Source organism: Collimonas silvisoli (genome assembly GCF_018305005.1).
Classification (GTDB): Bacteria; Pseudomonadota; Gammaproteobacteria; order Burkholderiales; family Burkholderiaceae_D; genus Collimonas; species Collimonas silvisoli.
In genome coordinates this window covers 1-56,438 of record NZ_JAGQEG010000021.1, presented here as the reverse complement: position 1 = coordinate 56,438, position 56,438 = coordinate 1, and the positions used below count along the sequence as shown (strand labels likewise).

53 protein-coding genes, 1 tRNA gene and 1 pseudogene (1 of these 55 running past the window's edge) are annotated in these 56,438 nt (G+C 56.2%); 32 read left to right on the top strand and 23 right to left on the bottom strand.

Annotated features, from left to right (window positions below; all coding sequences use genetic code 11):
• The 3 genes from KHU33_RS07930 to pgi all read right to left on the bottom strand — a co-directional run.
• Positions 1–334: the start of an SIS domain-containing protein gene (locus KHU33_RS07930; RefSeq protein ID WP_092398567.1), read on the bottom strand. The gene continues 521 nt to the left of window position 1, outside the view; only the first 334 of its 855 coding nucleotides appear in the window; it begins with the start codon at positions 332–334; its stop codon lies beyond the left edge, outside the window.
• 7 nt (positions 335–341) lie between these two features.
• Entirely contained in the window at positions 342–1,814 is a 1,473-nt protein-coding gene (gene zwf / locus KHU33_RS07925; protein ID WP_211462132.1) for a glucose-6-phosphate dehydrogenase, read from the bottom strand.
• Positions 1,815–1,886: 72 nt separating this feature from the next.
• On the bottom strand, positions 1,887–3,542 hold the full coding sequence (gene pgi, locus KHU33_RS07920; protein ID WP_211462130.1) for a glucose-6-phosphate isomerase: 1,656 nt from the start codon (positions 3,540–3,542) through the stop codon (positions 1,887–1,889).
• A 312-nt stretch (positions 3,543–3,854) separates the two neighbouring features.
• On the opposite strand from pgi, the gene edd reads away from it, so the two are divergent.
• The 7 genes from edd to KHU33_RS07885 all read left to right on the top strand — a co-directional run bounded on the left by edd (position 3,855) and on the right by KHU33_RS07885 (position 11,441).
• The gene (edd, locus tag KHU33_RS07915; RefSeq protein WP_211462128.1) at positions 3,855–5,735 is read left to right on the top strand and encodes a phosphogluconate dehydratase; all 1,881 of its coding nucleotides are present in this window, start codon (positions 3,855–3,857) and stop codon (positions 5,733–5,735) included.
• Positions 5,732–6,388, top strand: a complete 657-nt coding sequence (locus KHU33_RS07910) for a bifunctional 4-hydroxy-2-oxoglutarate aldolase/2-dehydro-3-deoxy-phosphogluconate aldolase (RefSeq protein WP_230414120.1) — start codon at positions 5,732–5,734, stop codon at positions 6,386–6,388. The genes edd and KHU33_RS07910 overlap by 4 nt, the downstream gene beginning before the upstream one ends.
• A 643-nt stretch (positions 6,389–7,031) precedes the next feature.
• Positions 7,032–7,703 (top strand): ABC transporter permease, encoded by a 672-nt coding sequence (locus KHU33_RS07905; RefSeq protein ID WP_230414124.1) that lies wholly within the window; start codon positions 7,032–7,034, stop codon positions 7,701–7,703.
• Positions 7,704–7,732: 29 nt separating this feature from the next.
• Positions 7,733–8,671, top strand: a complete 939-nt coding sequence (locus KHU33_RS07900; RefSeq protein ID WP_211462124.1) for a glycine betaine ABC transporter substrate-binding protein — start codon at positions 7,733–7,735, stop codon at positions 8,669–8,671.
• Entirely contained in the window at positions 8,668–9,321 is a 654-nt protein-coding gene (locus KHU33_RS07895; protein WP_211462122.1) for an ABC transporter permease, read from the top strand. The genes KHU33_RS07900 and KHU33_RS07895 overlap by 4 nt, the downstream gene beginning before the upstream one ends.
• Positions 9,318–10,436 (top strand): ABC transporter ATP-binding protein, encoded by a 1,119-nt coding sequence (locus tag KHU33_RS07890; RefSeq protein ID WP_211462120.1) that lies wholly within the window; start codon positions 9,318–9,320, stop codon positions 10,434–10,436. Before KHU33_RS07895 ends, KHU33_RS07890 begins: the two co-directional genes overlap by 4 nt.
• Positions 10,437–10,580: 144 nt before the next feature.
• The gene (locus tag KHU33_RS07885; protein WP_211462118.1) at positions 10,581–11,441 is read left to right on the top strand and encodes a DMT family transporter; all 861 of its coding nucleotides are present in this window, start codon (positions 10,581–10,583) and stop codon (positions 11,439–11,441) included.
• A 129-nt stretch (positions 11,442–11,570) separates the two neighbouring features.
• Here the strand turns inward: KHU33_RS07885 and KHU33_RS07880 are convergent, their stop codons facing one another.
• The 4 genes from KHU33_RS07880 to gloB form a co-directional block, all read right to left on the bottom strand.
• A complete protein-coding gene (locus KHU33_RS07880) occupies positions 11,571–12,971 on the bottom strand; it encodes a DEAD/DEAH box helicase (protein ID WP_211462116.1) in 1,401 nt (466 codons plus the stop codon).
• Between the two features lie 507 nt (positions 12,972–13,478).
• Entirely contained in the window at positions 13,479–14,261 is a 783-nt protein-coding gene (fabI, locus tag KHU33_RS07875; protein ID WP_211462114.1) for an enoyl-ACP reductase FabI, read from the bottom strand.
• 211 nt (positions 14,262–14,472) lie between these two features.
• On the bottom strand, positions 14,473–15,984 hold the full coding sequence (locus KHU33_RS07870) for a transglycosylase SLT domain-containing protein (protein ID WP_211462112.1): 1,512 nt from the start codon (positions 15,982–15,984) through the stop codon (positions 14,473–14,475).
• A gap of 213 nt (positions 15,985–16,197) precedes the next feature.
• Positions 16,198–16,992: a hydroxyacylglutathione hydrolase gene (gene gloB, locus KHU33_RS07865; protein ID WP_230414119.1), complete on the bottom strand. Its 795-nt coding sequence runs from the start codon at positions 16,990–16,992 to the stop codon at positions 16,198–16,200.
• 46 nt (positions 16,993–17,038) lie between these two features.
• Between gloB and KHU33_RS07860 the strand changes: the two genes are divergently transcribed.
• The 5 genes from KHU33_RS07860 to KHU33_RS07840 all read left to right on the top strand — a co-directional run bounded on the left by KHU33_RS07860 (position 17,039) and on the right by KHU33_RS07840 (position 20,979).
• Complete coding sequence (locus tag KHU33_RS07860; RefSeq protein WP_211462110.1) at positions 17,039–17,824, top strand: class I SAM-dependent methyltransferase; 786 nt, start codon at positions 17,039–17,041, stop codon at positions 17,822–17,824.
• 83 nt (positions 17,825–17,907) lie between these two features.
• Positions 17,908–18,342: a ribonuclease HI gene (rnhA, locus tag KHU33_RS07855; RefSeq protein WP_211462108.1), complete on the top strand. Its 435-nt coding sequence runs from the start codon at positions 17,908–17,910 to the stop codon at positions 18,340–18,342.
• Between the two features lie 175 nt (positions 18,343–18,517).
• Entirely contained in the window at positions 18,518–18,916 is a 399-nt protein-coding gene (locus tag KHU33_RS07850) for a hypothetical protein (protein ID WP_211462106.1), read from the top strand.
• Positions 18,917–18,961: 45 nt separating this feature from the next.
• The gene (locus tag KHU33_RS07845) at positions 18,962–20,329 is read left to right on the top strand and encodes a methyl-accepting chemotaxis protein (protein ID WP_456236947.1); all 1,368 of its coding nucleotides are present in this window, start codon (positions 18,962–18,964) and stop codon (positions 20,327–20,329) included.
• A gap of 239 nt (positions 20,330–20,568) precedes the next feature.
• On the top strand, positions 20,569–20,979 hold the full coding sequence (locus KHU33_RS07840; RefSeq protein ID WP_211462104.1) for a hypothetical protein: 411 nt from the start codon (positions 20,569–20,571) through the stop codon (positions 20,977–20,979).
• A gap of 63 nt (positions 20,980–21,042) precedes the next feature.
• Here the strand turns inward: KHU33_RS07840 and KHU33_RS07835 are convergent, their stop codons facing one another.
• The gene (locus KHU33_RS07835) at positions 21,043–23,430 is read right to left on the bottom strand and encodes a GspE/PulE family protein (protein ID WP_211462102.1); all 2,388 of its coding nucleotides are present in this window, start codon (positions 23,428–23,430) and stop codon (positions 21,043–21,045) included.
• 445 nt (positions 23,431–23,875) lie between these two features.
• Here KHU33_RS07835 and KHU33_RS07830 point away from each other — a divergent pair, with 445 nt between their 5' ends.
• From KHU33_RS07830 to KHU33_RS07790, 9 genes are all read left to right on the top strand, one after another.
• Positions 23,876–25,735 carry a thiamine pyrophosphate-binding protein gene (locus tag KHU33_RS07830; RefSeq protein WP_230414118.1) on the top strand — a complete coding sequence of 620 codons (1,860 nt, stop codon included), beginning with the start codon at positions 23,876–23,878 and terminating at the stop codon, positions 25,733–25,735.
• Positions 25,736–25,744: 9 nt separating this feature from the next.
• A complete protein-coding gene (locus KHU33_RS07825) occupies positions 25,745–26,494 on the top strand; it encodes an SDR family oxidoreductase (protein ID WP_211462100.1) in 750 nt (249 codons plus the stop codon).
• Between the two features lie 26 nt (positions 26,495–26,520).
• Positions 26,521–27,342, top strand: a complete 822-nt coding sequence (locus KHU33_RS07820) for a citrate synthase family protein (RefSeq protein WP_211462098.1) — start codon at positions 26,521–26,523, stop codon at positions 27,340–27,342.
• Positions 27,339–28,145, top strand: a complete 807-nt coding sequence (locus tag KHU33_RS07815) for a citrate synthase family protein (RefSeq protein ID WP_211462096.1) — start codon at positions 27,339–27,341, stop codon at positions 28,143–28,145. Before KHU33_RS07820 ends, KHU33_RS07815 begins: the two co-directional genes overlap by 4 nt.
• Positions 28,146–28,347: 202 nt before the next feature.
• On the top strand, positions 28,348–30,363 hold the full coding sequence (locus KHU33_RS07810) for a TonB-dependent receptor plug domain-containing protein (protein WP_211462094.1): 2,016 nt from the start codon (positions 28,348–28,350) through the stop codon (positions 30,361–30,363).
• A 28-nt stretch (positions 30,364–30,391) separates the two neighbouring features.
• On the top strand, positions 30,392–31,504 hold the full coding sequence (locus tag KHU33_RS07805) for an ABC transporter substrate binding protein (RefSeq protein ID WP_230414117.1): 1,113 nt from the start codon (positions 30,392–30,394) through the stop codon (positions 31,502–31,504).
• A gap of 136 nt (positions 31,505–31,640) precedes the next feature.
• A complete protein-coding gene (locus KHU33_RS07800; protein ID WP_211462092.1) occupies positions 31,641–36,119 on the top strand; it encodes an EAL domain-containing protein in 4,479 nt (1,492 codons plus the stop codon).
• 183 nt (positions 36,120–36,302) lie between these two features.
• Positions 36,303–37,061 carry a DNA polymerase III subunit epsilon gene (gene dnaQ / locus KHU33_RS07795; RefSeq protein ID WP_211462090.1) on the top strand — a complete coding sequence of 253 codons (759 nt, stop codon included), beginning with the start codon at positions 36,303–36,305 and terminating at the stop codon, positions 37,059–37,061.
• Between the two features lie 66 nt (positions 37,062–37,127).
• Positions 37,128–37,204: transfer RNA gene (locus tag KHU33_RS07790), tRNA-Val, on the top strand.
• Here the strand turns inward: KHU33_RS07790 and KHU33_RS26840 are convergent.
• Positions 37,155–37,850 carry a site-specific integrase gene (locus KHU33_RS26840; protein ID WP_407928254.1) on the bottom strand — a complete coding sequence of 232 codons (696 nt, stop codon included), beginning with the start codon at positions 37,848–37,850 and terminating at the stop codon, positions 37,155–37,157. The two genes, KHU33_RS07790 and KHU33_RS26840, sit on opposite strands and share 50 nt — an antisense overlap.
• Positions 37,851–38,011: 161 nt before the next feature.
• On the opposite strand from KHU33_RS26840, the gene KHU33_RS07780 reads away from it, so the two are divergent.
• Positions 38,012–38,506 carry a hypothetical protein gene (locus tag KHU33_RS07780; RefSeq protein ID WP_211462088.1) on the top strand — a complete coding sequence of 165 codons (495 nt, stop codon included), beginning with the start codon at positions 38,012–38,014 and terminating at the stop codon, positions 38,504–38,506.
• On the opposite strand, the gene KHU33_RS07775 is transcribed toward KHU33_RS07780, so the two are convergent.
• The gene (locus KHU33_RS07775) at positions 38,507–38,878 is read right to left on the bottom strand and encodes a type II toxin-antitoxin system VapC family toxin (protein ID WP_211462086.1); all 372 of its coding nucleotides are present in this window, start codon (positions 38,876–38,878) and stop codon (positions 38,507–38,509) included. It lies immediately after the preceding gene.
• Positions 38,875–39,072 carry a type II toxin-antitoxin system VapB family antitoxin gene (locus tag KHU33_RS07770; RefSeq protein WP_211462084.1) on the bottom strand — a complete coding sequence of 66 codons (198 nt, stop codon included), beginning with the start codon at positions 39,070–39,072 and terminating at the stop codon, positions 38,875–38,877. The genes KHU33_RS07775 and KHU33_RS07770 overlap by 4 nt, the downstream gene beginning before the upstream one ends.
• 233 nt (positions 39,073–39,305) lie before the next feature.
• On the opposite strand from KHU33_RS07770, the gene KHU33_RS07765 reads away from it, so the two are divergent.
• Positions 39,306–39,641 carry a hypothetical protein gene (locus KHU33_RS07765; protein WP_211462082.1) on the top strand — a complete coding sequence of 112 codons (336 nt, stop codon included), beginning with the start codon at positions 39,306–39,308 and terminating at the stop codon, positions 39,639–39,641.
• 146 nt (positions 39,642–39,787) lie between these two features.
• On the opposite strand, the pseudogene KHU33_RS07760 reads toward KHU33_RS07765, so the two are convergent.
• From KHU33_RS07760 to KHU33_RS07745, 4 genes and pseudogenes are all read right to left on the bottom strand, one after another.
• Positions 39,788–40,114, bottom strand: a pseudogene (locus tag KHU33_RS07760) (cysteine peptidase family C39 domain-containing protein); the annotation flags it as partial.
• Positions 40,111–41,367, bottom strand: coding sequence for an HlyD family secretion protein (locus KHU33_RS07755; protein ID WP_211462080.1), 1,257 nt, complete (start codon positions 41,365–41,367; stop codon positions 40,111–40,113). The pseudogene KHU33_RS07760 and the gene KHU33_RS07755, both read right to left, overlap by 4 nt.
• A 189-nt stretch (positions 41,368–41,556) precedes the next feature.
• Positions 41,557–42,084 (bottom strand): hypothetical protein, encoded by a 528-nt coding sequence (locus tag KHU33_RS07750; protein ID WP_211462078.1) that lies wholly within the window; start codon positions 42,082–42,084, stop codon positions 41,557–41,559.
• 86 nt (positions 42,085–42,170) lie between these two features.
• Entirely contained in the window at positions 42,171–42,425 is a 255-nt protein-coding gene (locus tag KHU33_RS07745; RefSeq protein WP_211462077.1) for a hypothetical protein, read from the bottom strand.
• Positions 42,426–43,377: 952 nt separating this feature from the next.
• On the opposite strand from KHU33_RS07745, the gene KHU33_RS07740 reads away from it, so the two are divergent.
• The gene (locus KHU33_RS07740; protein ID WP_211462075.1) at positions 43,378–44,895 is read left to right on the top strand and encodes an alginate lyase family protein; all 1,518 of its coding nucleotides are present in this window, start codon (positions 43,378–43,380) and stop codon (positions 44,893–44,895) included.
• A 527-nt stretch (positions 44,896–45,422) separates the two neighbouring features.
• Positions 45,423–46,013 carry a hypothetical protein gene (locus KHU33_RS07735; RefSeq protein WP_211462073.1) on the top strand — a complete coding sequence of 197 codons (591 nt, stop codon included), beginning with the start codon at positions 45,423–45,425 and terminating at the stop codon, positions 46,011–46,013.
• 82 nt (positions 46,014–46,095) lie between these two features.
• Here KHU33_RS07735 and KHU33_RS07730 read toward each other — a convergent pair whose 3' ends face one another.
• The 5 genes from KHU33_RS07730 to msrA form a co-directional block, all read right to left on the bottom strand.
• Complete coding sequence (locus KHU33_RS07730) at positions 46,096–46,845, bottom strand: LysE family translocator (protein ID WP_230414115.1); 750 nt, start codon at positions 46,843–46,845, stop codon at positions 46,096–46,098.
• A 147-nt stretch (positions 46,846–46,992) separates the two neighbouring features.
• Positions 46,993–47,196: a cold shock domain-containing protein CspD gene (cspD, locus tag KHU33_RS07725; RefSeq protein WP_211462071.1), complete on the bottom strand. Its 204-nt coding sequence runs from the start codon at positions 47,194–47,196 to the stop codon at positions 46,993–46,995.
• 442 nt (positions 47,197–47,638) lie between these two features.
• Entirely contained in the window at positions 47,639–47,956 is a 318-nt protein-coding gene (locus KHU33_RS07720) for a hypothetical protein (protein ID WP_211462069.1), read from the bottom strand.
• Positions 47,957–48,068: 112 nt separating this feature from the next.
• Positions 48,069–48,686: a CDP-diacylglycerol--serine O-phosphatidyltransferase gene (gene pssA, locus KHU33_RS07715; RefSeq protein WP_211462067.1), complete on the bottom strand. Its 618-nt coding sequence runs from the start codon at positions 48,684–48,686 to the stop codon at positions 48,069–48,071.
• A gap of 98 nt (positions 48,687–48,784) precedes the next feature.
• Positions 48,785–49,540 (bottom strand): peptide-methionine (S)-S-oxide reductase MsrA, encoded by a 756-nt coding sequence (gene msrA, locus KHU33_RS07710; protein ID WP_211462065.1) that lies wholly within the window; start codon positions 49,538–49,540, stop codon positions 48,785–48,787.
• A 224-nt stretch (positions 49,541–49,764) separates the two neighbouring features.
• Here msrA and KHU33_RS07705 point away from each other — a divergent pair, with 224 nt between their 5' ends.
• Positions 49,765–50,241, top strand: coding sequence for a GNAT family N-acetyltransferase (locus KHU33_RS07705; RefSeq protein ID WP_211462062.1), 477 nt, complete (start codon positions 49,765–49,767; stop codon positions 50,239–50,241).
• 215 nt (positions 50,242–50,456) lie between these two features.
• Here KHU33_RS07705 and KHU33_RS07700 read toward each other — a convergent pair whose 3' ends face one another.
• Positions 50,457–51,053, bottom strand: a complete 597-nt coding sequence (locus tag KHU33_RS07700; RefSeq protein ID WP_211462061.1) for an NUDIX domain-containing protein — start codon at positions 51,051–51,053, stop codon at positions 50,457–50,459.
• A 106-nt stretch (positions 51,054–51,159) separates the two neighbouring features.
• Between KHU33_RS07700 and KHU33_RS07695 the strand changes: the two genes are divergently transcribed.
• The 3 genes from KHU33_RS07695 (at position 51,160) to KHU33_RS07685 (ending at position 53,611) form a co-directional block, all read left to right on the top strand.
• A complete protein-coding gene (locus tag KHU33_RS07695) occupies positions 51,160–51,915 on the top strand; it encodes a DeoR/GlpR family DNA-binding transcription regulator (protein ID WP_211462059.1) in 756 nt (251 codons plus the stop codon).
• 318 nt (positions 51,916–52,233) lie between these two features.
• Positions 52,234–52,959 carry a hypothetical protein gene (locus tag KHU33_RS07690; protein ID WP_211462057.1) on the top strand — a complete coding sequence of 242 codons (726 nt, stop codon included), beginning with the start codon at positions 52,234–52,236 and terminating at the stop codon, positions 52,957–52,959.
• A 97-nt stretch (positions 52,960–53,056) separates the two neighbouring features.
• Positions 53,057–53,611 carry a GNAT family N-acetyltransferase gene (locus KHU33_RS07685; protein WP_211462055.1) on the top strand — a complete coding sequence of 185 codons (555 nt, stop codon included), beginning with the start codon at positions 53,057–53,059 and terminating at the stop codon, positions 53,609–53,611.
• 6 nt (positions 53,612–53,617) lie between these two features.
• Here KHU33_RS07685 and soxR read toward each other — a convergent pair whose 3' ends face one another.
• Positions 53,618–54,103 (bottom strand): redox-sensitive transcriptional activator SoxR, encoded by a 486-nt coding sequence (gene soxR / locus KHU33_RS07680; RefSeq protein ID WP_211462054.1) that lies wholly within the window; start codon positions 54,101–54,103, stop codon positions 53,618–53,620.
• A 121-nt stretch (positions 54,104–54,224) separates the two neighbouring features.
• Complete coding sequence (locus KHU33_RS07675) at positions 54,225–54,602, bottom strand: YXWGXW repeat-containing protein (RefSeq protein ID WP_211462052.1); 378 nt, start codon at positions 54,600–54,602, stop codon at positions 54,225–54,227.
• A 186-nt stretch (positions 54,603–54,788) separates the two neighbouring features.
• On the opposite strand from KHU33_RS07675, the gene KHU33_RS07670 reads away from it, so the two are divergent.
• Genes KHU33_RS07670 through KHU33_RS07660 form a run of 3 tightly spaced genes read left to right on the top strand, consistent with a single transcriptional unit; the run spans position 54,789 to position 56,269 of the window.
• The gene (locus tag KHU33_RS07670; protein ID WP_211462050.1) at positions 54,789–55,328 is read left to right on the top strand and encodes a TetR/AcrR family transcriptional regulator; all 540 of its coding nucleotides are present in this window, start codon (positions 54,789–54,791) and stop codon (positions 55,326–55,328) included.
• 27 nt (positions 55,329–55,355) lie between these two features.
• On the top strand, positions 55,356–55,832 hold the full coding sequence (locus KHU33_RS07665) for a thioesterase family protein (RefSeq protein ID WP_211462048.1): 477 nt from the start codon (positions 55,356–55,358) through the stop codon (positions 55,830–55,832).
• 11 nt (positions 55,833–55,843) lie between these two features.
• A complete protein-coding gene (locus tag KHU33_RS07660) occupies positions 55,844–56,269 on the top strand; it encodes a hypothetical protein (RefSeq protein WP_211462046.1) in 426 nt (141 codons plus the stop codon).
• Positions 56,270–56,438 lie beyond the last annotated feature (169 nt).

Below are 56,438 nucleotides of genomic sequence, written 5' to 3'. Positions count from 1 at the left end.
AATGGTTGCGCAGATCGAGCAGGGTGTTGATCGAACGGCTGCAGATCTTGTTGACCAGATCGGCGGCGATATCGTCTTGCGCCAGCATTTCGTTGGCGCCCGGCAGCGCCACCGCCAGGCTTTGCGCCAGTTTCAGCTTGAAATCATGCCAGCCCTCGTAACCGATGGCGCGGCAAAAACGCACCACCGTCGGTTCCGACACTTGTGCGTTTTTCGCCAGGGCAGTGATGTTTTCCGCCAACGCCAGCTGTGGATTATCGAGTATGGTCAACGCGACTTTCTTCTCCGACTTCGACAACAAGTCGATCTGAGTCCGGATCGCGTCCAGTAGCATGGTCATTTTATAGTTCCGGCAACGCTTCTTCGCGCCATTGCAAGCCGTCGCGTGCAATCAGGGCGCTGGCCGCGGCCGGCCCCCAGGTGCCGGCGTTGTAGGGAATCGGATCATCTTCTTCCTGATCCCAGAATTCCAGGATCGGTTCTACCCATTCCCAAGCGGCTTCCAGTTCGTCGCTACGCATGAACAGTGTCAATTGGCCGCGCAAGACGTCCAGCAGCAAGCGCTCGTAAGCTTCCATGCGCGGCGATTTGAAGCTTTCGCGGAAATTCAGTTCCAGCTCGACCGGTTTCAGGCGCATGCCGTCGCCCGGCGTCTTGGCCATCAGGTTCAGAGTCAAGCCTTCGTCCGGCTGCAAGCGGATGACCAGGCAGTTCGGTTCAAAGCTGCTGTTCGGCTGGGCAAAAATCGAATGCGGAATGGTCTTGAAGCGAATCACGATTTCCGCCAGTTGATCGGCCATGCGTTTGCCGGTGCGCAGATAAAACGGTACGCCGGCCCAGCGCCAGGTATCGACTTCGGCCTTGAGCGCGACGAAGGTTTCGGTGCGTGAGTGCGGATTGGCGTCGGCTTCCTTGCGATAGCCCGGTACGGCGACGCCTTCGACATGGCCGGAGCGGTATTGCCCGCGCACCACGTTTTGCGCCAGCGTAGTCGGCGTGAAGCGTTTCAGCGAACGCAGCACCTTGAGCTTTTCATCGCGTACTGCATCTGGCGTAATCGATACCGGCGGTTCCATGGCGACGATGCACAGCAGTTGCAGCAAGTGGTTTTGCAGCATGTCGCGCAAGGCCCCTGAAGTCTCGTAGTAGCCCATGCGGTTGCCGACTCCCAGTTCTTCGGCAATCGTGATCTGCACATCGGAAATCCATTCACGGCGCCACAGCGGTTCAAACAATACATTGCCGAAGCGCAGCGCCAGCAGGTTTTGCACCGTCTCTTTGCCCAGGTAATGGTCGATCCGGAAAATCTGCGATTCGGAAAACACTTCGCCAACTTCGGCGTTGATCTGCTTGGCGCTGGCGAGGTCGCGGCCCAGGGGTTTTTCCAGCACCACGCGTGAGTTGGCGGTAGCTAGGCCGCTGGCAGCCAGGTTTTTACAGATTTTTGAAAACAGGCTGGGCGGCGTCGCCAGGTAAAACACATTGGTAATCGCGTGGTCGGGCCGCATGGCTTCGACCAGTGCTTTGTACGAGCCGGCATCGGTGGCGTCCATGCCGACGTATTTGATGCGTTTGCAAAAGCGCTGCCAGATGGCGGCGTCGAAACTTTCCTTGCCGATATGCGGCTTGGCGTCGCGCTCTACGTGCTTGATGAAATCCTCATCGCTGCTGTCATGGCGGCCGATGCACAGGATGCGCGCATCCGGCGGCAAATCGTTAGCGCGGTCGCGCGCATACATTGCAGGCAGCAGCTTACGCATTGCCAGATCGCCGGTGCCGCCAAAGATTGCCAAATCAAATTCTGCAAGAGCCATGATAAATAAGACCTATAAATTACTACCGCTAGTGAGAGATGGATGCCGGGTGGCGAAGAAAATATAATCTTGTTATGACAAAGCCGAACGCGCCATCGCGATCAAGCCGTTGGTCGAACTGTCGTGGCCTTGCGGAGCAGGGGCGGCGGTCAATTCGCTCAGGATATTGCTGGCCAAAACCTTGCCCAGTTCGACACCCCATTGGTCGAAACTGTTGACGTCCCAGATAACGCCCTGGACGAATACCTTATGTTCATACAAGGCGATCAGCGCGCCCAGGTTGGCCGGCGTCAGCGCCTCCATCAGGATGGTGTTGCTGGGACGATTGCCAGGGAAGGTGCGATGCGGCAGCAGGGCGGCGATTTGTTTGGCCGGCATGCCTTTGGCCTGCATTTCCGCTTGTACTTCGTCCGCATATTTGCCGCGCATCAGTGCTTCCGACTGGGCGAAACAGTTGGCCAGCAGCGCGGCTTGATGGCCGGGCAAGTGATGGCTGGCGTTCAATGTCGCTATAAAATCGACCGGCGTAATGTCGGTGCCCTGATGCAGCAATTGAAAGTAGGCGTGTTGGCCGTTGGTGCCGACATTGCCCCAGATGATCGGGCAAGTTTCTTCCCCAAGCGGACTGCCGTCGAGGCTGACGCGCTTGCCGTTGCTTTCCATGTCAAGCTGCTGCAGATAGGATGGAAAACTTCCCAGGTCCTGGTGATAGGGGGCAATCGATACCGAGCGGTAGTCAAAGAAATTGCGGTACCAGACGCCCAGCAAAGCCAGGATCACCGGCATGTTTTGTTCCAGCGGCGCGTTTTGGAAATGCTGGTCCATGGCGTGCGCACCGGCCAGGAATTCGCTGAATTGCTCGAAGCCGACCGCCAGCGCTACCGGCAAGCCGATCGACGACCACACCGAATAGCGGCCGCCGACCCAATCCCAGAACGGGAACATATTGGCGGCGTCGATGCCGAACGCCGTGACGCCCTCGACATTGGTGGAGACGGCGACGAAATGTTTGCGTAAATCGGACTCTTGTGCGCCGGCCGCATTTTGCAAAAACCAGCTGCGCGCAGAGTGCGCGTTCATCATGGTTTCCGCGGTGGTGAAGGTTTTCGAGGCGATGACAAACAGCGTGGTTTGCGGATCGACTTGGGTCAGCACTGCATCAAGATCGTCGCCGTCGACGTTGGAGACGAAGTGCAGATCCAGATCGGCCCGCTGGTAGGGGCGCAGCGCCTGGCATACCATCTTGGGGCCGAGGTCGGAGCCGCCGATGCCGATATTGACGATATCCGTGATCGGCTTGCCGCTGTATCCCAGCCATGCTCCGGAACGAAGCGCGTCGGTAAAAGTCTGAATTCTCGCAAGCACCGCGTGCACATCGGCGCTGACCTGCTGGCCGTCCAGTTCCAGTGCAGGCAGGCGTGGTGCTCTTAGCGCCGTGTGCAACACCGCGCGATTTTCGGTGGTATTGATTTTTGCGCCGGCAAACATGGCCTGGCGCTGCGCTTCGACCTGGCGTTCGCGCGCCAGGGCAAACAAGTGCGCCATGGTCTCCGCGCTGACATTGTTTTTTGCATAATCGAGGAATAGGCCGGCTGCTTTGAGAGAGAACTGTTCAAAGCGGGAAGGGGTGGCGGCAAACAGTTCGCGCAACGATAAATCCTTGATCGCTGCGTAATGTGCATGCAAGGCTTGAAAGCTGGCAGTAGTATTAAGCGCTGGTTGTGGCATATCCGGAGTCTTTATTGTCGGTCAGGAATTTATACGACTATACAACGTCGGCGGTAATTTCACTACAAATTATTTTACGGTGTATCTGTTTGGAGTTGCTTTTCGGTATGTGATAACCAAGCAGCTTGCTGTTTTCTCCAGATGGCTGAGGTGGTTTGCTGTATGTTTAAGCGTACTGCTTTGCGGATAGAGCGGGTTGGTTTGAAAAACCGGTAAAGAAAAAGCAAGCGGTGGTAAAAATCGCTGTAAGTTGGCATTGCGGGATTATTTTGTAGTAAAATTTCAAATTTCTACTGTTTCAAGGATTAAATCATGTCTGTTCAAGCCAGCGTCGCCAAAGTCACCGAACGTATCGTTGCACGCAGCCAGCCTTATCGTAGCGCCTATCTGGCGCGTCTGGAGCATGCGCGCCGCCAGGATGTGCAGCGTGGGGCGCTGTCATGTACCAATCTCGCGCACGGTTTTGCCGCATTTCCAACCAATGACAAGTTGAGGCTGAAACAGGATAAAAGTTCATCGGTCGCGATCGTGTCTTCGTATAACGACATGTTGTCCGCGCACCAACCGTTCGAACGTTATCCGCAAATTATCAAGGATGCGGTCCACGCCGCCGGCGGCGTCGCCCAGTTTGCCGGCGGTACGCCAGCCATGTGCGACGGCGTGACGCAGGGCCAGCCGGGGATGGAATTGTCCTTGTTCTCGCGCGATGCGATTGCGATGGCGACTGCGATTGCACTGTCGCACAATATGTTCGACGCCGCGGTCTATCTCGGCATCTGCGACAAGATTGTGCCTGGCCTGTTGATCGGCGCTCTGCATTTCGGTCATTTGCCGGCGGTGTTCATTCCCGGCGGGCCGATGACCAGCGGCATGACCAACAAAGAGAAAGTGAAGATCCGCCAACTCTACGCGGAAGGAAAAATCGGCCGCGCCGAATTGCTGGAGGCGGAAGCCAAGTCTTATCACAGCGCCGGCACCTGTACTTTCTACGGTACCGCCAACAGCAACCAGATGCTGATGGAGGCGCTCGGTTTGCATCTGCCCGGCTCGGCATTCATCACCCCGAATACGCCGCTGCGCGACGCCTTGACCGCCGAGGCGGCGCGCCAGGCTTTGAGAATCGTCGACCGCGGCAATCAGTACTTGCCGGTCGGCCATGTGGTCAGCGAGAAAAGCATCGTCAACGCCATCGTCACGTTGCTGGCGACCGGCGGCTCCACCAACCACACCTTGCATCTGGTGGCGATTGCCAAGGCCGCCGGGATCGTCATCGACTGGAACGATTTCGATGCGCTGTCCGCCGTGGTGCCGCTGGTCACCCGGATTTATCCAAACGGCGACGCCGACGTTAATCATTTCCATGCTGCAGGCGGCACCGGTTTCGTGATTCGCGAATTGCTGGATGCCGGCCTGATGCATGAAGATGTCAAGACCATCCTTGGCGACAGCCTGCGCGCGCATTGCGCCGAGCCGTTCCTGGAAGGCGAGTCGGTGGTATTCAAGCCGGCGCCGAAATTAAGCGGCGATGACTCGGTATTACGGACTGCCACTGCGCCATTTTCCGCTGACGGCGGCTTGCGCCTGCTGACCGGCAACCTGGGACGCTCGGTCATCAAGATTTCTGCGGTGAAGAAAGAGCATTGGGTAGTGCAAGCGCCGGCGCTGGTGTTCCATTCGCAAGATGCGTTCATGAAAGCTTTCCGCGCCGGCGAACTGGATCGCGATTTTGTTGCGGTATTGAGCCATCAAGGCCCGCGCGCCAACGGCATGCCGGAATTGCACGCCTTGACGCCGGCGCTGGGGATTTTGCAGGACGCCGGCCGCCATGTGGCCTTGATTACCGATGGCCGCATGTCGGGCGCGTCGGGCAAGGTGCCGGCAGCGATCCATGTGACGCCGGAAGTGCTGGCCGGCGGCCCGCTGGGCCTGGTGCGCGACGGCGACATGATTCGCATGGACGCCGAGCAGGGTATACTGGAAGCCTTGGTGCCCGCCGCAGAATGGGCGCAGCGCCAGCCGCTGGCGACCGACTTATCCGCCAATCAAGTTGGCATGGGCCGCGAACTGTTTGCGATGTTCCGCAATACCGTGAGCGCGGCCGAAGAGGGCGCTACCAGCTTTGGCTTGCCGCCTGTTTTGCATAGCCCGGAAACCGCCGACCATTCGGAACAACCACAGAAAGCCACGATATGACATCCACAAATCTCCTTTACGGCAACCAATTGTTAGACATCATGCGTGCATCGCCGGTGATTCCGGTGATTGCGATCGACGATATCGCGCATGCAGTGCCGCTGGCGAAAGCCCTGGTCGCAGGCGGGATTCGCGTGCTTGAAGTGACTTTGCGCACGCTGCATGGGCTGCCGGCAATCCGCGCCATCGCTGAGCAAGTACCGGGCGCGATTGTCGGCGTCGGCACCTTGACCCAGGCTGACGAATTCGTCGCGGCCCGCGATGCGGGTGCGGTGTTCGGCGTTTCTCCTGGCTTGACGCCGGCCTTGATCGCTGCCGCCAAATCCAGCGGTCTGCCTTTGTTGCCGGGCGTGATGACGCCGTCCGAAGTGATGGCGGCGCGGGAAGCCGGTTTTCGTCAGCTGAAGCTGTTCCCGGCGGTGCCGGCGGGTGGCGTCGGCATGTTGAATGCGATTGCCGGTCCTCTGGGCGATGTCACATTTTGCCCGACCGGCGGCATTTCGCTGGATAGCGCGCCGGAATTCCTGGCTTGTAAAAATGTCGCCTGCGTCGGCGGTTCCTGGCTGACGCCTAAAGACCTGCTGAAATCCGGCGACTGGGCGCGCATCACTGCACTGGCTGTAGCCGCCAGCCAGTTGCGCAAGGCGCTGTAAGCCAACTCTCTCTCCCTCCCGAAGAAGTCGCCATGGTTATCCAGCCATGGTGATTTCTTCGACTAGCTTTACTCCCTTCTGCTTCCTCTTTATTCCCCCAGCTTTTATTGCTGAAAGAATCATATTTTTCCCGTGTTTAGCTGGAAAATGTTGTGCTATCTTGGTCTTCAGACATTCGGGTAATAGCTTTTCCCAATCTCATTACTAGACGTCATCAAGAAAGTTGGGTATAATGGCAAACTCTCAACAACATTGTGCTGCCTCAACTGCACATTTTTGGGTTTCGTGACTCGCGTCAGCGGGTTGTCTTACGCTTCGGCAGCGCCGGAGTTTCATCAAAGTCGGGGATGTCCTCGCATTCTTTGCCGCCCCATGCGGTAGTCGGCTTGTTCAATGTCCTCCCCGCGGGAAGACCGGACGAGATCATAAAAAATCGATTTGTATGTCGCGCTGACGGGTTCCGGCTATACCTATGCTGTCCTGTGCCTGGCGTCATTCAATACGCAGCGGAAAAGAAAGCCGGTTGCGCGCTTGTCGGCAAATGCCGGCGTGTCGCGACACGCGTTTTGCTTGCCGCTGCTTATGCAAGGGAGTAAGCATGACGAATCGCTATCGCAACGCCATGGTTGGAGCAGCCGTCACTATGTTGGTCGTGGCTGCCATTGGCTGGTCGATCGGCCCCGCCGTTATCCATCAATATCAGGGTGATCTGCTTTATTACACCGGCCGTCATCTGGTGCTGGTCGGATGGTCGATGTCGCTGGCGCTGCTGTGCGGCATTCCGGCCGGCATCGTGTTGAGCCGGCCGTACTTTGCCCGCCATGCCGAAAAATGGATGCAGATCTTCAATATCGGCAACACCATTCCCTCCATGGCGGTACTGGCGCTGGCGCTGGCCTTGTTCGGCATCGGCGACAAGCCGGCCATCATCGCCTTGTGGCTGGCGTCGCTGCTGCCTATCGTGCGCAATACCTATGAGGGTTTGCGGCAGGTCTCGCCGGCGATGAAGGAGGCGGCCAAGGGCATCGGCATGAAGCCGCTGCAGGTATTGTTCCGGGTCGAGCTGCCGAATGCCTTGCCGATTATCGTCGGCGGTGTCCGTACCGCACTGGCGATCAATGTCGGCACCGCGCCATTGTCGATCCTGATTGGCGGCGAAAGCCTGGGCGGCCTGATTTTTCCAGGCATCTATCTGAACAACCACGGTCAACTGCTGCTGGGCGCTACCGCCACCGCAGTGCTGGCGCTGATGCTGGACGCGATCGTCTCGCTGGGCAGCAATGCTTACCTGAGCAAGCGCGGTCTATTGCGCTGATGGCGGCCTAATCTAATAAGGAAAAGAATATGCATACATTACATTTCGAAGTGTCACGCATAAGGTTATTGTTCGCCTTCACGCTTGGCCTGCTCGGCATGGCGCAAGCGAGCGCGGCCGGTCTGGTGGTCGGCGGCAAGAACTTTACCGAGCAATTGATTCTGTCGTCCATGACACAGCAGTATCTGAGCGCCAAAGGTTATGCGGTCGATTTGAAGAGCGGCCTCGGCACTACCATCATGCGTCAGGCGCTGGAAAGCGGCCAGATCGATATCGTCTGGGATTACACCGGCACCGCCCTGATCGTGTACAACAAGATCGATGAAAAGCTGGACCGGGAGCAATCCTATCAACGGGTCAAGGAACTGGATGCGCCGAGGAAACTGGTCTGGCTCAAGCCATCTGAATTGAACAACACTTATGCGCTGGCAGTGCCGCAGCAACGCGCCGATGAAGAGGGTTTGAATACCATCGAAGATCTGGCGAACAAGATTAATCAGGCGCGTCAGCAAGATCCCGATAAAAAATACCTGATGGGAGTCGATTTCGAGTTTGCTTCGCGCCCGGATGGCCTTGGCCCGCTGCAAGCCTTATATGGCTTCAACCTGGACCGCAGTGAAGTAAAGCAGATGGATGCAGGCCTGGTGTATACCGCCTTGCATAACGATCAGTTGAATGTCGGGCTGACGTATTCGTCTGACGGCCGGGTGCAAGGCTTCAATCTGAAGCTGCTGCAGGATAACAAAGGGTTTTTCCCTTTTTATAGTGCGGTGCCGATAGTGCGCAAGGAAATCCTGGACGCCAACCCGCAACTAGCCGAACAACTGAACGCGTTGTCGGCCAAGATCGATACCGCCAAGATGACCGAGATGAATAAGAAAGTGGATATCGACCAGCTGCCGATAGCCCAGGTCGCCGCGGATTTCCTGCGCGCCGAAGGTTTGATTCAAGGACGGGACGCCGAATGACATTCTTTAATTATTTACTGAGCGCCTGGCCGGAAATCCTGCATCTCACGATTCAGCATCTGATGCTGGTGGGGATTGCGGTCGGCCTGGCGATTCTGATCGGCGTGCCGCTGGGCGTGGTGATGATCCGCCACCGCTGGCTGGCCAGTCCGCTGATGGGGCTGGCTACCGTGATTCTGACCTTGCCGTCGATCGCCCTGTTCGGTTTGATGATCCCCTTGTTTTCCCGTTTCGGCCAAGGAATTGGGCCGCTGCCCGCGATTACGGCAGTGTTCCTGTACTCCTTGCTGCCGATCATGCGCAACACCTATCTGGCGCTGGACGGCATTGACCACGGCATCAAGGAAGCCGGGATCGGTATCGGCATGACCTTCTGGCAGCGCTTGCGGCTGGTCGATCTGCCCTTGTCGGTGCCGGTGATCCTGGGCGGCGTGCGTACCGCCGTGGTAATGAATATCGGCGTGATGGCGGTGGCGGCGATTATCGGCGCCGGCGGTCTGGGCGTCTTGATCCTGCACGCCATCAGCCAAAGCAATATGCAAAAACTGGTAGTCGGCGCGGTATTGATCAGCTTGCTGGCGATTATCGCCGACATGCTGCTGCAGGTTCTGCAGCGGCTGCTTACACCGAAAGGAATGCAAAAATCATGATTCAACTCGACCAACTCAGTAAAGTATTCACCCAAAAAGACGGCAACAAGGTGAAGGCGGTGAATGAGGTTAACCTGACGGTTGCCGAAGGTGAAATCTGCGTGTTCCTGGGGCCTTCCGGCTGCGGCAAGACCACTACGCTGAAAATGATCAACCGCCTGATTACGCCGACTTCCGGCCGCGTACTGCTGAACGGCGAAGACACTACCGGCCTCGATGAAGTCAGCTTGCGCCGCAAAATCGGTTATGTGATCCAGCAGGTGGGCTTGTTTCCCAACATGACCATCGAAGAAAATATTACCGTGGTGCCGCGTCTGCTCGGCTGGGACAAGAAACGTTGTCACGAGCGCGCTACCGAATTGATGGCGATGGTGGCGCTCGATCCCAAACGCTTCCTGTCGCGCTATCCGCGTGAGATGTCCGGCGGCCAGCAGCAGCGCATCGGCGTGATCAGGGCCTTGGCGGCCGATCCCCCGGTGTTGTTGATGGACGAGCCGTTCGGCGCCGTCGATCCGATCAATCGCGAATCGATTCAAAATGAATTTTTCCAGATGCAACGCCAGCTCAACAAGACCGTCATCATGGTCAGCCACGATATCGACGAAGCCATCAAGCTAGGCGACAAGATCGCTATTTTCCGTGCCGGCAAACTGGTGCAGGTGGATCATCCGGATACTTTGCTGGCGCGTCCCAAGGATGAATTCGTCGGCTCTTTCGTCGGCCAGGATGCAACCTTGAAGCGCCTGCTGCTGGTGCGCGCCGGCGACGCCGCCGCCAACTCGGCGACCGTGCTGGAAGACGCCAGCATGGCGGCCGCCTACGGCGTGATGGACGAACACGATTATCGTTACGTGACGGTCACCAATGCTGCCAATCATGCGCTGGGTTATGTGGCGAGGCGCGACGCGCGCGGCGCGCAGGGCCTTTGTATCGATAAGATGAAGCCGTTTGCCGTCAGCGCCGCGCCGGATGAAAATCTGCGCGTGGTGCTGTCCAAGATGTACAAGCACAGCACCAGCTGGATGCCGGTGATCGGCCAGGACAATAGCTACCTGGGAGAAGTGACCCAGGATTCGATCGCCGATTATCTCAGTTCCGGCCGCACGCGCGCTTAGTCATTCTTGCGGCGGCAGGTATACGCGGGGTTTGCGCAATGAGCGCAAACCCCGCGTTGCATTTACAATCTACGGTTTTGCTACTCAGCGCCGTCATTTCAAATCCATGTTCAAGTATTCAAGGTGTTCCCGCGGAGCTAGCGCATGACGGCTGGCGTGATTGCTTTGGTATTGTGCGCGGCCTTGCTGCATGCATCCTGGAACGCCATGCTGAAAAGCAGCGGCGATCGTTTGTGGGCCATCACCTTGATGACCATCGGTTCTGCCATAGCGGCGGTTCCCATTGTGCTGTGGGCGCCGCTGCCGGCGCCTGCCAGTTGGCCCTATATTCTGCTGTCGGTAGTTTTGCACGCCGGTTACAACCTGTTTTTAGTCCGCGCTTACCGGGCTGGCGATTTCGGTCAATCCTATCCGATTGCACGCGGTTCCTCGCCATTGCTGGTGTCGCTCGGGGCCGCCCTGACGGCCGGCGAGCAGTTGGGAGCCCTGACCCTGATTGGCGTGGCCTTGATCTCGCTCGGCATCATCAGCCTGGCGCAGATCAAATTCAAGCGCGGCGGCAGCCCAGCTGTCAGCGGGCAATGGGATGCCCCATTGTCGGCGTTCACCACCGGCCTGTTCATCGCCGGCTACACCATCGTCGATGGCCTCGGTTCACGCCTGGCTGGCAGCGCCGCATCCTACGCCGGCTGGATGTTCTTGCTCGACGGCTTGCCCTTGCTGGTGATTTATCTGTCGATGCACGGCAGCTTGCGGATTGCCCTGCGTGAGCGCGCCACCTGGAATGCACTGGGCGGCGGCGCGATGTCGCTGCTGGCGTATGGCATTGTGATTTGGGCGATTACCTTGGCGCCTATGGGGCCGGTATCGGCTTTGCGTGAAACTTCGGTATTGTTTGCAGCATTGATCGCCCGCCTGTTTTTGGGCGAGGCGCTGACCGTGCGCAGGCTATTGTCTTGCGCGGTAATAGCGCTGGGGGCAGTGATGCTGGGATGGTCGACATGAAGTATTGATTACAATGTATTACTTACGACACGCCCAATAAAAAATGCCGCTGAAATTTTCAGCGGCATTTTTATTTATGACGAGAATTGCAAAGCGATCATCAAGACCGCTCGGCTTATTCAGCGTTACTTAGCGGTCGCCAAACGAGCGACGAGCGCCGCTGTCGTTCGAACGATTGCCTTTGTAACCGCCGCCACCGCCGTCTTTACGCGGTGCGCCTGGCTTGCTGAAAGTACGGCCGCCTGGTTTAGCCGGGCCGCCACGGTTGTCGCCTGGTTTCCAGCCGCCTGGTTTGTGGTTCGAGCGCGGAGCAGATGCCGAACGCTTTGGTTCGAAACCTTCAACCACATCGACCGGGATCAATTGCTTGGTGAAACGTTCGATGCGCTTGACGTTGACGCCTTCAGCATGATTCACCAGCGATACCGCAACACCGTTACGGCCGGCACGGCCGGTACGGCCGATACGGTGGACGTAGTCTTCCGGGAATTTCGGCAGATCGTAGTTGAATACGTGGGTGATGGCCGGGACGTCGATGCCGCGAGCGGCAACGTCGGTAGCTACCAGAACGCGCACTTGACCGCGACGCAGGCTGTCCAGGGTGCGGTTACGCGCGCCTTGGTGCATGTCGCCATGCAAAGCGGCAGCCGCGAAACCGGCGATGTTCAGACGGTCGGCGATAGTGTCGGCATCACGCTTGGTGGCGGTAAATACCACCGCTTGATCCATGGTGACGTCGCGCAGCAGGTGATCCAGCAGGCGATTCTTGTGCGACAGATCGTCGACGAAGTGAACCTTCTGTTGAATGTTTTCATGCTTGGTGGCGGAACCGGCGATCTGAATGATCAGCGGGTTCTTGGTGATGCGCTTTGCCATGTTGCCGACAACGCCATCCAGCGTCGCCGAAAACAGCATGGTTTGACGCGACTCAGGCGTAGCGTCGACGATTTTTTCGATGTCGTCGATGAAGCCCATGTCGAGCATGCGGTCAGCTTCGTCCAGCACCAGGATTTGCAGTTGCGAGAAATCGATCTTGCCAGATTCCATATGGTCGATCAAACGGCCTGGAGTAGCGACCAGAATTTCAGGATTCTTGGCCAGCAGTTGCATTTGCTTTGGATAAGGCATGCCGCCCAGGATCGAGATCGCCTTGACGCGCTTCATGTGTGAACCGTATTTGTCGGTAGCGGTAGTCACTTGCAAAGCCAGTTCGCGGGTCGGTGTCAATACCAGCATCTTTGGTTGTGCCGGCTTGAAACGTGGACGCTCGCCGCGTGAACGGGAGGCTTGCATTTCTTGATTAGGGGTCTTGCCAGCCGGAGCAGCTTGTTGCTCCGAGGCGAATTTGTGCAATGCCGGCAGCATGAATGCTGCAGTCTTGCCGGAACCGGTTTGCGAGGAAACCAGCAAGTCACGGCCTTCGATAGCGGCAGGGATAGCTTGTTCTTGAACGCCTGTGGGTTTTGTGTAGCCAGCTTCGGTCAGTGCTTTGATAACGGACGTGTGGAGGCCTAGTGATTCAAAAGTCATTTTTTTCTTTCGTAAAGTGCAGCGTCATAGACTACAGACAGTCGACCATGCGACGAATGCAGCGAACGCAAAAAAGCAACGCCAACCAACGAAATGACTAAGAAACAAATACAAAGAAATTTCGGCACAAAAGCTTTGCGCCGGGACGGTGTCAGGATCGACACACAAGGCGGGAGGGCTTTTACAATGCGATGTCCCAATTTAAGGCCAGGACACGCTTAGGCTTGCGCAGCTACTTATTGTTTTTTACAGCGTCAATGGAATAGATATGATCGGAATCCAGTAACTGGCTGTCTGCGTTCATATTGCAACGCAGCACAGAATAATACATTACTTTTACATTTGATGCAGCTAATTCATGCGACTGCTGTGAATTAGCTGCCGATTTGCGGCTGTAGCGTTGTTCGCGCGCATGTTTTGCGCATTCAGATACAGGCAAATATTTGCAATTCAATAATGGGAGCAGCCTTATGGAAAATAACGATGCCGACGCGGCTGCTCACCAGATTATTCGGCGATACCGCCTACCACACGCGAGAAGCCGCCGTCGACATAGGTGATTTCACCGGTGATGCCGCTGGACAGGTCCGACAGCAAGAAGGCGGCGGTATTGCCGACATCCTCTACCGTAACGTTGCGGCGCAGCGGCGCGTGTTCAGCCACAAACCCCAGGATCTTGCCAAAACCTTTGATGCCGCTCGCGGCCAGGGTCTTGATCGGGCCGGCTGAAATGCCGTTCACGCGCACACCCTTGGGGCCTAGCGATCCAGCCAGGTAGCGGACGCTGGCTTCAAGCGACGCCTTGGCCAGGCCCATCGTGTTGTAGTTGGGGACGACGCGTTCCGAACCCAGGTAGGTCAGTGTCAGCAGCGCTGAATTCGGGCGCAGCATCGGCAGTGCGGCTTTTGCCATTGCCGGGAAACTGTAGGAAGAAATATCGTGCGCGATCTTGAAACCTTCGCGCGACAGGCCGTCCAGGAAATCGCCGGCAATCGCTTCGCTGGGAGCGAAACCGATAGCGTGCACCAGGCCGTCCAGTTGATCCCAGGATTTGCCGAGGTCGGCGAACAAGGCGTTGATTTGCTCATCGCTGCCAACGTCGCAGTCGAAAATCAATTCGCTATCGAATTCTTTGGCGAAATTAGTGATGCGTTCCTTGAAACGCTCGCCTACGTAGGTAAACGCCAGCTCGGCGCCTTCGCGCTTGCAAGCTTGCGCGATGCCGTAAGCGATCGAGCGGTTGGACAGCAAGCCCGTGATCAGAATTTTTTTGCCTTGCAGGAATGCCATATTGACTCCAGATGTGCGCGCCGTTAGTGCCGCAGGCGCTTGGTGTGATTCTTGTTGAACAGGGCAAGATTGTAGGGGTTCACCGCGCTCACGGCAACTCTGTCAGCACTGCCGGCAATCACGTATTTTTGATATCGAGCGTGGTTTTAAAAAAACCGTGGCGCGCGCAGTGCGGCGCCATGGGTTTTTTGATCCGGTGTTGCTGGAAATATCAGCCGCGCGCGCCTCGGGAAGAGGCCAGGACCACCGGCTTGCCGCTCTTTTTGGCTGCCACCTTGTTCTTGCTGCTGCGGCTAGCCGTTGCAGTCGCCTTATGGTAGCGCACGTTGTGGCCGGCTTGCTTGCTGCCGGAGTTCGAGGCTACCATGCGGTTCGGCACTTGCAACTGCAGGCTTTGACCGCGGCTGACGCCGTCATGGCGCAAGCCGTTCCATGCTTTCACCTGGCTCACGCTGACGTGATAACGCGAGGCGATCGAGGCCAGGGTGTCGCGCTTACCGACCTTGACGTAGATGCGGCGGGTTTCGGGAGCGTCCGGGGTGACTGCCATGGTGGCGTTGTCGGCTACTTCGGCGGTGATATCGCTGCTGGCGGCTTCGGTTTTCGGCACCAGGATGGTGGAACCGGCCTTTAGCAGCATTCTTGGCGGAATGTGGTTGACTTCGCGTATCACCGCCGGTGTGGTGTCGAAGCGGGCGGCGATGGTTTCAATCCGTTCGCGGGCGCTGCTGACGGTATGCGAGGTCCAGGAAGAAAGCGTCTGGGTCCACTTGGTCAGGTTGTTCTTGAATTTCTCCGCATTGCTTTCAGGCAGCAGGATCTTGGTGTCGCTGCTGCCGATGATCACCGGGCGGTTGAATTGCGGATTCAGGGCCTTGAATTCATCCAGCGACAGTTCCGCCAGCTGGGCGGCGACCTTGACGTCGATATCGCGGGTCTTGCCGATAGTGACAAAGTAAGGCTGGTTGTCCACCTTAGGCAGCGTGATGTTGTACATGTCCGGCGCTGCAATGATGTTCTTGACCGCTTGCAGCTTGGGCACGTAATTGCGGGTTTCCGCCGGCATCAGCGGCGCCAGGCTGTTGAAATCGATCGGCAGGCCGGCGGCCTGGTTCTTGTTGATGGCGCGCTGCACCGAGCCTTCGCCCCAGTTATAGGCAGCCAGCGCCAGTTGCCAGTCGCCAAACATGCCGTACAGTTTTTGCAGGTAAGTCAGCGCGGCGTCGGTGGAAGCCAGGACGTCGCGACGCTCATCCTTGAACATGTTCTGCTTGAGATTGTAGTCGCGTCCGGTAGCCGGCACGAACTGCCACATGCCCGCCGCCTTGGCGCTGGAATAGGCTTGCGGATTGAAGGCCGATTCGATGAACGGCAACAACGCCAGTTCAGTCGGCATGCCGCGTTTTTCCAATTCTTGTACTACGTGAAACAGATAGCGCGAAGCGCGCACCGTGGTGCGTTCGAAATAGTCCGGGCGGGCGCTGTAAAAATCGGTTTGGCTGACTACCTGCTGGTTGTCCAGATCGGGGATGCCGAAACCTTTGCGGATGCGAGCCCAGATGTCGACCTGCTCCATGCCGAGCATGCCGGCGCTGGGATCGTTCGGGTCAATCAAGCTGAAAGTGGGGGTGTAGATGGAAATGTCGTTGGCCTGGGCCAAGAGCGGGGCGCCGAAAAAAGCGAGCGCGGCAAAAGCGAAAGTCTTGAGTTTTAGCTGATACATGGGTTCAATTTATGTGACCGGGATGTCATCAACCGGTAATAATGGATTAGACGCAGTGTACGTAAGGCGGTTTTCTCCCGTCAAGCAAAAATTGCACTGTTACAAGCGATAAGTGATTGATTTATTAGGTATTACTTTTAATAAATCGATATGCGGAGACTATATAACCGACATTTACAATGAATCACTGCGCAGCCGTTCCGGCTTGCCGATTTATTTGAAATTGTTTTTCCATTCGCGCAGCGCGGCAAATGCCGCAACCGGGTCGGCTTGCTGGTGTTGGCCGATAAGGCGGCCGCTGGCGCGCAGGCTGGCAAGAATGGTTGGCTGCTGGTAACGCAGGAAGGGGTTGGTGGCGTTTTCCAGAGCGATGGTCGAGGGTACGGTGGCTTGCTGCCGTTCGCGTTTGGCTTGTTCGTTTGCCATGCGGGCCGCCAGGGCGGAATTGTCCGGCTCTACCGCCAGCGCAAAGCGCAGGTTCGACACGGTATATTCATGCGCGCAATACACTTGGGTGTCATCCGGCAAGCGGCTCAGCTTCGCCAGTGAATCGACCATTTGTCCCGGGCTGCCTTCGAACAGGCGCCCGCAACCGCCGGCGAACAGCGTGTCGCCGCAAAACAGCCAAGGCTGGCCTTGCGCCACATAGGCGATATGGCCGCTGGTATGGCCAGGCACGTCCAGCACCGATAATTTCAGCCCCAGTTGCGGAATGGCGGCAATATCGCCTTCGCTCAGCGTCTGGCTGACGCCGGCGATGGTTTCGCCGGCAGGGCCGAATACCGGGATGTTGAAATGCCGCAGCAAAGTTTGTACGCCGCCGACATGGTCAGCATGGTGATGTGTCAGTAAAATAGCGACAAGTACCAAGCCATGGGCGTCGAGTGCGGCCAGAATCGGCTGGGCGTCGCCAGGGTCGACCACCGCAGCATGGCGGCCATCGTTGATCAGCCAGAGATAATTGTCGTTAAATGCCGGCACTGCCAATACATTCAAGGGCTTACTCATTGACTCACTCAGCGATTCATTCAGAGATTTATCCATTAAGGCAGGCATGGCACATCCGTCGTCAGAAAAATCCATTATAGCGCTCGGCCCCTGGCTGCAGACGCCCACCGGCAGTTACATGCTGGAATGGGAGCAGGCGCGTCTGGACGCGATGACGGCGGATATTTTCGGCTTCAATGCGATGCAGATCGGCGTGCCGCAAATCAAATCCTTGCAAGCCAACCGGATGCGCCACAAGTGGCTGACAGATAGCCGCCTGCCCGAGGCCGGCGAAGCGCATGCCGGGGTGGTGGTGACTCATGATTTTGCCGAATTGCCGTTTGCCTCGCAGAGCCTGGATCTGGTGGTGTTGCCGCATGTGCTGGAATTCGCGGCCGAGCCGCATCAGATCTTGCGCGAGGTCGAACGGGTGCTGATCCCGGAAGGGCAGGTTATCATTTGCGGTTTCAATCCGGCCAGCCTGTGGGGTATCCGGCAAACCGTCGGCCGCATGTCGGGCGTGCACTTCTTGCCGCAGAACGCCGAGTTCATCAGTTTGCTGCGCCTGAAAGACTGGCTGAAACTGCTGAACATGGAAGTCAATCGCGGCCATTTCGGCTGTTACGCGCCGCCGTATACCAGCAGCAAATGGCTGCACCGCTTCGCCTTCATGGAGAAGGCCGGCAATCGCTGGTGGCCGTATTTCGGCGCGGTATACATTGTGCAGGCGATCAAGCGCGTGAAAGGCATGCACCTGATCGGCCCCGCTTTCAGCAAACAGGTAATCAAGGCTGGGCGGGGGGTGCCGGCCACTAACAAGATTCACAAGACGGATCAGGGCGGAGCAGAGTAGTAAGCTAGTGTTTTCAACACGCGGCGGGCTGAGCAGCCTTGGTGCGCCGTCATAACAAAGCAGTGAAAGTGAATCATACAAGTATGGATAAAGTAGAAATATTTGCCGATGGCGCTTGCAAAGGCAATCCCGGTACCGGCGGTTGGGGCGCGCTGTTGGTGGCGGATGGCAAGGAAAAGGAATTGTTTGGCGGTGAACGCAATACGACCAACAACCGGATGGAGCTGAAAGCGGTAATCGAAGCGCTGACAGCTTTGACCCGGCCCTGCGAGGTGACGGTCTTTACCGATAGCCAGTACGTGCAAAAAGGAATCAGCGAATGGATTCATGGCTGGAAGGCGCGCGGCTGGAAAACCGCGGCGCGCGAGCCGGTGAAAAATGTCGATCTGTGGCAGGCGCTGGATGCGGCGCAGGCCCGGCATAAAATCGAATGGCGCTGGGTCAAGGGGCATGCCGGCCACGTCGGCAACGAGCGCGCCGACCAGCTCGCCAACCGCGGCGTGACCACGGTTGTGTAGAGGTATGGCGCCGGCTCGCTAATGAAAGCCGGCATGCAGCGATTAATTAGATGTAGAATATATTTCCATGTGGAAATATAAGTTTGCTTGTGGCCGAGCGCTAAATTGTCATGCGCCGCGATTTGTTGTTGCTGCGTCAGATTCGACTCGATGGTTCCCGTTTTCAGGAGGCGTCATGGATTCAATTCCATTCGAAAAAGTCTCAGTGTCGGAGGCAAAGGCCGTACTCGATGAAGAGCTACGCGCCAAGCAAGAAAAAAACTGGGAGCATTTGCGCCGCCTGCTAGGTCCTGCTGACCTGAATTTGCAGGAGCAGACATATAACTGGCTGCTAACCCTGCCTACAGAGATTTGGCCTTTATGGCTAATCAAGCATTTTCCGCGTATCGCCAACCGCTTTGCCGAAGTCTGGGGGCAGCGTTCCGCCTGCGAGAAATTATTTGTTGGACTCTTGCTGGATCAACGGGGAACGCGCAAAGGTTTTCCGGTGGAGGTGTCGCGCGAGATCATGGCCCTGAAGCTGTATTTCGACGAGGACGCCGCCTCCGTCGCCAGGCAGCCGACGACATGGTAAATAACTCCTATTGCCCATCCCAATGCGGCACTGGCCTTGAAGCCTGTGGCGGCGCTTGACAGCACGTTGTCAGCGCAAAAACTGGCGGATATCGAACATGCCAAGGACGGCAACAGTGTCCGCCTCAACGATCGCGACGGCAGATTGTATGCGAGCAAAATCGCCGGCACGGACTGGATGCTGGTGGTGGTGATGGACTACGCCGAGGCAACCCAGGCGATGACCTCGATGCTGATCACATCGGCCGTCACGGCGCTGCTGATCATCGCGCTGGCGGCCTTGGCGATGACCGTGCTGGTGGTGCAGGCGCTCAAGCGCATGGAACTGATTCGCGATGCGATGCAGGAAATCGCTTCCGGCGATGGCGACCTGACGCGGCGTCTTGACGCCACCGGTAAAGATGAGCTGGCGCAGATCGCCGGCGCGTTCAACCTGTTCGTCGATAAAATCGCGGCGGTCCTCGGAGAAATCCGCCGCAGCAGCGAATCCGTCAAGGTCGCTTCGCACCAGATCGCCGCAGGCAATCTCGACCTGTCGTCGCGCACCGAACAGCAGGCTAGTTCGCTGGAAGAAACCGCCGCATCGATGGAAGAAATTACCGGTACGGTCAAGCAGAGCGCCGACAATGCGCGCCAGGCGAATCAACTCGCCGTATCCGCCTCCAGCGTGGCGGTCAAGGGCGGCACGGTAGTGTCGCAAGTAGTTGAAACCATGGATTCGATCAATGCCTCCTCGAAGAAGATCGTCGACATTATCGGCGTGATCGACGGCATTGCTTTCCAGACCAATATCCTGGCCTTGAATGCGGCGGTCGAAGCGGCGCGCGCCGGCGAGCAGGGCAGAGGTTTTGCGGTGGTGGCAAGCGAAGTGCGCAATCTGGCCCAGCGCAGCGCCACCGCGGCCAAGGAAATCAAGGGCTTGATCGGCGATTCGGTGGACAAAGTGGCGGTCGGCAGCAAGCTGGTGGCCGAAGCCGGGGTGACCATGGAGCAGATCGTCGATAGCGTGCAAAGGGTTACCGACATCATGTCCGAGATTACCGCAGCCAGCCAGGAACAGAGCAGCGGCATCGAGCAAATCAACCAGGCGATTGGCCAGATGGATCAGGTCACCCAGCAAAACGCCGCGCTGGTGGAAGAAGCCGCCGCTGCCGCCGCATCGCTGCAAGACCACGCCGGCAATTTGTCGCAAGTCGTCAGCATGTTCAAGCTCGATGCATCTCGTGGCGCGCCTGTCTTTAAGACGATGCCCGCAGCTGGCAGCCCGCATGAGCAAACCGCGGTGCTGTCCAAGAATGCCAAGGTCATGCTCTTGAGCAGGAAAAAAAATCCGGGCAAAGTCATCGCCAACGACTCCAGGTTGCAAGTCGCCGGCGGTCAAACCGGTTCCGCCGAGGATTGGGAGCAGTTTTAACTCCTGTAACTGATGCGCGATATTTTCAATTTTGAAGAATCGCGCTGCAGACACGTTTGTATGCGGTCCTTGTCAAGTGTCTGCATGACAGGGCGGTACTGGCGTATTATTAATGCCATATGGCAACAAAATCAGTGCGGCGATAGAGGGTGGTAACGACCATGCCAGATGATTTATTGTTGTTTAGATAGTATTGAATTCGATTCGATAACCGTTATTTCTTGGGAGGCAATATGGACATGATTCCATTCGAAAAAGTCTCAATCTCGGAAGCCAAAGCCGTGCTCGATGATGCGCTGCGGATCAGGCAAGAGAAAAACTGGGAGCAGTTGCGCCGAATGCTAGGTCCTGCCGATTTGAATTTGCAAGAGCGGACGTACAACTGGCTGATATCGCTGCCTACAGAGATCTGGCCTTTGTGGCTAATCAAACATTTTCCGCGGATCGCCAACAACTTTGCCGACGTCTGGCTGCGGCGCTCCGCCTGCGAGAAATTGTTTGCCGAACTTTTGTTGGATCAAAGAGGGACGCGCAAAGGTTTTCCTGTGGAGGTTTCGCGCGAGATCATGGCCTTGAAGCTGTATTTCGACGCGGAGGCCGCGGCAGTTGTCAAGCAAGCGACGCCGGCGGAAAAGGCAAATAACCCTTGATCGTTTTGGACAAAATCCCATCCACCTCCAGAATGAATAGGTGGATGGTGGTTCGATCCATGGCTAGAGCATTCTTATTTGCTCCCAATCGGTCAAGCCCTGAAATATCTTATCGATTCCGTCTTGTTTTAAGGTACGCATGCCTTCCTCGATAGCGGTTTGCAAGATATCCGGGACATTCGCTCTCGCATGAATTTTTTTCTTGATAGCCGGGGTATTAAGCAGCAATTCATGTACTCCCAATCTGCCTTTGTAGCCGCTCCCGCTGCATTTTTCACAGCCGGACGCCTTGTATAAAGCGAGTGTGTTGCCGTCGTCGCCATATTGCTTGCGCCACTCCGCTATTATCTCGGCAGGCTGGAGTTGGGTTTCCAAGCAGTATTCATAGGCAAGCATCTGGATTTGCCCGTCCGTGGCGGCGTAGCGCTGACGGCAGGCTGTACACAATTTACGTGACAGCCGTTGACCGACAACCCCCAGCAGGGCGTCCGCAAAATTGAAGGGATCGATACCGAGATCCAATAGCCTGATGACGCTTTCGACGGCACTATTGGTGTGCAAGGTTGAAAACACCAGATGACCGGTGAGCGACGCCTCTATGACGGTCTTGGCGGTTTCCGGATCCCGTGTTTCCCCGACCATGATGACATCCGGATCCGCGCGCAAGAAGCTGCGCAATACGGTCGCAAAAGTCAAATCGATTTTTGCGTGGACCTGGACTTGCCGCAGGCCTTTCTGGGTAATTTCTATCGGATCTTCGACCGTCCATATTTTGCGTTCGCGCGTATTGATATGACTGAGCAAGGAATGCAAGGTTGTCGTCTTGCCAGACCCGGTCGGGCCGCACACAAATAGCAGGCCGTGGGGTTTGACGGCGAGTTTCTTGAGTCCTTCCAGTATCCGGGGAGACAGGCCCAATGCATCCAGGGACAAGGCCTTGGGAGCGGTAAGTATCCGCATGACGATGTCTTCCAGGCCTTCGGCAGTCGGCATGGTAACAACCCGAAGCTCGATTTTCGCCGGACCGAATTGCTCGAAATTCAGCTTCCCGTCCTGCGAGCGCCGTTTCTCGGAAATGTCGAGGCGGCTCATGATTTTAAGGCGGGAAATTAAGGCATTGCGGTAGTTTGCCGGAATGTCCGAATAATCGACCATAACGCCGTCCTTGCGAAAGCGGACCTGGGTAGCTTCGTTTCCTTTCATGACTTCGATATGAATGTCGGAGGCGCCTTGTTCAAATGCGTCAAGGATGATCTTGTTGACCAGGCGCACCACGACATTGTCGGATTCTGTAATTACCTCATGCACAACCTGGCCAGCTTCGATGCTGCTGCCTTCGTCTAATTTGGAAACGAATTCGGCGATATCCTGACGTTCTCCCTGTGCCCCATAAAATTTCGAAATGACAACGCCCAAGCTGGCCTCGGACGCCATGACGGGGTCGATTGCGAGCTTGCTGCAAAACGTCAATGCCTTCAAGGCCTCCGACGACAAAGGGTCTTCCATCGCTACCACCATACGTGATTGGGTCCGGTATAGCGGCATTACTGTATATTTGCGGACCAAGTCGGCAGGTACGATCTTGGTCAAGCCCAAATCAAACTGAAAGTCGGGCAGCGTAACAAAAGGAATGCCAAGTTTTTGCGCCAATACCCTCTTGATGTTTTCCTTGTCGACGACACCCATGGCGATAAGAACTTCGCCCAAGTGCAACTTCCTGTCCTCTGCCTGCTTCTCAAGCGCTTGCGCCAGTTGTTCCTCAGTAATCAGGTTCTCTTGAATCAGCGCTTCCCCAAGTCTGAGATGAGGCAACGATCGCTGTCTTTGCAAAGCCATTTCCACTTGATCTTTTGTGACCAGGCTTTCCAGCTGCAGATACTCCCCCAGCTTGGATTCCCGCAGCTGGGTTTGTTTTTTCAAGCCGGCATCGACAGCCTCCGACGACACAATTTTCCCGTCCACCAGCATCTTGCCGAGCTTGTCGCCAATCTGATAGCTGGCAATTGCTTCGGTCGGAATAAACCAGCGAAAAACGCTGTTGCCAGCACTGACAAGAAATAGAAAAAGTCCGATTTCACGAGGAACGTAACCTACGGTTTCAGAAATCAGATGCTCTCCGTCCTTGAAGAAAATCATGCATTTTTTCTTGGCGGAGACGGACGGGCCTGCTTGCATTTCTACCGTTAAAGGCAGTTCCAATTTTTTTAGCTCTGTCGGCGCCGTTAAACGGATGCTTTTGAGGGTGGAAACGCCGATACGAAGACTGTCGACGGCGCGCTCCGGCTGGAACTCGATAATTGATGCCTCCTGGTCAAACCTGAGCAGGTTGCCGACTTTCCGATGGCCGTCGTTCAAGGTAATGATGCAGGGCGTGCTGCCGTCGTTCGTTGTGGGGGATGTAGAGATCAACTCGAAGTGTGGCGGTGATGGCCACCCTAAATCGGCATGCATTGATTTCTCCTTTTTTATTTAAAAAAGCCGTCGCACTCTACGGGAAATCCGCCCAAGAAAACATTAGTTGTCTGTTGACAATAATGCATTCGGCATCAGAAAAACACCTGTCATTTTTGATAGGTGGCGACATCTCAGCCAAGCCATCCAGCAGTGTTGGCATAACGGACTCATTGCAATAACTAAAGATGACCGCAAGCAGCGTTCTGCATCTATCTTCCTAGCCGTTACGACTTGCTGCCTTAAACACCACGTCACCACGCCGCCTTGATTTTGATAGTGAGCAGAGCAGTTCGATTTGATTATTCGCTTTGCGGTTTGAGAAGAGAGGATTACAATAATTTCTATTAAGAAATGTTTTCATTCTGCATCGCATGTCCATGACGATGTCCGATGCGCGTTGACGAATCACAGCAAGCTTCCTGCCACCAAGGGAGATTTCGACATGAGTGCCGATAATTTGCAGGTGTACAACGATATGTTAGGCGAGCAGCTGGAGCTGCCTCCCGAGCCGCCTATGGAAATAGCAGACCTGCTGGTGGCCTATCTTGAGCAAATGGAAATCGAATATGTCTTCGGCGTTCCCGGCGGCGCTATCGAGCCGCTTTTCAATGCGCTTGCCAGAAGCGGCCGCCGTGGCGGCGTGCGCCACATCCTGGCGCGCCACGAAGCGGGAGCTGCCTATATGGCCGACGGCTATGCCCGGGAAACCGGCAAAATCGGTGTCTGCTGCGCCACCTCAGGGCCCGGCTCCACCAATTTGATCACCGGTGTGGCTTGCGCCTACGACAACAATATTCCCTTGCTGGTAATCACGGCGCAGCCGGCCTTGCCTACCTTCGGCAAACATCCGCTGCAGGAATCCACTTGTACCGGAATCGATACGCTGGGCATGCTGCAGCACTGTACTCACTACAATTCGCTGGTGTCCCACCCGCAGCAGTTCGAGAACAAACTCATGACTGCGTTGCAGCGCGCCATCAGGGCGCCGATGGGGCCAGTGCATTTAAGCATGCCGGTGGACGTATTTCGCAGCACCAACACGCAACTGGCTCCCTCTTATGACTTGCAGGCGCTGCTGCAGCCGTCATCGGCGGTTGACGACGAAGCGCTGGCAACACTGCAACTGATGTTGTCGAGGGCCGTAAATATCGTTGTGCTGATTGGCGCCGGCTGCGGCGAGGCTATCGGCGCAATTCTCCAGTTCGCCGATTTGACCGGCGCTTCTGTGATCGCCACGCCGGACGGCAAGGGCCTGGTGAGTCCGCGCCACTCGCTTTTCCGCGGCGTGTTCGGCTTCGCCGGCCACGCTTCGGCAGAAGCGGCTCTGAGCGACAAGTCGGTCGATCTGATCATGGCCATCGGTACCGGCATGGGTGAGTGGAACAGCAGTGGCTGGAGCGATAGTCTGCTCAATGCGCGGCTGGTGCATATCGACGATTCCGAAGAACACCTGACCCACACCCCGATGGCGAGTTTTCACATGCGGGGACGCATACTGTCGATCTTCAACCGGCTGAACAAGCATATGCATGACGTCCGGCGAGCCGGAAATTTCGAATATGAACAGCGGCGCTTCGTGCGCAAGCAGCATAGCGACAACTGGGAGCCGGATACCATGCTGGCGAGTCCGGATAAGTACACTAGCAGCGCCATACCGATCCTGCCGCAGCGGCTGATGGGCGAGCTGGGCCGGCTATTTCCGCCCACCACCCGTTTTCTCGCCGATACCGGCAATAGCGTTGCCTGGGCTATCCATTACCTGCAGCCCAAGGACCGCCGCGTAGCTGAAAGGCGGCAAGGCGGCGGCGGCAGCGCGCGCGCGCCGGGGCGCCGCAAGACCTATGGCGGCTGGATGCGGGCCATCATGAACTTTGCGCCGATGGGCTGGGCCATCGGCGGCGCCATCGGCACCGCAGCCGGCAATCCGAAAGTGCCGGTGGTGTGCATCACCGGCGACGGCAGCTTTCTGATGAATGGCCAGGAAATCTCGGTTGCGGTCGCCGAGAAGCTATCCGTCATCTTCGTCGTCCTCAACGACCAGGCCCTGGGCATGGTCAAGCACGGCCAGCGGCTGGCCGGTGCCGAACGTATCGGCTGCGATTTGCCTCCTACCGATTTCGCCGCCCTGGCGCGCGCCATGGGTGCCGAAGCCCATACCATCCGCGCCCCGGAGGATCTGGTCAAGCTGGATATCGCCGCCATGTGCAAGCGCCAAGGGCCAACGCTGCTGGACGTGCTCGTCGATGGCGAGGAGGTGCCGCCGATGAATGTTCGTATGCGCGTTTTAGCCGGCAATCTATGAGGAATGACAATGGATAAACTCACAGGGAAGACGGTGCTGATCACCGGCGGTTCGAGCGGCATCGGTTTAGCCAGCGCAAAACTGTTCCTGGAACACGGCGCCCGGCTGGCGATCACGGGGCGCGACCCGGACGGTTTGGCGCGTGCCCGAGAGGAGCTGGGCAGTGAAACCCTGATCATCCGTAGCGACGCTGGAAATCTGGCCGAAATCGCCGCTTTGATGCAGCAGGTGGAAAGCCATTTCAAGCGCTTGGATGTGTTGTTCGTCAACGCCGGCGTTGCAACTGCAGCGCCGATTGAACTGGTGTCCGAAACCCAGTTCGACGACATCATGGGGATCAACTTCAAAGGGGTATTCTTCACCATCCAGAAAGCCTTGCCTTTGTTCGGCGCCAACGCCTCCATTATCGTCACCACGTCCATCACCAACCAATTGGGCTCGCCCAATTTCAGCGTCTACGGCGCCAGCAAGGCTGCCTTGCGCTCGCTAGTGCGATCGCTGGCCCTGGAACTTGTCGGCCGCGGGATCCGGATCAATGCGATCAGCCCCGGCCCCATCGCCACGCCCATCTTCGACCGCTTCGGCCTGCCGCCAGACATGGCCCAGGAAATAAAAAGCGGGATCGAGCAAAAATCGCCGAGCAAGCGTTTCGGCAGTCCGCAAGAGGTGGCCAAGGTTGCCCTGTTCCTGGCTTCGGAAGACTCGGCATACGTGGTCGGCGAGGAAATTGTTGTCGATGGCGGCATGAGCCTGCTTTAGCAGTATCTACAACGACAGGAGATCAGATGAGCGGCCAGGAAAATCCCAACAGCATTCGCACCAGCATCTGGCACGAAGAGCCGGAAGCGGACAATCCTTTCGCTGCCGCAGCCTGCTACTGCCGGGGTTACGACGTCTACGGCGACTTGCTTGGCAAAGCCCGCTACACCGAATACCTGTATCTGCTGTTCAAAGGCGAGCGCCCAACGCCGAACGTCGCTGCCGCATTGGAAATTCTGGCTGTGGCGCTAGCCAACCCGGGGCCGCGCGATCCCTCGGTGCATGCCGCGATGGCGGCCGGGGTCGGCGGTTCAACTGCCGCCTCGGTACTGATGGCGGCGCTGGCTGTCGGCGCCGGTTCCTACGGCGGCGCCCGCGAAGTCTTCCTGGCTTTGGAGGCTTGGCAGAATAACGGCACTGAACTCGCAGCCTGGCGCTCCAGCCTGGCTGGTCCGGCTGCGCCGACCCGCCAGCAGGTGTGGCCTGAGCCGGAACATCCGCCTGGCTTCGATCCCTACGGCAAACAATGCGCCAACCCGGTGCGCCAGACCCTGGTGCATCTGGTTGAGATCATGCCGGCAGGGCGCCTGGCGTGGCTGGCGCAGGAGCAGGCCGCTTTGGAAACCGCCGCCGGCCATCCGCTGGCAATGACAGGCGTGGCCGCTGCTGCGCTCGCGGATCTGGATTTCTCTCCCAGCGAGGGCGAGATGCTGGCCCTGCTGCTGCGGCTGCCCGGCGCCGCCGCCCACGCGCTGGAACAAGGCAAGCAAGGTTTTCGCCAATTTCCTTTCTTCGAACTGGATCTCGAAAACGATCCTGGCCCGGCTTTCTCGAAGGAGCATGCATGAGCAACGCTTTGCTGGATTATGAAGGGCCCTTGCGCACCCGCATGGGCGCATGTTTTCCGGGAGAGCGGGCGGTGTTCCGGGGCCACGATCTGCATGCCGACCTGAAAGACATGGATTGGATAGCACTGTATGCCTTCGGCATTACCGGCCGCCGTTTTTCACCGCAGCAAACGGCGCTGCTGCATGCTCTTTGGACCTACACCAGCTATCCGGATCCCCGCTTGTGGAACAATCGCGTCGCTGCCTTGGCAGGTAGCGCCCGCAGTACCGGCGCGCTTGGCGTCGCAGCCGCGATTGCCGTTTCGGAAGCAAGCATTTATGGCTGGCAGCCGGAATTCGCCGCGGCGGATTTCCTGGTTCGCGCCCATCAGCGCATGCTTGCGGGGGAAGCCTTGCAAGCAATCCTGGAACAGGAGCTGCAGCTGCACAAGCGCATCCTGGGATATGGCCGGCCGGTAGCCACGCTTCAAGTAGACGAACGGATACCGGCGATTCTGGCCCGCATGGAGCACGAGCACATAGCGCAAGGCCCGTATCTGCAATTGGCGTTTGAAATAGAGAAAGGCCTGGCCAGGATGGGACGACAGCTGCCGATCAACTATGGCGGCGTGGTCGTGGCGATTCCGCTCGATATGGGGTTCTCGCCGCGCGAGTGCTACCTGTTCCTGCTGCCTTCATTCATGGCGGGCATGCCCCCGTGTTATCTGGAAGCCAGCCAGCGTCCCGAAGGTGCGACGTTTCCACTGCGATGTTCGCAACTGCGCTATGAGGGGCCGGCGTGGCGCCTTTGGCAGCAAGAATAACAAAAACTATAGGGTAGGGCAGCGGGGAGATTGGCAGGAGGTGAAGTGAGGTGAGGGCGGCCTGGCGTCTCTTGGCGGCATTTGTGTTCCATCAAATGGGTCGACAATGAAAAAACACTGGCAATCTCAAATTCCATGCGCTGCCGTCCTGTGTCTGAGCGCCGCCGTGGCTTCGGCTCAGCAAAATAACGAAGAAGACGACTTGGCCCTTTCATATGGGAAGAAAGCTTTCGTCAGTATCGCCACCGGCAGCCAGCAAGACATTTCCCGGGCGCCGGCGGTAGCCTCGGTGATTACCGACCAGGATATCCAGGCCATGGGGGCGACGAATATGAATCAAGTGCTGGAAAGCGTACCCGGCCTGCATGTCTCCTACTCAGGTTTGTACAACGATCCGATATATTCGTTCCGCGGCATCACCACCCTATACAACCCGCAGACATTGATGCTGATCAACGGCATCCCCGTCAATGACGCCTTTCTTGGCAACCGCGACCTGGCCTGGGGCGGCGTGCCGGTCGAACACATAGCCCGTATCGAGGTCATCCGCGGCCCTGGATCTGCGCTGTATGGCGCCGATGCTTTCGCCGGGGTCATCAACATCATCACCAAGACCGCGGCCGACATCAACGGCACCGAGTATGGCGTGCGGGCCGGATCGTTCGGTAGCTACGACGCCTGGTTCCAGCATGGCGGCAAAATGGGTCCGCTGGACGTGGCTTTCTATCTGGGGGGCGGCCATACCAACGGCGCCAATAAAACGATAGACGCAGATGCGCAAACCAATCTCGACAAAATTTTCGGAACCCATGCTTCCCTGGCCCCCGGCCACGAGCAAATGATGCGCGGCAATCTGGATATGCAGGTCGATATCGCCTACGAGTTATGGCGTTTTCGTGCCGGTTACCAGAACCAGGAAACCGGCACCGGTGTCGGCCTGGCAAGCAGCCTGGATCCCCAGGCACGGGTGAGAGCGCAACGCTGGAATGCCGATCTGACCTACTCCAATCCCAATTTCTTTCGCAATTGGGATGTCACCGCGCAGGCATCGGTGAAGAATGTCAACGAGCTGCAGGCATCGCCGGCAACGGTGCTGTTTCCGCCGGGCGCCTTCGCCGGAGCCTTCCCGAACGGCGTCATCGGCAATCCCGGACACGCTGAACGCGACAGCCAATTCAGCCTGTCGGGCTTCTATACCGGCTTCGACAAGCACCGGATCCGGCTCGGCGCCGGCTTCCGGATTGAAGACATGTACCAGACCAGCGAGAGCAAGAACTTCAGGATCGTGGCGGTTCCCGGGGTTGGGGTCGAGTTCGTTCCCTTGGGCAGTATCGTTGATGTCAACGGCACCAGCAGCGTATTCCTGACGCCGCATAAACGCACTGTCGGTTATGCGTTTGTGCAGGATGAGTGGACCCTGGCCAAAGACTGGACCTTGACTTCGGGCGTGCGCGAGGACCACTATTCCGATTTCGGCAGCACGGTCAATCCGCGTCTGGCACTGGTGTGGGATGCTGCTTATAATTTTTCCGTCAAGGCACTCTATGGCAGCGCTTTCCGGGCGCCGTCATACACCGAGCAATACAGCATCAACAATCCGGTCACGATAGGCAATCCCAGCCTTAAACCGGAAACCATCGTCACCCGCGAGCTGGCGTTCGCATGGCAGCCCACTCAAACGCTGCAAACCAACCTGAGCTTGTTCTACTACCGCATGCACAACATCATTCAGTTTGTGCCGAATGCCGACCCGTCGACCGGCTCCACCGCGCAAAATACCGGCGACCAGACCGGCCGCGGCCTGGAACTGGAAGCGATTTGGGATGCAACGCGCAATCTGCGGCTAACCGGCAACTACTCGCTGCAACACTCCACCGATCAGACTAGCGGCCAAGACGCCGGCCTGGCGCCCCGCCAACGGCTGTTCGCTCGATCCGATTGGCGCTTTGCCCCGCTCTGGCAGCTGGGCGCCACGGTCAACCATGTGGCTGACCGCAAGCGCCAGCCGGGCGACACCCGGCCGCCGATTGCCGACTATACGACGCTAGACCTGAATGTGAGGAAAGAGAAGGTGATCGGCGACTGGAACGTCAGCGCCACGGTGCTGAATGTGTTCAATCGGGACGCCAGGGATCCGAGCTTCGCTCCGGGCAACATTCCTTTTGATTTGCCGCTCCCGGGCCGCACCTTCTATGTGCAGTTTCAACACAAGTTGTGAGCCATTCGTGGTAATCCGGCCTCTCAGGATGAGACATGCAGCCGCATCGCGGATCGAGACCGGCTTGGTCCTGCTGCTGGCATGTACGCTCGTCCATGCCAGCCAGCAGGAGGGTGCGCCGCCTGACCTCGGTAAGCGCGTCGGAGTCGTAAAAGACCGGTTCCAGAATTGGAGTGAAAGCGCTGCCGAAGCGCCTATGCTGCACAATGAATCCACGCCGATCGTGCTGGCCGCCCTGGATGCCGCGCCAAAGCGGCAGGACATCAGCGACAGCAAAGGCGCGATTGCAGTGATTTATCCGGATATCGGCGAACCCTATCGCAGTATCTTTGCCAAGATTATCGAAGGCATCCAGGAGCAAGCCAAAGTTCCGGTGAACACTTACCCGGTCGGACCGAACAGCAATCCGGCCGAGCTCAGCGCGCAGTTGACGCGCGGCGGCGTCAAGGTGGTGATTGCGCTCGGGCGTCAAGGGCTGAAGGCCGCATCCGGGCTGGAGCGGGATATCGCGGTGGTGGTCGGCGGCGTGCTTTCGGTGCCCGAGAGCGAGAGCCGCAACCTGGCCGGCATCAGCCTGACACCTGATCCGGCCCTGCTGTTCGCGCTCCTGAAAAAACTGCTGCCCGGGATAAAAAGGATAACCGTAGTCTACGATCCGCAGCACAACGATTGGCTGATCAAACTGGCGCGCGAAGCAGCCAAGACTCTCGGCTTCGAATTGGTGATCCATGAAGCGCACGATCTGGCCTCGGCGGCGCGTCTATACGAAGCCGCTTTTGCCGCAGCCGACAGCCGGCTTGACGCGATCTGGCTGCTCCAGGACGCCACCACGGTGGACGAGGACACGATTTTGCCGCTGGTCCTCAAGGAATCCTGGAGCCATGGCGTGCCGTTTTTTTCCAGCAGCTTCCTGCACGTCAGGAAGGGCGCCCTGTTTGCCTTATATCCGAACAACCTGGGGCTGGGCCACGACTTGGCTAATACCGCTCTCGGCGTACTTGCAGGAGAGTCCCGCAAGCGCGGCGTGGCGCCGTTGCGCGAGGTGCTCACGGCGGTGAATTTGCGTACCGCCAGCCACATTGGTTTGAACATCGACTATCGGCTGCAGCGCAGTTTCGATTTTGTTTTTCCTGAGCCTTAGTGTATGAAATGAGCTAGGAAATGACGTACAAAATGAAGTGCAAACCAATGCACAGAATTAGTCATGGGATGCAGGTGTAATACGCGCGGCCGTTCAGTACGCGACGGCTCTTTTCCCACATTTTGACGAGCCCACCATGTTGCAAGCCTACTTGCGCCGCACCGGATTCCGCCGCCAGCTGATGGCGATTGTCACCGCCTCGATCCTGGGCCTGGCGCTGTTCTCGTCCTTGATGAATTCGTGGGAGACCAGCCGGCGCATGCGAGGCTATCTGATAGAGCAGGGCCAGCATATCGCTGAGAATCTGGCACGCCAGAGCACCCTGGCCTTGCTTTACCATTCCGCCGACAATGTTCGCGATGAAGTCGCTACCACGCTCGCCTTCCCCGACGTGAAACAGGTAGAGGTCACCGATGCGGCCCACCAGGTCCTGCTGTCAGAAACCAAGCGAGGCGCGATAGTCAAGCCGAATCAGGCATTGCGGCCGGAGCGCGCCCTGACCCAAGCCATGCTGGAGCTGGAAACCGACGATGAATGGCGTTTCGGCGCACCCGTCTACCAGGGCCATGAGGGGGCGTCGCCGTTCGAGCTGCAGGACTTCAAGCCGCAACTCCTTGGGTATGTCCATATCGTGCTCGGCAAGGGGACCATGAATCGCCTGGTGCTGTCCTTGCTGCTCGTCAATTTGGCCATTACGCTGTCCTTCGCGCTTATCCTGCTAGGAGTCATGCGTCTTCTGGCGCGCCATTTGATCCGGCCATTGAACGCCTTGTCCGGCCTGATGGGGCGCGCCGAAGCCGGCGAGTCTGGCATGCGCGCCGCTCCGGAGGGACCGCGCGACCTGGTCGACATGGCCCAGGCCTTCAATAAAATGATGGCAGTGCTGGAAGAGCGGGAAACGGAATTGAAACAGTCGCGCGACCAGGCGCTGCACGCGGCGATGATGAAGGCGCAATTCGCTTCCACCGTCAGCCACGAAGTGCGCACCCCTTTGACCGGGGTGGTGGGAATGCTGGACATGCTCAAGGAAATGCGTCTCACCAAACCCCAGCAGGAATGCGTCGAAGTGGCCTGGAACTCAGCCCACACGCTGATCGATTTAATCAACGACATCCTTGATTTCTCCAAGATCGAAGCCAACAAGCTGGTATTGGAGAAGATCGACTTCGATTTGCGCAAGCTGGTGGAGGAAATTCTCGACCTGCTGGCCAAGCAGGCACAGCAACGTGGGCTGGAGCTAGGCTACCTGCTGGCTCCCGACGTCCCCGATCGGATCAAAGGCGATTCGATGCGCTTGCGGCAAGTGCTGATCAACCTGGTCGGCAATGCCTTGAAATTCACCGAACAAGGCGAGGTGGCGGTGCGCATTTCGCGCACCGAGGGCAGCGGCGATGGCTTCGGCCTGCGGGTCGAGGTGAGCGACACCGGCATCGGCATGGACCAGGACGCGGCCAGGCATGTGTTCGAATCGTTCGCCCAGGCGGACATTGCCACCGCCCGCAAATACGGCGGCACCGGGCTCGGCCTGGCAATTTGCAAGCAACTGGTGGAGCTCATGGGCGGCGAGATCGGCGTCGTCAGCCAACCCGGACAAGGGTCCACCTTCTGGTTCACGATCGTTTGCGAAGCGGGCGAGGCGCAGGTCATGGCGACCGCGGAAGACGCCTTGTCCGGGGTGCGGGTGCTGGTGGCCGAAGAAAGCGAAGTCGTACGCAACTTCCTGGAGCAAAGCCTGACGCGTCACGGCATGTCTTGCCACGCGGTCTGCAGCGCTGCCGAGCTGACGGCTGAACTGGGGCGGACCAAACACTCGCCCTACGCATTGGTCATCGTCGACCGCAGTACGCTCGAAGGCAAGGATGCGGATCCGGCCCTGGCTCGGCATATCCGGTCCGATCCGGCGCTGTCGTCGACCCGTCTGTTGCTGTTAGAGCGCTACGGCTCGCCGAAGAGCGACAAGCCTTTGGAAGCCGACGGCCATCTGGGCAAACCGCTGCGCTTGAATCGTCTGTTGGACGCGATCCGAAATCTGTTGCCAGGCGAGCAAACAGCCGCTGTCGAGCCGCCTGCGGCCAATCTTCCCGGCAAGCTTCCTGATGCCGCCAGGGAGTATCGGGTACTGGTGGTTGACGACAACCGCACCAACCAGGTGGTGGCAAGCAGCATGCTTGCCACCAGCGGCTGCCGTTGCGAATCCGCCTCGAATGGCTGGGAAGCAATCGATGCCGTCCAGCGCAGCCGCTTCGATCTCATTCTCATGGACTGCAATATGCCGGAGATGGACGGTTACGAGGTCACTTCGCGCATCCGTAATTTCGAAGAGCCGGAAGGGCGGCGCACGCCCATCGTCGCCATGACTGCCAATACCCAAGCCGGGGATGTGGAAAAATGCCTGGCTGCGGGCATGGACGATTACCTGGCAAAACCGATCACCTTGATTGAGTTGCGGCACAAGCTGGAGCGCTGGCTGATCCAGGGTTCCACCGATGCCGCGCCGGCCTTGCCCGGGGTCTCGACGGCTGGCTTGGCCGAGAGCGGATACAGTCCTCTGGACCGGACTGTATTCGACAAGCTGCGGGAAATCCTGGGACCCGCTTTGCAACAGGCAGTGACGCCATACCTGGAAGATACGCCGGCCTACCTGGAACGACTGGAAACGGCGGTCCGTCAGAAAGATGCAGAGTCGGCCCGGGCCGCGGCGCATGCCATCAAGGGCAGCAGCAGCAACCTGGGCGCCGCCAGCATGGCGCAATTGGCCAAGGAAGCGGAGGAGCTGGCGCTCATTCAGCAGACCAGTCAAATCGGTTCACTGCTGCCGCAGCTGCGTTCAGCCTTCGACAATGTCGCGGCACAGCTTTACGGCGAGGTGTACGACGAAAACTATCGCAGTTCCAAACCGGTGGAAGGGAGCGCCCTGGTGCTGGTGGTGGACGATGATCGCAGCACCCGCAGTGCATTGCGCTACACCTTGCTAAGGGACGGCTTCCGGGTGGCAGAGGCTGAAAATGGCGCCCAGGCCCTGCGCGTGCTCAGGCGCATACAGCCCGAGGTGATCCTGATGGATGCGGTGATGCCGGTGATGGACGGCTTTACCGCCTGCGCCCGGCTGCAAGCGCTGCCCACCCATCAAAATATCCCGGTGCTGATGATTACCGGCCTGGAAGACAATCTTTCGGTAGAGCGGGCGTTCACTGCCGGCGCCAGCGACTACATCCCCAAGCCGATCCACTTCGCCGTCCTGTCGCAGCGGGTGCGGCGCATCATCGAGGCCAACCGGGCGGAGAAACGAGTGCGCGACCTGGCCTTCAACGACTCGTTGACCGGTTTGCCGAACCGAGCCATGTTCTTCGATCAGCTGAAGCGCAGCGTCGAGCAGGCAAGACTGACCGGCGACGCGGTGGCGGTACTGTTCCTGGACCTGGACCGCTTCAAGTACGTAAACGACACCCTCGGTCACGATATCGGCGACCAGCTGCTGATATTGGTGGCGCAGCGGATCCGGCGCAGCGTGCGCATCGTCGACTGCGTGGCACGCCTTGGCGGCGACGAATTCACCGTGGTGCTGGCCGACATGACAGGCCCCAATGCTGCCAGCACCGTCGCCCAGAACATTTGTAATTCTCTGTCCGCGCCTTTTTCAATCGACGGCCACGGCATCTTCGTCAGCGCCAGCATCGGCATCTCGCTCTATCCGCAGGACGGCGTCGACGTCGGAACCTTGCTGCAGCATGCCGATACCGCAATGTACCGCGCCAAGAAAGCCAGCTCCGGCTTCAAATTCTTCGAAGCTTCGATGGAGGCAGCCATTTCCGAAAAAATGCGCATGGAGAGCGACCTGCGCGACGCATTGAACCGGCATGAACTGGAAGTTTTCTATCAGCCGCAAGTGCGATTCGATACCCATGAGATCGTCGGCATGGAAGCATTGGTGCGTTGGCATCACCCGACTCGCGGCATGGTCGGGCCAAAGGAATTCATTCCGCTGGCTGAGGAAACCGATCTGATCAACGTCATCGGCGGATGGGTTCTCCGCACTGCCTGCGCGCAGCTGCAGAACTGGATCAAGTCCGGCATGCCGGCCATGCGGGTGGCGGTGAATTTTTCCGTGCGCCAGCTGCAGAACGATTTCACCACCACGGTGGAACGTGTCTTGGCGGAAATCGGACTGCCGCCGGAGTTGCTGGAGCTGGAGATCACCGAGAGCACTCTCATGGAAAATGCCGAAGACAATTTGCAGGCGTTGCATCGGCTGCACAGCCTCGGGGTGCGGCTGACGATCGACGACTTCGGCACCGGCTATTCCTCCCTCGCTTACCTGAAACGCTTCCCCGTCGACACGATCAAGATCGACCAATCCTTTGTGCAGGATGTGCCCCAGGATCTGGATGATTCCGCCATCGTCAAAAGTATTATCGCGTTGGCGCACAGCTTGCGCCTGGAAGTGGTGGCCGAAGGGGTGGAAACCGAGTCGCAACTTAATTTCTTGAAAGAGATTTCCTGCGACTTGATGCAAGGTTATTATTTTGGGAAACCCATGCCAGTGGAGCAGTTCGCCGATTTCATCATGCACCGAGACAGCGATCGAAAGACAGAACCCCATGGCCCTGGAATATGACCGCAAGCATCCGACAATGAATTATTGACGTTGTTGGCGGCTCACATGGCTCCCGGCATGTCTATATTCACGGATGTTGTGAAGGAGTAACAATCCCGGTTAATTCTGCGGTCAGAAAGGGGCAGGTCCGTCGACAAGCTTATTTGCTACAATTCGGAACGAGAATAGATAGGGAAAAGGGCGATGGGGTTGCAAAATAGAGAAAATAGGTTGGTTGTTCTTGATACCGAAACCACCGGCCTCAACCCGCGCACGGGCGACCGCATCATCGAAATCGGTTGCGTTGAACTGATGAACCGGCGCCTGACCGGCAATAATTTTCATCGCTATATCAATCCCGAACGCGATTCTGAAGAAGGTGCGCTGGCAGTCCACGGCTTGACCACCGCCTTTCTCAGCGATAAGCCAAAGTTTGCTGAAATATTCGAGGAGTTGCGCGAGTACACGCGCGGCGCTCAAGTCATCATCCACAATGCGCCTTTCGATTTAGGATTCCTGGACGCCGAATATAAACTCCTGGGCCACGGTCCGTTTTCGGGCGATATCGGCGGCGTCATCGATACCCTGGTGCAGGCCAAGGAAATGTACCCCGGCAAGCGCAACTCGCTGGACGCTCTGTGCGACCGCTACGGCATCTCCAATGCGCACCGCACCTTGCACGGCGCGTTGCTCGACTCGGAATTGCTGGCCGAAGTGTATCTGGCGATGACGCGTGGGCAGAACAGCTTCAGCATCGACCTGGGAGCAGGGCATGGCGATGCGGACGGTGATGGCGCGGCGCTGGAATTACTGCCTCTGGCGGAGATCGTGGTGCGCCCGGCAAGCGCGGAAGAGCTGGCCGAACATGAGTTGCTGCTCAACGGTTTGGATAAAGACGCCAAAGGCATGTGCATATGGCGTCAGTCGGCGGCAGACCCTGCAGAAAATCCGCCGCAAAATTAATCTTATAAAAAATTCATACGAGACACTAGCCACGAACCGGATTTGCTATTATAATTTCGCTTCTTTAGGCGCGTAGCTCAGCTGGTTAGAGCACTACCTTGACATGGTAGGGGTCGTTGGTTCGAGTCCAATCGTGCCTACCAGTATTCTCGACGTTTGCGGGGATGCTGGGGCAAATTCGGGACAAATTCGAATTTGTTTGTAAGTGAAGATCAGTGGAATGGAAGCGCAGTACGGCTTCCATTTTTGCTTTCTCCCTCCCGCGATCCGCGGCATCAATCCACTTCGCATACACCGTAAATAGCATTTTTCATTCGCATGGCCAAGTTGCCTAGCGATATATGCCGGATTTACTCCAGCCATCAGCGCGGTCGTCGCATAGGTGTGCCGGGCCTGGTAGGCCCGCCTGGCTCGTATCCCCAATTTTTTCAGACATGGCTTCCAGTAGTGATCCCGTTGGGACCGCTCGTCGTGCCATGGCCTGCCAGTGACCGGGTTTTCAAAGATTTCAGCCCGTTTCATGTAAGTAAATCGCTTCTGCGCTTCGAGCGTGCTAATCGCTCGATCGACCAGATCGACGTCGCGGACTTCGCTCGTTTTTAGATCCTTGAATTGCCCTTTGAACGTTTTTGCTCGTGATACGCGAATCGTCCGGTTGGTCCAGTCGATGTCGTCCCAGCGCAGCGCGATTATTTCTTCGGGCCGCATCCCAGTCGGGAATGCGAAAATGAAATAGTGAGCCATCTGCCGGTGGAAGCGCTCAATCATATCGGCCAGGATGCGCTCCATCTCCACGAGAGTCAGTGGGTCAGGCGGCGTCTTCTGGTGCTTTGAGTTATTGATGCCATCCAGCGGGTTGACCAAGTCCCTCATATCACGCGGCCGGCAAGAACGAAGGTGCCGCGCAACGGAATCAGATAGTTGTTGCACAATTTCGCCGATGGCCACGGGTGACCGCCAACAACCGCGGCGATTTTTCCATGTGTAATAAGGTTGATCCGTGTTTGGGTGTCATCTCCGAAGTAGTGCTGCCACTTGAAAAATATGTCGCTATCATCGGCAACACGAAGGCATTCAAGGATACGATCAAATCGGTTTCGCTGACGATGGGGTTCAAAGCCATGTTGGCCAGGCTTGCCAACAAGATCGTGCGCGCTGCACCGCAGAACTATCTGCGATTCGGCCCCTATTGGTGGGTGTTGAAGGCAGCGCTGATCGCCCGCGGCTATGCATACACTGGCGAACTTGAACCGTTGATCGCGGGTACATACTGCGGCCTGAATGAAAAAGGGGAGCTCGACGCCGATATAACGATCGTGGCCGCGTTTGAATTTGCCGAGATGCACGATGCCGCCCAATTCCAGGGTGTGCGGCAGTTCGACCTTTTCGGCGATGGTGAGTTTTACGTGCTGATGGATGAGAGCGTCGAGATGGCGCCCTTGTAATTAATGCGTCATAGGTTCAAACGCTAGGCCCATCTCTTCGGCGATGGCCTTGAGGCGCTTGTCTCGTGTCCACAGGCGGGCGGCATGGATTGCCGTACTGGCGAGTAGATGGATATCAATATACCCAATGCCACGCCCCATGAGCTCGTGTTGTTCGATAAAGAACAATGTTTCTTCGTTGGTGGCCGTGGGTAATTGCGGTAACGATTGTAATAAATTTAAAATTTCGCTCCGGTTGCCGAGACTGCCGCAAGCGAGTTCACCGATGACGAAGGGATGACAATAACCCCTCCCCATTTCTAACAGCCCAGCGAGTGCTGGGCTGCCGGCGCGCAAATGGTCAATCCAGATGGGCGTATCGACCAAAATCATTGCGTCTCGCCTTTGCGACGTGCAATTTCCTGTAATTGGGGGGCGCTGCCCCCTAAGCGCGCCAGGCGACGCGCGCTTTCACGCTGAATCAATGCATTCAGCGCTTCCTTCAGCAGGGCATTGCGCTCTTCCAAGCCACACAGCGTCTGGGCGCGGGCAAGAAGGGCGTCATCCAAATTGACTGTTGTACGCATAGGGCACTCCTTGTAAATAAGTGAACCAATTATAGCATCAAATGATGCTTTATTCGGTTCTCGCTCTATCTTGAGGATGGAAACCGCCGAAAAGTCCGGCTGTTCTTTTAACCGACAATGCTGAATACAGACGATTCAGAGCGGATAAGCAAGACGAAGGCGAGAAACATCTTTCCTATATCAATCAGCAGGCCGGACAGACCACCAAAATCGCCAAAGCGCAGCAGGTGGTCGTGACGCAGACCCAGATCAAATACGTCGACCGCATCAACGCCATTTACGTCAAAGGAGAGGAAGTTGAAAAACAAGTACCAATCTACATCACACAAGCTGATAACGATCGCGTTGCTGTTAATGCCGGCTTTGTGCGCTTGTACGACGCCGCCTGGTCAGGTGACGATCCCGGACCTGCCGCCGATTCAGACCGAGAGCCCGCCGGCGTTTCGCTTGCTCAAATCGCTGCCGTCAACGCCGGCAACGCTACCAGTTGCCGGGCTTGGCGAGAGTTGGCGTTAGGGTTGCGAGAATACTATGCGCGTCTAAAGGTGGTCACAAATACGTCCAAATAATTTTAGTCGTTGTCGAACGCAAGCCGATTGCCCCTAGTGCTCGCCAAAAAGAACAGAAGGCGTTTAGGCGCTGCGGACGCTGACAGACTACCCAACTCGTTTACGGTGCATGCGTGTAGGTCTTGTATATATTTAAGCCGCCTTGAACGTGACCCCACTTCCTGCAACACCACAAAATGATTGAAATCCCAATGCAAGACACAAGGCAGCTTGAGCTGCGCCAGATCCTCGATATCAAGTTTTAGCGGACGGGTAGCTAGTTCGAGCTGGTTGGCGATGCTGATTAGGTTGCCGAGGGTGGCGCCCTTGAGCGAAATAGGGTATCTGCGGCGCAGGGTCGCCAGATCGGTGCGATAACCATGATAGCCGGCCACCATGCCAAGGCATGCAAGGCCGCATTCGGTGGCCTCGGTTTGCAACATCAGCGGAAGTTTTGCGTTAAAGCGGAACGAGAGTCTATCGAGCATGGTCAGAGTTTGCCGGTCAGGCTATAAAGCGGCTCCAGCACCCATTCATAGAGGTGAAGCTTTTCTTGTTGGACGTCGGCGTCGAGCAGCATGCCGGCTTGCAGCGTTTGCGGCCGCCCGTAAGCAGTCACTTGTTGAGAGGCGAGATTGACGGTAATCCGGTACATCGGCTCGGTGTTGCTGCCGCCTGCCGGCGTGCCGAGGACGTTCAACTCATTATTGGGTAGTGCAGTCCTAGCGACAGATTCGACCACACCCTTTTGGTGGCCGAATTTCTGATAGGGGTAGGCTTGGTAACGGATCAGCACCTGATCGCCAGGACGCACAAAGCCGATGGCGCGGCTGGGCGCGTATAGCTCTGCGCGTAAGGTGGCGCCGGCCGGTACGATACTGACTAGGGGACGATTGCCGTCAACCGCCTGGCCGGCGTCAGCGATCACGGCAGTGGCGATGCCGGCTTCCGGCGCGGTGACGACAATACGGCGCTTGGCTTCGCTTTCGGTCAGTTCCTGGCCGGTGCTGGTGAGGGTACGGTCGATCTGTGCGAGTTGGTTCTGGTGTTTCAGCGACAGACCCGTCAATTCAGTCTGTTGTGCCGATAGTTCGCGTCCGACGCTGATGCGGTCACGTTCCAGGCTTTGCTGGCGGTTCTTTTGATCGAGCAGGTCTTCCTGCTTTTGCTCGAATTGTTCTTTTGAGATGTAGTCTTGCTGTAGCAAGCCCTGATAGCGTTGTAAGGTTTCCACAGCAAGTTTGACGCGGTCCTGCTGGCCGGCAATCTGATTGTCCAGCTTAGCGAGCTCGTTAGCTAGACCTGCAATTTTATTGTTAAGTCCGCGGCGTTCTTCTAATTGCAATTGCCGCGTCTTTACCATTTCGTCGCGCAAACTGACCTGGCGCTGTTCGACTTGGCTGCTGATGGCAGCCTGAGTCGCTCCCTGGGTACTGCTTTGCCTTTCGCTGGAGAGCACATACAACACGTCCCCGGCCTTGACCTTCTGACCTTCCTTGACATGCTGTTCGATGACGATGCCAGTCTGCGGCGCATAGACTTTGATTAGGCCAGTATTCGGGATCAGTTGTCCACTGACCGTACTGTGTTTTGTGTAGCTGCCCCATGCCAAAAATATGCAGACAATCGACGCCAATATAACGGCGAAAGTGCTCAGGAAGGTGAACGAAAGCGGGCGGATCAGGACGATGTCGCCTAGCCACTTTGTCTGCTGGGCGGCGAGCGCTTGTTCGCGAAATAGGCGCATAGGATTTTGATTTTGGCTATGATTCATCTGCCGATAGCTCTGAGAGCTAGATCGCGGAGATCAATTCGCTCTTGCTTAAACCATCGGAAATTTCTCGCGATTGAGCTTTATTGGGCTTTACCAATTGTTCTATTTTTCTTTGATCGGCAAAGTCGAAAAGGAATTGCTACCTGTGATTCACTTCTTCATCTACCGTATCTTTTTTGAGTAAAGATACGCAGCCAATCCGGAAACTCCCATGATCGGAATCAAAGTAAATAACAGCAGGACGAAATCATTCAATCTAAAATCAGGATAAATTAAAAATGATGTATCAATCATCAACGCAAACGCAGCAAGAGATGTTGTTACATAAAGGAGAGTAGATTCCGGGCGCAAGCAGACCATCTCTTTACGACTTAGTGAGGTCTTTTTTCTAGATAAAATTACGGGACCGACAATAAAATAAAAAACAGAAATAAGCGCAATGACAAATCCAATAAAAGCTAGGAGATAGTTAGCTATTTCGGCTTCGTTATTAAACAATTTAATGACAAATCCTAGTGCGCTAAGCACAAGTGAAAGCAAACAAATTCGAATAAAAAACTTGCTAAACGAAAGTGCAAATCTGATATTTCTCTCGGATATCGGAAGAAAATTTCCTGAATAATAATTTTCACTCTTTAGGTAGATTGCTCCTAAATAATGCTGCCCATTTTTATCTTTGAAAACCGCCATTTATATTCCTAATAGAAATTGCGGACATCGAAAGACTTTGGAGAGATCCAATGGCCGCAAAAAAAATGATATCGTTTTTCAAATACTTATGGCGCGTTAGGAACGGTACCTGCTCCTACGTTTGAGGCGTCGCCAATTCCAGCAGCCATTGCAGTTCCGCCCATGACCATGGCTACGCCACCTACAGCGACGAGGCCAAAGCCAAGAGGGCCAGACGCTGCACCGACAGCGACGGCGACACTGCCAGCAAACGTCTGAATAAAGCCTTGCGAAACCAGCCGCCAGTTAACGGCGCCGTATACTTCATCTATTTCTTGCAATGTCATTTCTTGAATAGCCATACTATGCCTCATTTTGAAAATCATCACCATTGATGAGCTATTACTCTTTCGAATAATCCTGTACATAAAAACGAATACGTGTCCGATAAGACGAACGATTTAACTGCTGAGCTGCAAAAATCTATAAATTTGGTTACTTGATTCTTTCCATCACTCTGAATTTGACCTACGCTAGATCAAATTTTTAATTGTCTCAAATTGTTAAATAAATTCTTATTAAATGTAACTTGGAAGGATTGAATCACGCACATTGATTTTTTTTTTGCACCTATCAAAATTAACAGGTGCAAAATCGAAAATAAGCAAGTATTTAGCTCTTTCGTCCCTATCTGCTGATGTTGTCTTCAGGGTAACGAGAATCGGCATGAAGAGAAGTCAGGCAATCCCGTTTTTTGCGTAGGGATATCCTTGCTTCATAGCTCTAGTGGGCATTCCTTGTCTTCACGATGGGCGTAACACCCATGCCCACGTAAGATAAATGCCGGCTATGTGGTACGGCAAAAAGAAAGGCTCTCTGACGCACCTCGTTATATACAAGTAGCGGCGTCGCCGGCAAAGCAGAGATCGGCTACTTGTGCATAACGAGGTGCCATAAGCCAAGTGAATACAAGCGCTACGAAGTTCTGGCCTGATTTGTAATGAAAGCGGCGGGAATCGAACCCGTCTCCTTTAGGTCGGGAAAGCCCGCGTAAATGCGGGCTTTTTTGCTTTTCGGTTCAGCATTGATTAGCACGTCGTCGAGTCACAGAGCTACTGACTTGGTTTCCGAGACATCCAGTTGTACGGGAGCACGCTTGGTTCGCCACCGTGCGACTGAAAGGCCGATTGTTGATGCTCAGAAAATGAGCGGATACGACCATTTTCTCGGCCAGCCGGACCTTGATTGCAGTAGGGGGAATCTGAGTCATTTTAGGGATTTGCTGATAGAGGTTTAATATGGATTATCGGATCATTGACGGGCAATAATGCGGATTTTAAAAATAACGGAAATCTGTCTATTGACGTCTCTCCAAAATATTTCGCAAGCGGTTCCATGCAATGCCGATGCACGGAATCGGATTTTAAATGCCTGGTTGAATGGGCTAATTTATTATTGATTGAGAGTGATTTGATGTCTAATCTTGCATTGCGCTGTACTGTCGCGATCGCCATTATGGCCGCATGCGCCATTGGGCATGCGGATTCCTATACCGGCAGTCAATCGACTACCTACGCCTACCCGAAGCTCATCACGGATTTCACACCTCAGGCGCATGAAACCAGAGATCCGGTTTCCGGCTTGCTCCATCCTGGTCTAGGTCTGACCAAAACCCAACTGGACACGATGCAACGTCATGTGCGCAAAGGGGATGAGCCGTGGGCAAGTGCCTTCGATGCGTTTGCAAAGAACGGTCGCAGTGCGCCCAACCCCCGCGTCTACTATCAAGCAGGATGGACCGAAATATTGCATGGGCGAGCCAATGAGACTGGCAATTTCATCACCGTTCGAATGGCGATGGACGCAGATGTTGCCTTTCACCAAATCGTGATGTGGTATGTCACCGGCAAAGAGCTGTACAGGGTCAATGCACTGAACGTGATCAGAAACTACTTCTCCATTACCAAGGTTGAACCGCACTGGGATTCCCAGATTCGATGGGGAATTGCCGCATATAAACTCTGCTTGGTCGAGGATCTCTTGCGTCACACCGACGGCAATACCGAAGCCAGCCGATGGACGGAGAGCGACCAGAGCCGTTTTGCAAATTTGATGAAAATGGGTTTGGGCCTTGTCGCCGACCCCGGCTACTGGATGAACCAGCATCAGTTCGCGACGATGGGGTTGATCGGGACGGCCGTCGCTCTGGACGATAAATTACTCTACCAGAAGGCGATCGAGCGCACGACAGTCAATTCGGCTGGACAACAAGGGGGGCGCAACGGCTCAATCAAATGGCAGATGCGTCTGGTTACGAAGGATGCAGAGACCGGGCAGCAGGTTGATACGCCGCAGGTACAAGTCGTTGAAATGGCACGCGACCAGGGCCACGCATGGATCGATCCGACCGCCCTTTCGCTCCTCGCGCAAGTGGCATTCAACCAGCGTACCCGCGTCGATCCGGTGAGCGGCTTTCCCAGTAACGACCGCAACGCCGTCGAAGTTTTCGACTTTCTTGACAATCGCCTACTGGCCGGTGCCGACTACATCACGCGGTACAGCTTCGGCGAGGCCGTTCGCTGGATTCCAGTCGTGATGTCGGAGGGGACGCCGCCGCAAATCGGAACGGTGATCGTTGGGCCTCCACGTCAAATGACGGAAGGTATCCTTTACAACTACTACCGCTACATCAGGAAATGGGACAGAGAAGACCGTCGATTCCGAGCCGTTGCTCACGCCTATGAATCGATTTTCCCGGAAGGTGATGGCGGAACCGACATGCAGGGGAATGCAACGCTGTTCTATACGCCGGATGCAGGGCTCATCCAATAGTCGGCGGATGGCAATCCCGGCCGACCCTTTTTATTTTAGCCGGGAATCGAATCCGCCCCTTGCTAGAGGAAAAAAGAAATGCTGTCATTGCGTTGTCATTCTGGAGCCAAAACAGCCCCACCCCCCCTCCCCAATTAATGACAGCACTATATTTTTAAATTGTTGATTTTAAACGATATTTTTGTGGTGTGGCGGGAGTCGAACCCGCGTCCGAGGGTAACTATGCATTGGCGTGTACTGTCTCTGGTCGTACCCCTCGGCACCCCTAGAAATTCGTGGGTTTTTCTGTGGGTTTTTCGAGGGTATTTGAGGGGGGATGCAGGGGGATACCTCTCTATGAGGCTCCTGCAAAAGCGCATAGAATCGATGCCTTAAATTGGTTCGAGTCCAATCGTGCCTACCAGTATTTTTAGTTCCCGGATACGTTCCGGGGCATTTATTACTGGCAGTGAATTAAGTTTAAAAAGCCCATTTCGTAAGGATGGGCTTTTTTTCGTTCATTTGGGCTTGTGATACGAGCAATCGTATTGAATGCCAAGCCTGGGGAATCACTTATCAGGCAAGCGGTTTCATTCCCATTCGATGGGATCGCCGAGCAGCTTCCGATATGTTTGCAAAGCTCGGTAACGTACATACGGCAGATGGTGTATCCGCTAGATTCAAATTTTAGTTTGGAGATCATCATGCCAAATTACCGGAATCCTTTTAGTTCAATGCCCAAGTATTTCAATTGCAAGGCAGCAGGGTTGCTGCTGGTGCTTTTCGTATCAAGTGCTTCGCTCGCGGCGATGGCTGCCAGCAATCTACGGGAAGCGAATGCGCGCTACCAGGCAGAACGGGCGGCATGCATTAACGGACAATCGAATCAGGATCGCGCGACTTGCCTGAAAGAGGCCGGTGCGGCTTTGCAAGAGTCTAGAAGGGGCCATCTTAGTGACGATCCGACGGCAGACCGCCAAAATGCCTTGTTAAGATGCAATGCCTTGCCAGTGGACGACCGGGACGCGTGTCAGCGTCGCATAGAGGGTGAAGGTACAACCGACGGCAGCGTACTTCAGGGTGGGTTGCTGCGAGAATTGACTGTGCCGGATCGCAAGCAACCTGCGCCAGGTCTGTGAATCAATGTGGGCTGATTTGCAGCATTCGCTGGTGTTACAGATCAGTTCAAAGCCGGGGCGATTCAGTTCTCAAAAGAGTTGCTTACCTATCTGTTAATGCCAGCTTAAGCGCCAGGGCGCCGAACGCCGCAGCGAAACTGCGGCGCATCCAGGCCATCACCCTCGGCCGTGATATCACGCGATCGCGCATGACGGCGGCAAACACGCCATAGCTTGAGAAAATGACAAAGGTAGCCAGCATGAACGCGCTCGACAACTCCAGCATGCGGAGCAGCGGATGCGCTTCTTGAGGGCTGACAAACTGCGGCAAAAACGCGACGAAGAAGATGGATAGCTTCGGATTGAGAATGTTGACCAGGACGCCATCGAGGATCACACGAAAATCGGAGCGTTTGTCTTCGACACGGTCTACGCGCAATGCACCTTTTTCTCGCAAGGAATTCCAGGCCATGAACAGGAGGTAGGCAATGCCGGCATACTTGATGGCGTTGAAGGCGAGCGCACTCGCATGCAGAATCGCGGCTAGTCCAAACATGGCGGCGCCGAGGTGCGGCAGAATCCCTAAGGTACAGCTGAACGCGGCCAGGATGCTAGCCTTTGCTCCGCGTGAAAGGCCGGCAGACAAGGTGTAGATCACTCCTGTGCCGGGCGATGCGACAATGATCAAGGTGGTCAGCAAGAATCCGAGTGTCATGGGTTCATCCTCAAAGAGTTGAGTTTGCGGATGGTGGAAGTGCTGGAAGAGAAGGGGGAAATTCCACGAAGTAAAAATTGATTGACGAATATTCTGACAATGGAAGCGTATTGCGGCTTCCAGTCTCGTTTGCTCCATGCCACGCCTCGATCAGACTTGTCCGAACCGCATGCAAGCGAAATCAGCAATAAGCATCCAGCCCAGTTCCGGCGAGTCTTTCGGCGCCAGGCTTTTTATTCGCGAGCTACGGAAAAGCTGTCGAGGTTTTCCACTCGTAATCGATTTTCAAGGATTTTGAATGTTGGATGCCTGCTTGCCCTTTGGGCCGTCCGTCACATCGAATTTCACTTTCTGGCCTTCTTTGAGCGTCTTGAAGCCGTCCATCTGAATTGCGGAGAAGTGAGCGAACAAATCTTCACCACCTCCGTCCGGAGTAATGAAACCGAAGCCTTTGGAGTCGTTGAACCACTTAACGGTACCTGTTGCCATAGCAATCTCTCGAATATCGAATAGTTACACATCACATTAGTAATGGAAGTGATATTTTTCACTCATTACCTACGCACGATTAAACAACTGCAGTGTCGCGGGCAGGGCGGAAACAGGCATGGGCGCTGTTGTCGCATTTTATGCCCCCGACATCATTGAGTATCCTCCTAAACTTCTCGTTTAGCCAAGAAAGTTGATGAAATAAATATAGGGATCTAACTATTCGATGTCTATTATATTTCACGCAACTTTTCCGTTCGCCTGTCAGGCTCTTGCCCGGGCCGGCATTACCCCATCAGCATGTTGGGGGAGGCACTCGGTAGAAAGCCGCGTGCAGTGGGTTTGAAGCAGTTTGAGTGATCGGTGTTCTGGCTTCAATGGCCAACATCGCGGCTGCGCCTGACGCTTTGCCGGCGGCGCCGTCATGAGATCAGCGCGGGGGTCAGCGTGTTTGTGCCTTCATCGCTTCGGATTCCATCGCCGCATTGCGCTCCTCGCTGGCTTCGATGGGGTCGATGATGTCTTCGATGGCTGCCGCTGCCCGCTCGGCGACGGCTTTGGTCTGGTCCAGGCCATCGCCGAATTCTTCCTCATCCTCGCTCGGCGGTTCCAGCATGTCTTTCAGCATGGCGTTCAATTCCGGGGTGTCCCACGGCTCGCCATGGCGTTTTTTTACCGTGATGTAGTGCCTCACTTCTGCGTCTTGCTCCGGAGTCAACGGCAGCCCCCGGAAACTGCTCTTGGGATCAAAGTCGGTCATGATGTCACTCCCGCATTGCGCTAATTATGAGTGTAGACCTATTGCGCTCGCTAGTGGGAGCCTTTGGCAGTTTTATGGCGCCGCATCTGCTGCCGGCGCCAGCGCTTGCGCCTTATAGTTTTGGAATCCGGATCCGGCTGACCATCAAGGCCCCGGACAGGGCAAACATCAGCACCAGAGGGTGAAACTGAAAACCCGCGACAAACACTACGCCTAGCCACAGATGTTCGCCCAAAGCACCGTACCAGGCGGCCGCAGCCAGCACCAGCACCAATAGCAAGGAGGTTGGAATCGGCGTGCCTTCGAAATATTTCACTTTGTCGCCGCCCTCGGAAAGTTCTTCAGAGGTGACGTTGTAACGCGCTAGGCGCGACACGCCGCAAGCGACAAAAAATACCAGAACGATGCGGTCCACCAGCCCTTGCATGCCGCAGCCGTAGGCAATGATTGCCGGCGCCACGCCGAACGAAATGACATCGGCCAGCGAATCCAGTTCGCGCCCCATGGCCGAACTTTGCGCGCGCCACCGAGCAATGCGGCCATCGAGTATGTCAAACACCAGTGCCGCCGGAATCAAGCTGCATGCCAGAAGAAGGTGCAGCACTTCGCGCGTCTGCAGATATGTCATCACGGAAAACAAGGAGCCGACGCCGCAAAACGCGTTGCTGAGCGTGAACCAATCGGCGAGGTGGAATTCGCGGATCATCGAAAAAGGCTTAGGTCTGGTCATTAATTGAATCCGGCTGTGATAAAAAAATAGGTGGGGCGGTCAAAGCCCACACCGAATTTATCACATACTGCAGACCAATCTAAAGCCGGGAGTCCGACCTAACGGGATGCGACCTTGGTAAGCGCCGGCTGGGCCCGGTACAGGTTTGGAAACAGGCGCTTCAGATCATCGATCTTGGGCAGATCGTTGATGACGATGTAAGGGTAGCTTGGATTGCGCGTCAAGAAATTCTGGTGGTAGGCTTCGGCGGGATAGAAGCCGTGGAAGATTTCTATGCGTGTCGCCAACGCTGCGCCGAACACCTTGGCTTTATCGATCTGCCCGACATACGCCTGTGCAATCTTGCGCTGCATGTCGTTGGCCGGAAAGACCGCCGAACGGTATTGGGTCCCGGAGTCCGGACCCTGGCGATTCAGTTCGGTCGGATCATGCGCCACCGAGAAAAATATCTGCAGCAGCCTGCCATAAGTGATTTGCGTAGGATCGTAAGTGATCTGCACAGATTCCGCATGGCCGGTATCGCCCTCGCTGACCCGGCTGTATTGCGCAGTGTCGCGGCTGCCGCCTGAGTAGCCAGACACCACGTCAGTGACTCCGCGCACATGCTGAAAAACACCTTGTACACCCCAGAAACAGCCGCCGGCGAAGACCGCTGTCTCCGCGTGCTCGGCGCCGGATACCTGTTCGTCGCTGGCAGGCGGCGGTACGACTCTCGCCGCCTCTGACGAAAACGCAAGGTTTTGCCCAAGCAGCAGCGCCAGCCCGAGCCCGCATGCTGTCAGCATGCCCTTGGTCCAAGGTAGAGCGGCTGCAGCTTGTCTGGCTTTAGTTGATAAGTTATCCATGATGCTCATCCTCTTTGATATGGAAGGTTTTTGCGGAGCTGGTGATTAGTCGGCAAAGTCTGGATTTCCTTACAAAGGATGCGTCTCGTAACAGTGGATTTGCAAATCTTAGCTTACACCTTGGCTTTGCAGTTGGGATGCGTCGGCAGCAGGATATTGCGTTGCCAAATCTTCCATGGCAACATTCCCCGACTACTTTGCTGTCTTATCTGGTGTTGGCTGAAAGAGGGAGTATGACCGTTTTAATGCTAAGGCCGCCTGTCGCTGCCGACTACACGGCGATTGCGGCATGGATCCCCGATGCCTTGGCATGCGCCCGTTGGGCAGGGCCGCAACTTGAATATCCATTTGATGCAGGAGAACTTCCGCAACTGCTGCAGGTGAAGCGCGGCGCTAGCTACGTGCTCTGCAAGAGTCAGGCTGACAGGTTTGGCTTCGGTCAATATCGGCTGCGTCAACCCGGCGTGGTTCACTTGTGCCGCATCATCGTTGCGCCCGAGGCGCGTGGCAATGGTTTGGGCAAAGTGTTATGCCGCTTGCTGATCGATGAGGCACGTAGTGCGACCGCTGCGCAGGCCGTAACGCTGCGTGTTTATCGAGACAACGCTGCAGCCTATGCCATTTACTCGGGGCTGGGGTTTGTTCCGGTTGAGGCGGAATCAGACGCCGAAGTGCTGATGATGAAAATGACGCTCAAGAGCCCGTTCTAGCGGCTGCGGCGCGCAGCGGAGAGCGTAGAAATGCCGCCCTCAGCCGGCTATTCATCGGCTCTGAGTAAACGCGCGCAATAACACCTGCGATGATTGTCGAAACCGCCAGGAACACGGAGAGTGCCGAGAGTTTGCGGGTATAGCTCATGGTTCTGCGCGCTGCGGTGCTTCTTATCAGTCCAAGTACGATGATGTGGAACAGATGCAGCTCGTAACTATGCCTTCCGAGCCAGAGAAGGCAGCAAATGCAGTTGCGCGTATTGCAGCAGCATGATCGTCTTGCCGTCTGCGATTTCACCGTTGTTCACCATTTGCAGCGCCTGGTCCAGCGGCAGTTCCAGTACCTGGATATCTTCGCCTTCCGCTTGCAGGCCGCCGCCATCGCCGATGCGTGATCCGGGCTCGTATTCGGCTACAAAAAAATACAGTTTTTCGGTGACCGAGCCCGGGCTCATGAAGGCTTCAAATACTTTACGCACTTCCGTCACCAGATAACCGGTCTCTTCTTCCACTTCTGCTTTGATCCTTTCTTCGGGACTGGCCTGGTCGAGCAATCCGGCCGCCGTTTCGATCAGAAAACCGTCATGGCCGTTACCGTAAGTAGGGAAGCGGAACTGGCGGATCAGGATCACGCTGCGGCGTTCGCGGTTGTACAGCAGGATGGTGGCGCCGTTGCCGCGATCATAAGTTTCGCGCGTCAAGATTTGCCAACTGCCGTCAGTGCGGCGGTAGTCGAAAGTGGTTTTCTGTAGCAAATACCAGTCGTTCGACAATACTTCAACGTTACGGATCTTGACTCGGTCATCTTGCATGGCGGATCTCCTGTGGGGGCTGCGGTGGGCTTGCATTTTGAGAATTTATCATGCAATATCGTTAAATATCAAGAAAAAACGTGCAAAAAACTGCACTGGCAAAATCATGCTGACTCTGCAACGAAAACAACATTTGCTGGAAATCCTTGAGCGCGACGGGCAAATTGTCGCCAAACTGCTCAGCGAACAGCTCGGCTTGTCGGAAGACACCATTCGACGTGATCTGCGCCAGCTGGCGAAAGAGGGTTTATTGCAGCGTGTCCACGGTGGCGCTTTGCCGGCGTCGCCGGCGATGGCTACCTTCGTTGAACGACAGCAGATTTCAAGCGATGCCAAGCCCGCCATCGGCCGCGCTGCCGCCGCCATGATTCAGCCGGGGCAAGTAGTGTTCATCGACGGCGGCACCACCGCCGTGCAACTGGCGCGGTACCTGCCGCCGGCGTTACGGGCGACGGTGGTGACGCATAGCCCGTCCATTGCGCTAGAGCTGCTTGAACATCCGCACATAGATGTCATCATGGTCGGCGGCCGCTTGTTCAAACATTCGATCGTCAGCGTGGGAGCCGCTGCGATCGAGGCCATCGGCCGGATTCACGCAGATCTGTATTTCATGGGGGTGTGCAGCTTGCATCCCGAGGCGGGCATCAGCACTGGCGATTATGAAGAGGCGTGCGTCAAGCGGGCGCTGTGCAATGCCGCCTCGAAGACCGTGGTGCTGGCGTCGCCGGAAAAGCTGGACACCGCGTCGCCGTTCCAGATTGCACCCCTGACTCAAGTCAGTGAAATCGTAGCCAATGCCGGCGTGGCGGAAAGCTTGATTGCGCCGTATCGGAAAATGGGAATAGCAGTCACGCTGGCGTAAGTACTGTTTACTCGCCCACAATGCCGCAGCGTGGGATCTACAAACCCTGTCCGGCAGTCCGTGGTCGCAACCCGTCAGCAGCGATACCATCGCCGCCGGTTTCGTGCTGGCGGGATTTCTGGAAGAAATGCAACCCAAGCCACGCTTTGAGATTGAGAGATTCATGCCGAGCTTCATTGCGACAAGAGGCGTAAAGCCGTAGGAGCGGGATTGAGGCTTTGGGTTTTGAAGTTGTAACTTCCTGATTGCGGCAAGTTGAAGATGACGCGGCGGTTCGAAATCGATATTATGGAACTTTCCCCCACTGCAATAATTTCCATGAAAAATATCGTTCTCGGTCTGATGGCTATGTTCTTCTCCTCGTCCGTCTTTGCGCAATCTGCTGATTTACCTTCAATCAAGGCAGGCGATACCTGGACCTATCGGACGACGACCGAGAAGGGATCGGCAGGATGGGCGCAGAGCCGTTCTGAAGTCACGGTGTCCCATGTCACTTCCACCAGCATTTACTACTCAACAAAACAAAGCGGATCAACCCAGGCCGCAAATGAAACGTTTGCAGGCGCCGATTGGAGCCGGAGTCGCGATGTGAACGGCAAGGAGACCGTGATCAACAAGCCGCTTTCGTTTCCATTGAGCGCTGGGAAAACATGGGAAGTTCAATACACTGAGCAGCACCCCAATAAAGCGCACAGATTTGAACAATGGAGCCAGAAATTCACGGTTGTCGGCTTTGAAACGGTTGAAGTGCCGGCAGGAAAATTCAAGGCAATCAAAATCGAAGAAGAAGGCCGGTGGAATGCGGAGATGGAGCCCGCCCAAAGTGTTGTGCAAGGCGCGCAAGTAGGGCAGGGCGGCACTACCATGGTCACACAGGTACAAAAGACTACAGCTGTGCCGGCAACCGGCAGAACCTATAAAGCGTTCTGGTATGTACCGGAAGTTAAGCGCTGGGTTAAATCGATCGAAGAATATTATGGGAATGGCGGCGTCCGTAACGAACGCTACACTGGGGAACTGGAGTCATTCAAGCTGAGCGAGTGATGGCTCAGTCAGGGCAACTCCAATAAAGACGGAATGGCTGGCCGGCTGCTTTCTGCGCAAAAGGCGGCTCCTTTCGTAATGAAGGCAATCGAAATCCATGCACTACATCGACCTGCCAACGTTTACGCATGAACTGGTTTACCTACGTCCGCTGAGCCGTGCGGATGCGCCGGCCTGGTATGCTTATCTGACAAAGCCGCATGTGCTGAATCATACGAGCTGGGATCTGCGCTCTCTCGACGAATTGATGCAGAAATTTAATGCTTTGGAATCCTCGGATTCTGCTTCTGAAATTCGCCTGGCAATTGTTTTGCGTGACTCTGACACGCTGGTTGGGACTATCGGTTTTCACAGCGTCTCAGCGTTGAACAAGACCGCCGAAATTGCCTACGACCTCGCCCCGGATATTTGGGGCAGAGGTATTGCGCCATCGGTGTGCGACGCCATAGTGGACTGGGGTTTCTCGCATCTTGGCGCAGTTCGGATTCAAGCTACCGCGCTCGAATCGAATACGCGCTCTGTCAGGGTGCTGGAGAAATGCGGTTTCCAATGCGAGGGTTTGCTGCGCAATTTCCGCATGGTGCGCGGCCATCCGCGGAATTTCTGGATATACTCCCGCCTCAATCCGCGCATCGGCATCGTAGACACCTAGTTGACGCTAGTCGCCCTTGCCTGAATCATCCTCGGCGATAACCATCGCAGCATTGTCGCCCAATAAATAGCGCGGTCCTGTGCCGCGCCGCTTCGCAGCATCTTCAGGGTTATATAGCGCACATTTTTTAAGCGACAGGCAGCCGCAGCCGATGCACGAAGTAAGTTGATCGCGCAGCGCCGTTAGCGTATCTATGCGCTGTTGCAGCAGAGGATGCCAGGAACGTGACAGCCGCTCCCAGTCTTGCCTGGTCGGCGTGCGCTGTTGCGGCAATGTCGATAAGGCGATCTTGATTTCGTCGAGGCTGAGACCGACCGTCTGCGCCACGCGGATGAAGGCGACCCGGCGCAATACGTCTCTGGAGAATTGCCGCTGCCGTCCGGCTTCGCGCTTACTGCTTAGCAATCCCTGTTCTTCGTAAAAGCGCAAGGCGCTTGCGGCCACACCGGACCGCTTCGCCAGTTCGCCGATAGTAATCAATATCTCGCTCATCCGATTTCCTCGACATGTTATCGGTTTCCTGACTTCTAGCACTTTGCAAAAAACATTTTAGTCTTGGCGTCTTTGCGTTCTTTGTCTATCCATCCTTTGTCGTACAGATTAGACGCGCAGCTTAACGATGACGCCAGCCGTCGCCGCGGTGATGATCACGTCTGTCGTCATGCCGCCCACGATGATCGCCGCGCTGCCAACCGCCGCGGCGCAGTTCCCATCCATTGCGCCCCTGGCGCCATTCCGGCCGGTTATACCTGTATCCGTTACGTGCTCTTTCCCAATGCCCGCCAGCCCAGACATGGCGGCGGCCGTCCCAGTTCCAATACCCCGGCGCCCACATATAGCCATAACGTGGCGGCGGCACTACTTCGTATCTTGGCGGCGGTGGCGGCGTGCCAATAATGATATTTACGCCGACTTGCGCCATCGCCTGGGTTGGCAATAGAGCGGCAGCACTGATGGCGGCGAGCGCAACTGCACACAGCATACGTTTCATAGCGATTTTCTAGTGGTGTCGAGTGCGGCTAACTATACCTGTGATTATTTAAGAAACAAATAATGATGCAATTAATTACATTCAGCCGCGTCTGGCGCGTGCCAGCGAATTCGTTTATAGTTATGTATGCGTGCATACATAATTGTGAGATTTATACAAATGCAGAACTTCCGCGGGCAAATGGTCTTGAAAGCGATTCAGCTGTTACCGACGCATGGCTACGCCGGGATCACGCTGATGCATGTCGCCCGCGCTTGCAAGGCGCCTAGAGGCTCGCTTTACCATTATTTCCCCGGCGGGAAGGATGATTTGATGGCGGCGGTGCTGGAGGCTGCACAGGAATATGGGCTAGGTACTTTCATTACCTCCTGCTCGAATGCGCCAAAATTGCAAGGCTATATCGCTGACATGGGCAAGGCCCTGTCGGCCGCGCTCACTAAATCGGATTTCGAACTAGGCTGTCCGGTGGCGGCGATTTCGATGTCTACCGAAAAGACCAATGTCTTGAATCAAAAATGCAAAGCCATTTATGCCGACTGGCGCTTGGCGCTGCAAACCAAGCTGCAGGCTTATGGCGTGCCGGCCAGCGACGCAGCAGGTTTAAGTCTGAATATCCTGAATACATTTCAAGGCGCGTTGCTACATGCTCGTCTGGCAGCTTCCTGCGAGCCGATTGCGCAAGCAGCGTTGTTGCTGCAGCGAGATGTTCAGCGATGGAATAATTAACGAGTGCCGACCGGAGTAAGCAATCTCATGAATCTGTTTCTACGTCTTTTCTATGTTTTCCTCTCGTCTTTCTTCCGGCCCCGGTTAGTGGTCGGCAAGACCATCAGCGAAATCAGTCTGCTGACCATGCCCAACGATCTTGATATCAACCTGCATGTCAATAACGGCCGTTACCTCACCTTATGCGACCTAAGCCGGGTCGATCTTTTTATCCGCACAGGACTGGCTCGCGTCATGATCAAACAAGGCTGGATGCCGATCATCGCCGAGCACACGATGACTTATCGCAAATCGCTCGGCGCGTTCAAGAAATTCCAGTCGACACTGGAAATCACGCACTGGGACGAGAAGTATTTTTTCATGACGCACCGCTTTTCAGTGAATGGCAAGATCGTTGCCGACGGCACTTCCAAAGGCGTGGTGAAGGGCAAGCAAGGGGTGGTCCGGCCTGACGCGGTCATCGCCGCAGTGCTTGCTGCAAATGGCGGTGGTTTGCTTCGATGAGTCTTTTAAATATGGAATCGTCCGCCCGCCATCTGGCGTTTCACGCGTCAGTAATTCTGTTCATCGGTTTGCTTTACGGTATTCCCTATGCAAGAGCCATCAAGCAAGGCGCGCCGGCGCAAGTCGTCAATTCATGGCGGGTGGCGCATCTGAGTATCCCGCTTGGCGCAATGCTGATGTTCGCAATCGCCGCTTTGCTGCCATCGTTCGCTGTCGGTGCAGCGATCAAATGGGGCATCGGCGGTTCGCTGCTGCTGTCATCTTATGCCTTTTGCGTTGCCACGCCGCTCGCTGCGATCACCCGAAATCGCGGTTTGGCCGCCGGCGGGAAAGGCTTGGCGCGGCTGGTCTATCTGGGCAATATGATCGGAGCCTGGAGTTCCCTGATGGCGGCGGCATTGCTGGTTTTCGCAGGGTTTGTCTCGCTGTTTCCTTAATATTCACAAACGATCTCATGCTACGGACTGCCATCGATCCTATTGCCCAGCCCGCAAGCTACGGGACCTCGGGTGCTCCCTGATGAGAATTCCTGTTTGTCAGGATTTTGTCAGCTTTCCTTCAGGTTTTTGACAGAAACGGTCTGTAACCTGTATCAGTCCCAGTTTG

What these genes read in the sequence shown, in the direction of transcription:
- KHU33_RS07905 (WP_230414124.1), top strand. Translation starts at nt 7,032, where the DNA reads ATGTTGGTCGTGGCTGCCATTGGCTGGTCGATCGGCCCCGCCGTTATC.
- KHU33_RS07745 (WP_211462077.1), bottom strand. Translation starts at nt 42,425, where the DNA reads ATGGCTATTCAAGAAATGACATTGCAAGAAATAGATGAAGTATACGGC.
- dnaQ (WP_211462090.1), top strand. Translation starts at nt 36,303, where the DNA reads ATGGGGTTGCAAAATAGAGAAAATAGGTTGGTTGTTCTTGATACCGAA.
- KHU33_RS07835 (WP_211462102.1), bottom strand. Translation starts at nt 23,430, where the DNA reads ATGCATGCCGATTTAGGGTGGCCATCACCGCCACACTTCGAGTTGATC.
- KHU33_RS07770 (WP_211462084.1), bottom strand. Translation starts at nt 39,072, where the DNA reads ATGCGTACAACAGTCAATTTGGATGACGCCCTTCTTGCCCGCGCCCAG.
- KHU33_RS07775 (WP_211462086.1), bottom strand. Translation starts at nt 38,878, where the DNA reads ATGATTTTGGTCGATACGCCCATCTGGATTGACCATTTGCGCGCCGGC.
- KHU33_RS07665 (WP_211462048.1), top strand. Translation starts at nt 55,356, where the DNA reads ATGAATCTGTTTCTACGTCTTTTCTATGTTTTCCTCTCGTCTTTCTTC.
- zwf (WP_211462132.1), bottom strand. Translation starts at nt 1,814, where the DNA reads ATGGCTCTTGCAGAATTTGATTTGGCAATCTTTGGCGGCACCGGCGAT.
- KHU33_RS07890 (WP_211462120.1), top strand. Translation starts at nt 9,318, where the DNA reads ATGATTCAACTCGACCAACTCAGTAAAGTATTCACCCAAAAAGACGGC.
- rnhA (WP_211462108.1), top strand. Translation starts at nt 17,908, where the DNA reads ATGGATAAAGTAGAAATATTTGCCGATGGCGCTTGCAAAGGCAATCCC.
- KHU33_RS07805 (WP_230414117.1), top strand. Translation starts at nt 30,392, where the DNA reads ATGAGACATGCAGCCGCATCGCGGATCGAGACCGGCTTGGTCCTGCTG.
- KHU33_RS07885 (WP_211462118.1), top strand. Translation starts at nt 10,581, where the DNA reads ATGACGGCTGGCGTGATTGCTTTGGTATTGTGCGCGGCCTTGCTGCAT.
- KHU33_RS07675 (WP_211462052.1), bottom strand. Translation starts at nt 54,602, where the DNA reads ATGAAACGTATGCTGTGTGCAGTTGCGCTCGCCGCCATCAGTGCTGCC.
- KHU33_RS07660 (WP_211462046.1), top strand. Translation starts at nt 55,844, where the DNA reads ATGGAATCGTCCGCCCGCCATCTGGCGTTTCACGCGTCAGTAATTCTG.
- cspD (WP_211462071.1), bottom strand. Translation starts at nt 47,196, where the DNA reads ATGGCAACAGGTACCGTTAAGTGGTTCAACGACTCCAAAGGCTTCGGT.
- gloB (WP_230414119.1), bottom strand. Translation starts at nt 16,992, where the DNA reads ATGAGTAAGCCCTTGAATGTATTGGCAGTGCCGGCATTTAACGACAAT.
- KHU33_RS07815 (WP_211462096.1), top strand. Translation starts at nt 27,339, where the DNA reads ATGAGCAACGCTTTGCTGGATTATGAAGGGCCCTTGCGCACCCGCATG.
- KHU33_RS07825 (WP_211462100.1), top strand. Translation starts at nt 25,745, where the DNA reads ATGGATAAACTCACAGGGAAGACGGTGCTGATCACCGGCGGTTCGAGC.
- KHU33_RS07850 (WP_211462106.1), top strand. Translation starts at nt 18,518, where the DNA reads ATGGATTCAATTCCATTCGAAAAAGTCTCAGTGTCGGAGGCAAAGGCC.
- KHU33_RS07755 (WP_211462080.1), bottom strand. Translation starts at nt 41,367, where the DNA reads ATGCGCCTATTTCGCGAACAAGCGCTCGCCGCCCAGCAGACAAAGTGG.
- msrA (WP_211462065.1), bottom strand. Translation starts at nt 49,540, where the DNA reads ATGAGCATCATGGATAACTTATCAACTAAAGCCAGACAAGCTGCAGCC.
- KHU33_RS07830 (WP_230414118.1), top strand. Translation starts at nt 23,876, where the DNA reads ATGAGTGCCGATAATTTGCAGGTGTACAACGATATGTTAGGCGAGCAG.
- KHU33_RS07750 (WP_211462078.1), bottom strand. Translation starts at nt 42,084, where the DNA reads ATGGCGGTTTTCAAAGATAAAAATGGGCAGCATTATTTAGGAGCAATC.
- KHU33_RS07880 (WP_211462116.1), bottom strand. Translation starts at nt 12,971, where the DNA reads ATGACTTTTGAATCACTAGGCCTCCACACGTCCGTTATCAAAGCACTG.
- pgi (WP_211462130.1), bottom strand. Translation starts at nt 3,542, where the DNA reads ATGCCACAACCAGCGCTTAATACTACTGCCAGCTTTCAAGCCTTGCAT.
- KHU33_RS07720 (WP_211462069.1), bottom strand. Translation starts at nt 47,956, where the DNA reads ATGACCGACTTTGATCCCAAGAGCAGTTTCCGGGGGCTGCCGTTGACT.
- edd (WP_211462128.1), top strand. Translation starts at nt 3,855, where the DNA reads ATGTCTGTTCAAGCCAGCGTCGCCAAAGTCACCGAACGTATCGTTGCA.
- KHU33_RS07900 (WP_211462124.1), top strand. Translation starts at nt 7,733, where the DNA reads ATGCATACATTACATTTCGAAGTGTCACGCATAAGGTTATTGTTCGCC.
- KHU33_RS07870 (WP_211462112.1), bottom strand. Translation starts at nt 15,984, where the DNA reads ATGTATCAGCTAAAACTCAAGACTTTCGCTTTTGCCGCGCTCGCTTTT.
- soxR (WP_211462054.1), bottom strand. Translation starts at nt 54,103, where the DNA reads ATGAGCGAGATATTGATTACTATCGGCGAACTGGCGAAGCGGTCCGGT.
- KHU33_RS07705 (WP_211462062.1), top strand. Translation starts at nt 49,765, where the DNA reads ATGACCGTTTTAATGCTAAGGCCGCCTGTCGCTGCCGACTACACGGCG.
- KHU33_RS07800 (WP_211462092.1), top strand. Translation starts at nt 31,641, where the DNA reads ATGTTGCAAGCCTACTTGCGCCGCACCGGATTCCGCCGCCAGCTGATG.
- pssA (WP_211462067.1), bottom strand. Translation starts at nt 48,686, where the DNA reads ATGACCAGACCTAAGCCTTTTTCGATGATCCGCGAATTCCACCTCGCC.
- KHU33_RS07910 (WP_230414120.1), top strand. Translation starts at nt 5,732, where the DNA reads ATGACATCCACAAATCTCCTTTACGGCAACCAATTGTTAGACATCATG.
- fabI (WP_211462114.1), bottom strand. Translation starts at nt 14,261, where the DNA reads ATGGCATTCCTGCAAGGCAAAAAAATTCTGATCACGGGCTTGCTGTCC.
- KHU33_RS07820 (WP_211462098.1), top strand. Translation starts at nt 26,521, where the DNA reads ATGAGCGGCCAGGAAAATCCCAACAGCATTCGCACCAGCATCTGGCAC.
- KHU33_RS07840 (WP_211462104.1), top strand. Translation starts at nt 20,569, where the DNA reads ATGATTCCATTCGAAAAAGTCTCAATCTCGGAAGCCAAAGCCGTGCTC.
- KHU33_RS07695 (WP_211462059.1), top strand. Translation starts at nt 51,160, where the DNA reads ATGCTGACTCTGCAACGAAAACAACATTTGCTGGAAATCCTTGAGCGC.
- KHU33_RS07860 (WP_211462110.1), top strand. Translation starts at nt 17,039, where the DNA reads ATGGCACATCCGTCGTCAGAAAAATCCATTATAGCGCTCGGCCCCTGG.
- KHU33_RS07685 (WP_211462055.1), top strand. Translation starts at nt 53,057, where the DNA reads ATGCACTACATCGACCTGCCAACGTTTACGCATGAACTGGTTTACCTA.
- KHU33_RS07895 (WP_211462122.1), top strand. Translation starts at nt 8,668, where the DNA reads ATGACATTCTTTAATTATTTACTGAGCGCCTGGCCGGAAATCCTGCAT.
- KHU33_RS07700 (WP_211462061.1), bottom strand. Translation starts at nt 51,053, where the DNA reads ATGCAAGATGACCGAGTCAAGATCCGTAACGTTGAAGTATTGTCGAAC.
- KHU33_RS07730 (WP_230414115.1), bottom strand. Translation starts at nt 46,845, where the DNA reads ATGGAGCAAACGAGACTGGAAGCCGCAATACGCTTCCATTGTCAGAAT.
- KHU33_RS07690 (WP_211462057.1), top strand. Translation starts at nt 52,234, where the DNA reads ATGAAAAATATCGTTCTCGGTCTGATGGCTATGTTCTTCTCCTCGTCC.
- KHU33_RS26840 (WP_407928254.1), bottom strand. Translation starts at nt 37,850, where the DNA reads ATGGAGCGCATCCTGGCCGATATGATTGAGCGCTTCCACCGGCAGATG.